We start from the raw sequence: 54,810 nt of genomic DNA on the forward strand, positions 1-54,810 counted from the left end.
GGAGCCATTCATAGAGACAGACGACGACGGCCTGGGCGAGGTTGAGCGACGAGTATTCGGACGCAGTCGGAATGAAAGCCACGCGATGGCAGCGCGCCAGCTGCTCGTTGGTCAGCCCGTGGTCCTCCGGACCGAAGACGATCGCGACCTGCGCCGCGCCAAGCCCGCGCCGCCGCGCGTCCGCAAAAACCTCGCCGACCGAAACGACAGGAATGCTCCACGGCCTGCTCCGCGACGTCGTCCCGACGACCAGCGCGCACGGCGCGACGGCTTCCGCAATGGAATCGACATGCCGGCGTGAATCGAACACGTCGCCGGCATGCACTGCGGTGCGCCTGGCCTCTTCGGCGTCGTACTGCCCCCCGACGATGAAAAGCTCGCCGGCGCCCATGTTGCTGATTGCGCGGCAGGCCGCGCCGACGTTGGCGCCCCGACTCGGCTCGACGAGCACGACGCGCAGCCCGCTGCGGCGCGCGGTGCTTTGCGCGCCGGCATCGCCGGCGCGGCGGATTGGCCCGCCAGCTTCGCCGCTGCGGCGGGTTGGCCCGCCGGCATCGCCGCGGTCGCTACTGGACAAGGTCGCGAAGGCGTCGCTTGAGATCGGCCAGCGCGTGGCGCGCCGAATCCGCATCCGAGCGCGCCGCCGCCAGCGCGCCCTCGAGCTCGGCGGAGTGCGCTTCGAGAGCGGTGATGTGCGCCTCGAGCTCGGCGTAGCGGGCGCTCTGGCGCTCGGCATCGGCCAGGCGGCCGCGGAGCTGTTCGAACAGATCCTCGGCGCTTCCGGACGCTGCGTTGGAAGTGACGGGTGCCGCTGCTGCCACCGGGGCAGCTGCCGGAGCCGAAGGTCGAGGAGAAATCGAAGGCCACGGATTCGGAGACGGCTCGGGCGCCGCGGCCGATCGCTCGTAAGACCTCTCCGAAGTGGTCTCGTATAGCGCAGAGGACGGACGCTCCACCGGTCTTTCGACCGCGGTCGCCGCCGGCGCTCGTGCGTCGCCGGGATCGGCGGTCCAGCGAACCTCGAACTTGCACGCGTCGCTGCCCTGGAGCCGGCAGCCCTCGGCGTGCTTGACGTCGAGGCCGCGGGCGCCGACGGCCTGCAGGCGCTGGGTCAGCTCACCGATGATCGCGATGCAGACGTTCGCGAAGCCCGGCATGCCCCGGTAGTAAACCTCCGCGAATCCGGGCCGCTGCATGTTCACATCGAAACCGCTTCCCGCGGAATCGACGAAGGCCGACGGAAGCGTCGAAAGCCCCGCGACAACCTCGGTTGCCGTAAGGCGCGAATCCTCGGGAAGCCCCTTGGTAGCCGCGTACGCCAGGCCTCGGGCGAAGCTCGTGTCGCGCGGGGAGCGTCGCATGAGGTCGGTGAACTCGCCGGCGATGTCGGCCGTCCACGGGTACCACCTGTCGGGGTCGAACTCCGCGTAGCGCTTGCGTTCGGGCTTCGACAGCGACGGGTGCATCGTCGACAGGAAGCGAAAGACTTTTCCGGAGATCTGCGCGGATTCCACGGCTGGGGCCCCTTGGACAGGATGGCCCATCTTAATCGGGCGCCAGACCGAGCACCAAGCGAACGAGCCCGTTGAACACAGCCGTCACGTAGGCGAGGTCCAGGACGGCCCCGTCGCTGAGGCCAGCCCGGCGCAACTCCTGGATCCTGCTTCCCGTGATCGTGTGCGAGTGCAGCGTGACGTCCCTCGCAAAACGCAGGCACGCGTGCTCGACCTCGGGCAGGCTCGACGGCGATCCTTCGGCGGCGGCGATCACGTCGGCCGGGTTTTCCGACCTCTGACGCAGCCAGTCGCCGCAGCTCGCCGAGAAATAATCGCAGCCCGCAAGGCGCGAGACGACCAGGCCGATGCGGATCCAGCGGTCCCGCGGCATGACGGCCGCCGCCGTCCTTATGACGCGGAGCTGGGCGTCAAAGACCTCGGGACAGGCTTCGAGCAGGTCGAATCCGGGGGGCAGCGACGCGAAACCGAGCTGGTGCAGGAAAAGCTCGCGCAGCGAGGCCTGGTCGGCTTCCGGCGGCTCTCCCGGCAGCGACTTCTCGTCCATGTTCATGCTGAAGGACGCCAGACGGGCCAGCAGTCCGATGGCGCCGCGGCGCCCGGCCTCGAAGCGGCGAAGCGGCGCCGGGATCTCGGAGTCGACGCCCAGCGAATTGGCAAGGCGCGTCACGCTGTTGAAGGCGCCGATGACCGCGACGATCTCGATCCGCTCTTCGAGGATCGGCCACGCCTTTGCCAGCGCGGCGCGGTGGGCAGGTTTGATGCTGCGAGGATCGGTGGTCAGGCGGATCGCCAGTCGCAGCGCTTCGCGGGCCGGCTCGCCGAGGCCGTCGGAATCGGCGAGGTGGGTCTTCAGGTCGCGCGCCCGGTCGCCGTCCATGCCGCTGGCCAGCAGGTAGATCGTGTGGGCGTCGGCGCAGTAGTCGCAGCGGGCCGCGACCGAGACGCAGACTGCAAGCATTTCTTTAAGTTGCCGGGATATCCTCCGGCTCCACATGAGCGCCATCCAATGGCGGTACACTCCCTCCATCGTCTCCGGCCTGAGGCTGAAGACCTGCAGGAGGTTGGGCACCCGAGGCACCTCGGCGCGCACCTCTTTATACACCTGGGCCAGGCGTCCTCCGGCCTGCGAAGGCGCAATGTGGCGGATGTAGGCCATGGGCGGGCGCAGCATTCTCGGGCTGGTCCCGTCAGTCAAATCTTCCCCCGGCGGGGCGTTATATTGACAGAACGGTAAAAAATCCTTGACGGGGGGAAGGGTTCGTACTAAACGATCGGTATGTCGCGGATCGAAAGGCCCCGCCGGGGCGAAGACGCGCGCGCCGACCTCAAGGAAACGGCCATCGACTGCTTCTCGCGGTACGGCTACCAGGGCACGTCGATCGATCGCATTGCGCGCGAGGCCGGCGTCACCAAGGGCGCGATCTACTACCATTACAAGGACAAGAACGACCTGCTGTCGGCCGCCGTCGCCGACCGTGTCGGCGAGTTCGAGGACCGGGTCCAGAAGGCCTGCGAGGGCGCGGCTGCCGAAGAGGCGCTGCGGCGAGTCGTCAGCGTGTCGATCGAGCACGCGATCTCGAACGACCGGCCCCGCTTCGCCATCAAGCTGATGGTCGAGGCCATCGACACCCACGATCCTCTTCTCGAGGAGATGCGCGGGATGATGCGGCGCTTTCGCGCATTCCTGCGCAACATCGTCCGCGCCGGCCAGGACAGTGGCCAGTTCCGCCGCGATGCCGACGCCGACTCGGTGGCCGCGACGCTGACGAGCGCCGTGATCGGGGCCGAGACCCAGTACTACCTGGACCCCGACCGCTTCCACCTCGAGCAGACGCTCGCGACCTTCATCGACCAGCTTTGCAACGACCTGCGCGGGGAGCGCGACGCCGAGCGGCGCGTGCATCCGCCGGCACAAGGGAGCCTTCAGCCATGATCGATTTCGAGCTCGACGAAGAGCAGCAGCTCATCCGCGAGACCGTGACGACCTTTGCCGCCGAGCAGCTGCGGCCCGCCGCGCGCGAGGCCGACGAAACCGGCGTCATCCCCGAATCCCTGGTCCGCACGGCCTGGGACCTCGGCCTGATCCAGGGCTCGGTGCCCGAAAGCTACGGCGGCTACGCTTCGGGCGATCCGTCGGCCGTGACCGGCGCCATCGTCGCCGAAGGCCTGGCCGAAGGAGACCTCGCGATCGCCCTGCACCTGCTGTCGCCGCGCCTGGTCGTCGATCCGGTGCTTCGCCTCGGCAGCGAGGAGCAGAAGAAGGCCATCCTTCCGATCTACATGTCCGAGCGCTTCACACCCGGGTCGGCCGCAGTCGTCGAGCCGTGGCTCGGCTTCCACTTCACGAAGATGAAGACCACCGCGCGCCGCGACGGCAACGACTACGTGCTCGACGGCACCAAGTGCCAGGTCGTGCTGGCCGCGTCGGCGCCTCACATCGTCGTCTACGCTGCGGCCGAAGGCGGCATCGGCGCGTTCGTCGTGCCGGGTGGAACTGCCGGCCTCACCATCGGCGAGCGCGAGAAGAACCTCGGACTTCGCGGCCTCGAAACCTACGAGATCCGTCTCGACGGCTGCCGCGTGCCGGCCTCCGCCAGGCTCGGCGGCGATGCGACGCCGATGCTGCGCCGCTCGCGCGTGGCGCAGTCGGCGATGGCAGTCGGCATCGCCAAGGCCTCGCTCGACTACGCGATCACGTATGCCAAGGAGCGCGACGCGTTCGGCGTCAAGATCGCGCAGAAGCAGGCCATCGCGTTCATGATCGCCGACATGGCCACCGAGACCGAGGCGGCGCGGCTGCTCAACTTCGAAGCGGCGTGGAACCTCGACCAGGGCGGCGACGGTTCGCGCGAAGTCGCCATCGCGCACCGCTACAGCAGCGACATGGCAATGACCGTGACCGACAACGGGCTGCAGGTGCTCGGAGGCCACGGCTTCATCCGCGATCATCCGGTCGAGATGTGGGCGCGAAACGCGCGCGGCTTCGCGATCTTCGAAGGCATTGCCAGCGTCTGAAACGGCACGGGTCTCCGCCACGACCCCAGCAGGAGCAGCATCCATGGATTTCTCCCTCTCCGAAGCAGCACAGTCGCGAATCGCGATGTCCCGCATGGCCGCCGAAGGAATGATGCGACCGATCGCTCGCCAGTTCGACGAGCAGGAACACACCGATCCGTGGGAATTCTTCCAGTCGATGTGGGACATCAGCCGCGGCAACCGCGACGCCACCGGCATGGGTTCCCAGGGCAACGGCAAGAAGAACGGCCGCTCCGAGAACACGCTGCTCGCGTGCATGCAGATCGAGGAGCTCGCGTGGGGCGATGCGGGGCTCTACCTGTCGATCCCGAACCCCGGCCTCGGCGGCGCTGCCGTGCAGGCCGTCGGAACCCCCGAACAGAAGCAGCGCTACCTCGGCACCTTCTACGAGGGCAAGCCGCGCTGGGCAGCGATGGCGATCACCGAGCCCCACTTCGGCTCCGACTCCAAGCAGGTCGCGACGACTGCCGTACGCGACGGCGATGAGTGGGTGCTCAACGGCACCAAGATCTTCTGCACATCGGGACACCGCGCCCTCGACAAGTCCGACGGCTTCGTCGTCGTGTGGGCGACCCTCGACAAGAGCAAGGGCCGCGCCGCGATCAAGTCGTTCATCGTGCCCGCCGGCACCCCGGGCGTCACCGTGACCAAGATCGAGGACAAGATGGGCATTCGCGCCTCCGACACGGCGATGATCGTGTTCGAGAACGCGCGCATCCCGGCCGACAACATCCTCGGCACCGCCGAGATCGTCGAGAAGGACTCCCGCGCCGGCTTCGGCGGCGTCATGGCCACGTTCGACAGCACGAGGCCGATCGTGGCCGCCAGCGGAATCGGCGTCGCGCGCGCCTCGCTCGAGTTTCTCAAGCAGGCCCTCGAGGAGGCCGGCATCACGATCCGCTACGAGGTCAGCGCCTATGACCAGACCGTGCTCGAGCGCGAGATCATGAACATGGAGGCCCAGCTCCAGGCCTCGCGCCTGCTGACGTGGAAGGCCTGCAACATGATGGACCGCGGCCAGCGCAACTCGAAGGAAGCGTCGATGGCCAAGGCCAAGGCTGGCCTGGCGGTCACGCGCATCACGCAGAAGTGCGTCGAGCTGGCTGGCGCGTTCGGCTACTCGCGCAAGCAGATGCTCGAGAAGTGGATGCGCGACGCGAAGATCACCGACATCTACGAAGGCACCCAGCAGATCAACCAGCTGATCATCGCGCGCGCGGTGCTCGGCTACACCAGCGTCGAGCTGAACTGATCGCACGAGGCTTCGGGCGCACGGCGTGCGCCCGAAGCCGCCGTCCTCGCCCGCCCACGCACTTTTAGATTTGCCAAAAATCTGCGCTGCGCTGCGCGACCGGCCGTATCCTTTCCGCGCGCCCGCGCGCCCGCGCGCCCGCGCGCAAGCCCGCGATCACGGCATCCGGGCCACCCGAACGCGCCTGCCATTCCCACGATGCGACGCGCATTTTCCTGCGCGATCTGCCGGGCGCCGCGCTGCGTGCGCGAACCGACCGCAGTCGGTTGCACCGTCGTGTCACTGCCGCTGACGCATGAGCAGTCCTCGCGCCGCGTCCAATGTTTCGCTGCAACCATATTGCCTCGAACGCCGCGGCGTTAGACCATGAGGCGCGTGAATGGACGCCCGCACATCGCGACGCTGTTCGCGATCGCCGTCATCCTCTCGTCGTTCGTCAACCTGTGGATCATCTACGTGGTGACGAGCAGGCCGCGTGCGATCGTGCAGGAAGTCGTGCACGAGGCAGTGGCCAGCGGCGAGCCGACGACGATGCCGCGGCCTGCCCGGTCGCTCGACGATGCGACTCGCAGGGGCGACGTCGCCAGCGTCAAGCAGCACATGTACTGGTGCCGCAAGGACGGCAATTGCGACCTGCAAAAAGAGCTGAAGGTGGCAGTGGACGCCGGCCAGCCGACGGTCGCGAGGGTCCTTCTTGCCGCGGGCGCCAACGTCAACGCCGCCGGCGCCCACGCCGAGACCGCGCTGCATTCGGCAGTGATCAAGGGCGGCACGAACCTGGCCTCGGTGCTGCTCGCCGCAGGTGCCAACGTCAACGCGCGCGACGAGGACGGCATGACGCCGCTTCATGCCGCTGCCGCGTGGGGCCATGTCGAGCTGGCCAGGATGCTGCTTGCGGCCGGAGCCGACGCGAACGCGCTCGACCGCAACCGCCAGACTCCGCTGCATCTCGTGGCCAGCCGGCGGGTACCGCCCCTGTCGGTGTACGCCGACGTCGCCAAGACGCTTCTCGATGCGGGGGCGAAACCGAACATCCGCGCGGCGGATGGCTCGACGGCGCTTCGGGTTGCCGAGCAGTCCGCGTCCAGCCTGACGCTGGACGGCAATGCCAAGGCCTCCGGCGACGCGAACGAGGTCGTCGCGCTCCTGCGCGAGCACGGCGGAGTCGACTGACCCCCCGGCATCCGGGCCTTTTTGCGCAGCCTCGCGGGACGTGGTTCACAAAGACAGAGCCCGTTAAAAAGGAGCCCGTCGATGCAACCACGGCATCTCGTGCGCCGGTGCGCGCTGCTTCTGGCAGTGACGCTCGTCGCTTCCTGCTCAGCCACTCACGCGCCGGCGCCGCCGGGGCCTTTGTCAGGTCCCGTCGGCAACGTCCCGTTCTTCGAAGGGCTCGGCAAGACCGGGCGCAAGATCACGACGTCGTCGCCCAAGGCCCAGCGCTATTTCAACCAGGGCCTCGCCTTCCTGTTCGCGTTCAACCATGACGAGGCGATCCGCTCGTTCCGCAAGGCCAGCGAGCTCGATCCGCACGCGGCGATGGCATGGTGGGGAATCTCGATCGCGAGCGGCCCCCACATCAACAACCCGTCGATGACGCCGGAAGCGAGCCGCACCGCGTGGGACGCCGGGCAGCGTGCACGCAAGGAAGCGAAGAAGCACGCAACAGCGACCGAGAAGGACCTGATCGACGCACTCGATTCCCGCTACGCCGATCCCGCGCCCGCCGATCGCACCAGGCTCGACCAGGCGTATGCGGATGCGATGCGCAAGGTGTGGAAGAACCACTCGGACGATCCAGACGTCGGCGCGCTGTTCGCCGAGGCGATGATGGACCTGAGGCCGTGGAACCAGTGGACGCCCGAGGGCAAGCCACAGCCCGGCACCGAAGAAGTGCTGGCGACGCTCGAGACGGTGATGACCGAAAACCAGAACCATCCGCTCGCGCTGCACCTGTACATCCACGCGGTCGAAGCGTCGCATGATCCCGGGCGCGCCGACGTCGCAGCCGATCGCCTGCGAAACTTGACGCCGGGCCTCGGCCACCTCGTGCACATGCCGAGCCACATCGACGTGCGCCGCGGGCGCTGGAAGGAAGCCGTCGTCGCCAACCAGAAAGCGATCAAGGCCGACGACCGTTACCGCGCGATCTCTCCGCACCAGGGCTTCTACGGCCTGTACATGCTGCACAACCACCACATGCTCGCATACGCGGCGATGATGGCGGGTCGCCAGTCGCAGGCCCTCGAGGCGATCGACACGATGGCCTCGACGATTCCGCCGGGCTGGGCCCAGCAATTCGCGCCGATTGCCGACGGCTATCTTTCGCTTCCGATCGAGGTGCGCGTGCGATTCGGACTCTGGGACGACGTGCTGAAGACGCCGGAGCCGGGCGCGGCCTTCCCGTTCGGCCGCGCGATGCGGCATTTCGCGCGCGGAACTGCGTTCTCGGCCAAGGGTGACACGAAATCCGCGCGCGCGGAGCTTGCCCAGTTCCGCAAAACCGCCGCGGCCCTGCCCGCCGACGCGCAATTCAGCAACAACAAGGTGTCCGACCTCATTCCCGTCGCCGACCACGTGCTCGACGGCGAAATCACGTACCGCGAAGGCCATCGCGACGCTGCGCTGGCGCTGCTTCGCCAGGCCGTGACCGCCGAGGACAAGCTCGCTTACGACGAGCCTCCCTCGTGGATCCTGCCGACGCGCCACACGCTCGGTGCCACGCTGCTGGACGCCGGCCGCAGCGGCGAAGCCGAAAAGGTTTTCCGTGCGGACCTCGACAGGCTGCCGAATGACGGGTGGGCGCTTTACGGCCTGGCCGAAAGCCTGCGCCGCCAGAACAGGAAGCCCCAGGCCGAGCGGTACCAGAGCCAGTTCGAAAAAGTCTGGGCCGGCGCCGATGCGAAGATCACGTCGCCTTGCGCGTGCTTGCCCGGTTCGAGGGGCGCCGCCGGCAGGACGACTGCAAACTCACACGCTGCTGCGAAGACGTCACCAGCCGGAAATTCCACGTCGAAGAGCCAGCCCGCGACGCCGCAGTGAGCCGGCGCACGCTGATCCGCGGTGGCCGGGTGCTGGCGATGACGCCCGGCTCCCGCGAATCGGCGCTGGATATCCTGATCGGCGGCGATCGCATCGAAGCCGTCGGTGCGTCGCTCGTGTGCGAGGACGCCGAGACGATCGACGCCGCCGGCATGATCGTGCTGCCGGGCTTCGTCGACACTCACCGCCACGTCTGGCAGACCCAGCTTCGCACCGTGGCGGCCGACTGGAGCCTGTTCGACTACTTCACGCAGATGCGCCTGGTCTACTCGGCGTTCTACGAGCCGCAGGACGTCTGGCTCGGCAACCACGTCGGGGCGCTCGAAGCGCTGGATGCCGGCATCACGACGCTGGTGGATCACTGCCACATCCTGCACACGCCCGAGCACGGCGACGCGGCGGTGCAGGGCCTTGTGGAATCGGGCATCCGCTCGGTGTTCTGCTACGGCCTGTTTGAAAGCCCTTCGTACCGCGAAGACCGCGCTCGCGCGGGTCTTCGCGCGGGATGGCGACTCGAAGATGCGCGCCGCATCCGCCGCGACGTCCTCTCATCCGACCACGGCCGCGTCGTGATGGGTTTTGCACCGACGGAGATCGACGCCCAGCCCTACGAGGCCAACGTCGCCGAAATCGCCTTCGCACGCGAGCTCGGTGCCCGCCGCATCTCGTGTCACGTCGCGATGGGTGCCTACGACTCGGGCGGGCGCATCGTCGAGCGCCTCGGCAAGGACGGGCTGCTCGGCGAGGACCTGCTGTTCGTGCACGGCTCCGCGCTGACCGACGACGAGCTTGCGCGCATGCGCGACAGCGGCGCGGCGGTTTCGGCCACGCCCGAGACCGAGATGCAGATGGGCATGGGCTTTCCGGTCGCGATGCGTGCGCGCCAGGCCGGCGTGCGCAGCTCGCTCGGCATCGACATCGTGTCGAACTATTCGGGAGACATGTTTTCGCAGATGCGGCTTTGCCTGCAGGGCTCGCGCGCCGTCGAAAACGACGGATACGAAAAGTGCGGCCGCGCCCCGCGCGAAATCCGCATCAAGACACGCGACGTGCTCGACCTGGCGACGCGCGGCGGAGCCGAAGCTGCCGGGCTCTCGTCGCTCGCGGGAACGCTGGAGTCCGGCAAGCAGGCCGACGTGATCCTGATCCGCACCGACGCGATCCACATGACGCCGGCGATCGATGCAGTCGCCGCAGTGGTGCTCGGCGCGAACGCGGGCGACGTCGACACCGTTTTCGTCGCGGGCCGCTGCGTCAAGCGAAACGGACGCCTGGTCGGCGTCGACTGGCCGTCGTTGTCGGACCGGCTTCAGGAATCGAGCCGCCGCATCGTCGAGGGAATGCGCACGGTGCCGCTGGCGCCGATCCAGGATGCAGCGGCACGGGTGATGCCGAGAGTCGGGGACATTCCCAGCCTGCTACAAAAATTGTAGCGCTACGATTTTTGTAGCAAAGGACGACTGGCGGACTTCGGGCCGGCCCGCGGGATCTGCAGCGAATCGCCTGTCGGCGCCAATGATGCGCTACGGAAGAAGCTGGAGCCCGTACACCACCTGCGCGGCCGCGAGCAGCAGCGCGAGCGCCCCGATCCACGGATGGATCGCGCGCACCGAGCGTATGTGCATCCAGCGCGACGCCAGCGCCGCGGCCGAGAGCGTGGCCACCAGCCCCGTTCCGATCTTGAAATGCGTGCTCGTCGCAGCCTCTCCGGGCCGCGCGATTGCCCAGTTCACGCCGAGTCCCGCGCACCAGAGGACGACGACTGCCGCGTACATCCACGGAGCGAGCAGCGAATGCTCGCGCAGGTGCTGGGCGCGGTGGCGACGATCGTTGCGCGCGAGCACGCCGAGCGATGCGACGTAGGCGAGCAGCACCAGGACGAAGCCCGCAAGAATCGGGTGGAGGTACGGGATCATCGCAGCCCGAGCGACGGGAACAGGCGGGCCCCGCGGCCGGCGACGGGATCGTCGTCCCGTAGCCGGCCTGCGGCACGATCGTTCAGAAGGCGCCCTGCCGGAGGTTCACTCCCACTGTCGCGGTCTGGTGTCCACCGTCCGGGTCGCTCGCGTCGTCGACCGTCACGACGAAGTCGCTGCCGACCGGAATGTCGGCCGCGCTGTTGGCCGTGAAGTTGCAGTGGGCAACGTCGACCGGCGCGGAGAACGCGTCCAGCGAGATGTAACCCAGCGTCAGCTTGTGCAGGGCATCGTTGTCGTCCGGCGCGAACAGCGCACCCTGGATCAGGCTCGTGCACTCGACCTGGTCGTCGCTGCCGATGAAATTTCCCGGCGCGCTCGCGTAGTTCACGGAGAACTGCAGCGCCCCGAGGCCGGCGCTCGATGCCGTCAGGCGGAACGTCACGCCGTAGGAAACGCCGTCGAACATCGTCGTCGTCGTCGTGCTCCCACTGCCTTGGACCGTCGTCGTGGTCTGGCCGCCGCCGCCCTGCGTCGTCGTGGTCTGGCCGCCGCCCTGGGTCGTCGTCGTGGTGGTCTGGCCACCAGGCAGCGTCGTCGTCGTCACCGGGATGCAGTCGATGTTCGAGATGATGACGTCGGGGAACGGCGTGATGTCGTTGAGGTCCGGATCGGTCGCATCCGTGACCGTGACGACGAACTGCTGCAGGGTCGGAATGGTCGTCGCGACGAAATTGCACTCTGCAAGATCGGTCGGCCCCTGGATGCCGCTCAGGCTGACCAGTCCCGAGCTGAGCTTTTTCTGCGCGTCGTTGTCATCGAAGGCCGCCAGCGCGCCCTGGACCAGGGTGCTGCAGACGACGTTGGCGCCGACGCCCTGCATCTGCCCGGGCGCGGCACTGTAGTCGGTATCCCACTGCAGCGATCCCACCTTGACGTCGTCCACGAGCCGGTAGGTCAGCGTGCAGGCGTCGCCGCCGTGCCCGATCGTGGTCGTGGTCACGTTGTTCGTCGTCGTCGTGGTCTCGTTGCCGTTGGTGTTCGTCGTCGTGGTGCCGCTCACTGTCGTCGTCGTTCCCGACGACTTGCAGTTCGGGGCGTCCTTGCAGTTCGGATCGTTGCAGTCGATGAGGCCGTTGCCGTCGTCATCCACGCCGTTGCTGCAGTTCTCGCACGAGCCCGGGCTCGAGTCCGCGTTGACGCAGATCGGCGGGTTGGGGTCGCAGCCTGCGACGCTGTGGCAGGTGCACTGCGCGTCGGTGTCCTGGTTCAGGCGCGAAGCGTCGACGTCGAGGAAGCCGCACTGGAACAGCGTGCTCACGGCGGGGATCAGGCACCCGTTGATCGTCGCGCGCAGGGAATCTCCACCGTTGAGCTCGGTGAAGGTCGCATGGCAGCCCGCGTTGCCGAGGCCGGTCGCGATCGCGCAGTCCGGATCGCCGTTGCCCTGGTGGTTGAGCACCGCGTTCGCGTCATGGAGGTCCAGGTCGACCGTCACCGCGTCGCAGGCTCCGGAGCCGTTGATCCCGAAGAACAGGCGGACGATGACGGCGTTTCCGCCCCCGCCCCCGCCGCAGTCGGCGAGCAGGACGCCAAGCGCGAGAATCGAGATGCCTTTGGCGATCGTGCGAGTCCAGAAAGCCATGCGGGATGCTCCTTTCGGGCGCAACGCTGGCAAAACGGGACGGCCGCGCGACGCGCACCGACCGGCAGCGAGGGCGACCCGGCGCAATGCTAGACCACCGGCCCACCCCATGCGAGGCCGAATCGACTCCATCGCGAAGTGGACAGCCGCAGGCTCACGGACGGTTTTCGTGCCGGCAGAGCCTGGCGGCGCGCACCGACTTTTGCGCGCAGCCCCCGGCGCCGCTAGGAACCGCCCATGACAGGCATCGAGGCCCGTTACGAGGCTGCAGGACGCATCGGCGTGCGCGAGGTGGAGCTTGGCGCTCCCGGCGCGGGCGAGGTGCGAGTCCGCGTCCTGCGCTGCGGCATCTGCGGCAGCGACCTGCATGCGTTTCGCGGACGGGCCGAGCTTCCGCTCGATTGCCCCGGACACGAGATGAGCGGCATCGTCGATGCCGTCGGACCCGGAGCCCGCGGCGTGCGCGAGGGAGACCGGGTCGCGGTCGAGCCGTTGCGTCGCTGCGGGGACTGCCGCCACTGCCTGGCGGGGAACTATCACCTGTGCGGCCGCCTCGCGCTGAGCGGCGTCACGGCGCCCGGAGGAATGGCCTCGGCAATCGTCGTTCCGGACTACGCGCTGTTCGCGCTTCCGTCATCGCTGGACTTCGCTCTCGGCGCGCTGGCCGAGCCGATGGCCGTCAGCGTCCATGCCGCACGCCTCGGGGGAGCAGGACCGGGCTCGCGCGTGCTCGTGCTCGGAGCCGGGACGATCGGACTGGTTGCCGTCGCCGCTGCCCGTCACCTCGGCGCCGAGTACGTCGCAATCAGTGCTCGCCATCCCCAGCAGAAAAAGCTCGCTGCCGCCCTCGGCGCCGACGAGATCCTCGATCCGGAGCAGCTTCGGCCTTCGGGCGAAAAACCCGACGTCGTGATCGAGACGGTCGGCGGAACCGCTTCGACCGTCGGCGATGCGATGCTCGCAGTTGCGCGCGGCGGCACTGTCGTCGTCGTCGGTCTTTTCGAGAAAACTCCGGTGTTCGATCCCGGTGTGATGATTCTCAAGGAAGTGCGGATGGTCGGATCGATGGTCTACAATCATCCGCCGGGAGGCGCGGCCGACTTCGCGATTGCGCTCGACGTCATCGCCGATCGCGCGCAGGCGCTTCGCGCCCTCGTCACGCACACGTTCGCGCTCGAAGATGTCCAGCGCGCGTTCGAGACGGCGTCCGACAAGGCGAGCGGCGCCGTCAAGGTCATGCTGGCTCCGGCGGAAGGTTGAGCTTGCGCCGGGCGCACCGTTTTCTCGGTTTTGTCGTTCTCGCGGCGGCAGCCGCTGCCGCGACCTCCTGCGACCGTTCGCCGGCCGGTTCGTCGACGCCGCCGGCGCAACCTGTCGCGAGCCAGGTTCCTGCGGCCTCGAACCCGGTACGTCCGGGGCCGCTCGTGCTCGTCGGCGTCGACGGACTCGAGTGGAGGCTCGTGCTCGATCTGGTCGCGCGCGGCCGGCTGCCGCAGCTTCAAAGCATGATCGAGAACGGATCCTCGGCGCGGCTGACGACGTTGCAGCCGGCGCTGTCGCCGCCGATCTGGACGTCGATTGCGACCGGCGTCGTGCCGCAGCGCCACGGGATCCTCGGCTTCGTCCAGGGCGACGCCGCCGACCCGGCCGCGCAAGGCCGCCTGTTCAACAGCCGCGACCGCCGCGTGCGCGCGATCTGGGACATGACCGCCGAGCGCGGTCTTTCTTCCTGCGTCGTCGGGTGGTGGATGACTTATCCGGTCGACCCGCTGCGCGGCGTGATGGTCGCGCAGACAGGCGCCGCTCCCGGATTGGAGCGCGAGCGCACGCGCAAGGGCGGATTGGAGCCGGGAAAATCCGGCCAGGTATACCCTTCCGATCTCGAAGAGCACTTCTTTGCGATCGCGCGAAGCTCCGCGTCGCGCATTCCTGCGGTCGAGCAGCAGCTTTACGGTGATTTTTCGTCGTGGCCGCCGGCGATGCAGCAAGTCGCCGTGCACAGCCGCTGGTCGCTCGCGGCGGATGCCGCGTACGAGGACATCGCGCTCGATCTCCTGTCCAGTCCGCATCGCTGCGACGTCGTGCTCGTCTATCTCGGCATCGCCGACGTCCTCGGTCACCGGCTCTGGCGCTGGACGAGCCCCGGGGATTTCTCTTCGCCGCCTCCGGCCGCCGAAATAGAGCGTTACGGCGACGTCCTCGCGCGGGCGTACGAGAGCATCGACCGCTTCGTCGGCCGCGTCCGCGAAGCCGCCGGTCCCGGAGCGACGATCCTCGTTGCCAGCGACCACGGCATGGGTGCATTCCGGCCGGCCGGTCCGGTCGATCTCGAGCGCACGGACGGGCCGCTGATCCGCACCGGAGGCCATTCGGCCGGGCGCGACGCGTTCCTGGCGGCAATCGGTCCCGGAATTGCCGGTCGCACCGCCGCCGTGCACCCTGCGCGCATCGACGACGTCGCGCGCAGCGGCAGCGTGCTCGACCTGGCCCCGACGCTGCTCGCCCTGCTCGCTCTTCCTCGCGGCGCCGACATGGACGGGCACGTCCTGACGTCGATGCTCGACCCTGCTTTCCTCGCCGCGCATCCCCTGTCGGAAATCCCGACGTGGACGGACCCGGCGTGGACCGCGGCGCGGCGGCCCTACCGGACGTCCGCCGGAGAAGACGCGGAGCGCGTCGACGAGCTTCGCTCGCTCGGATACCTGCAGTAGCCGCGACTGCGCGGCACACGGCTCATTTCACGCGCACCATCGGGCGACTGCGCACTTCGCGCGACAGGAACGCAAAACCGGCGCGCCGCCCCACGACCTCGACGGCAACGATGAAATCGGGGTCCTTGAAGCTCACTTTCGGTGCGGCGCCGGCGCTGGACGCCTTCTCGTAAAGAAAATCGCCGAGCGCCCGTTCGACCGCCGGGTGCTCGATGCGCCCCTTGAGACCGCGAAGGTGGCTCCGCACGTAGAAGGTTTTTCCGCACAGGCGCGCGGCCAGCGGCTCGAAGTGCTCGCACAGCGTCTCGGTGACGTCGTCGCGGACGAAGGAGACGGCATTTTCGACGGGAAGCACCCGGTCGACGGCATCCGGCCACGGAGGATCGGCCGCCGCGAGCTCTTCGATGCCTTCGAGGAGCCCGTCACCGGCCGCCGACCCGCTTCGCGCCACCGTTCCGATGAGGACCTGGGGAAACCCGCCGGTTCGAAAGCGCCCGATCTTCGCGAGAAGCGAAAGGGCCGCGCCGGTGCGGCCGCGAGAGCAGATCACCAGGACGTTCCAGTCCTCGTCGTCACGCCTGGCCACCGGCCGGATTATCCCTGCCAGCGTCGCAGGGGCAATGCGGCGCGCGCAGCTCGGCATTGGACAGGCGCCCTGTCCTTGGCTAATCCACCCGCATGCGGTTCTCCAAGCCAGCGGCCAGGGCCGCGCAACGTATCGTTCTGGCGGCGGCCGTTTCCGCCGGCTCCCTGCTGGCGTCCTGCGGGACCGGGGGTGGGCTCTCGAGCTTCCTTACTCCCGGCAAACCTACCAAGGCCCCGCCGGGAAACCTGGTCATCTACGCCGCCGAAAACCACGGCAACCGCATCGACGCGTTCCGCCTCGGAACCGACGGCCTGATGCCGGCCCGGCCGTTCAGCACGATGTTCGTCGATTCGTCGCCGAACCGAGTCACGGTCGCCAACGGCGTCCTGTACGCGACGCTGCACGACCGGGTCATCTCGGCCACTCTCGGCGCCGACGGCTCCCTGCCGGCAGTACCGACTTCGGGCTCGCTGACGCGCACCGACTACGATCCGGTCGAGCTCGAGGTGCGCGACGGCGTCCTCTACGTCGCGGCCGCCGGCATCGGGCTCGTCCAGTCCTTCGTGATCCGGGCGGACGGAACGATTCCGGTGGACGCGACCTCCTCGGGCAACGGCGAATTTCCCGCCGACTTCTCGACCATCGCGCTCGACGGCGGGTTTCTCTACTCGTCGTCGCGCGAAACGCAGTTCATCGACATGTTCATCCTGCGCGGAGACGGAACGGTTCCAATCAAGGCCCAGAACCAGAACCCGCGCGACAGCGTCTCGCTGCCGGACCACATGGTGATCCACCATCCGTTCCTGTACGTGACTTCCGCCAGCGACAAGAGCGTGCGGGAGTACCGTCTGGAGACGAGCGGCTTCGTGCCCGGAGACTACGAGTCGCGCACGAAGAACGACCAGTACTACCCGAATTTCCTCGTCGAGGGGCCCATCCTGTACGGCGCGGCTTACAGCGTGGGGGAGCTCGACCTGTTCCACGTCAACGCCGGCGGCACGCTGCCCGAGGAGTTGCCGTACTTCAGGACGACTGCCGACCCGGCTTCCTTTCCGAGCAGCCTCATCCTGCACGACGGGATTCTGTACGTGGCCCAGGCCGGGTTGAACCGCATCGACGCGTACGTGCTCGACAGCGACGGCACACCGCCGTTGCTGCCGTCGAGCAGCACCAGGGAAACGACCTCGGACTCCCTGCCGCTGTCGATCGCGCTGTATCAGCTTCCCTGAGGGCGCGGCAACACGCGGCGCCTGGACGGCCCAGCCACACGCGCGGCGTTCGAACGCGCGGCAACATGCGGCGCCTGAACGCGCGGCAACACGCGGCGCTTGCACGCGCCGCAACACGCGGCGCTTGCACGCGCGGCAACACGCGGCGCTTGCACGCGCCGCGATGCGCGCCGCGCGTCAGCGCGAAACTACGGTTTCTGCTCGGCGTTCGCCGTCGGAGCGGAGGCTGCTGCCGCCGGTGTCTCGGTTTCGCGCCACGCGGCCAGGCTCTCGACGAGGCGCGGGGTCTTGTAGCCGGTCATCGGGCGGGGGCTGTAGACCCGCACCAGCACCAGGCGTCCGCCCGGGCTGTAGTGAAGGGTGTAGCCGCGACCATCGAGGATGCGCTCGACGATGAGCTCGGGCGTAAGGTGGTGCACCGAAAGCGTGAACGGATAATCGAGGTCGAACTTGGTGGCGACGTCCGGGCCGCCCGCCTCGTGCCAGCCGCGCAGGATTGCGATCGCATTCACGTTCTCGGCGTGCATCGACCACGTGTCGCCGTGATCGACGAGCTCGATTTTCGTGTCGTCGGCGCCGATCGTCTGGATCGAATCCTTCGCAGGTGCCACGTCAGCGGGAGCCTGCTGCGAGACGGTAGCTTCCGCGTCGTTGTCTGCGGGGTCGGATGACGCACCAGCTGTCGCATCAGCGGGAACAGCGCCGCCGCTTGCGCCGGTGACAGGAACGGGCGGGGGGACCGGCCGCGCCGGATTGCGCACGATGACGCCTGCCGGTGCAGTCGCGACGACGCCTGCCGGTGCAGTCGCGACGACGCCTGCCGGCGCTGTCGCAACGACGGCTGCCGGTGCAGCCGCCACGGCGCCGCGATCGGCAGAGACGCCCTCGGCCGCAGCCGAACGCGGCTCGCACATTGCGAGCGCGACGGCCACGAGCATCGCCGCCAGACTTGCGCAATCGCCGCTCATCCCTGCGATATCTCCGCGAGGCGGCTCGGGCGAAGGGCCATGGCCCTTCTCAGCGTGTCGTTGGCCAGGTGGGAATCGACGGCACTGCGCAGCTCACCGTCATCGGCCAGCCCCGAATCGATGAGCTCGCACAGCAGGGCGCGTCCCGTCGCGATGCGCTCGGCCACCGCGAGCGGCGGCGCTGCCGCGAAGTCGCGAACCCGCGCCGCGATCGGTCCGCCCAGAGACGGTGATACGGCCGACATCAGCTCGACGAGCGAGTCGGCTTCGCTCTCGGCGATGGGGCCTCCCCACGACAACTGTCCCAGCAATCCGCCGAGCACCTCGAGCACGGCGAACAGCTGGCCGCGCGCAAATCCGCTCGCCAGGGACGGGAGCACCGACTTCTCCAGCGCAGCGACGATTCCTTCGATGGTGCGGTCCGGCTCGATCACGGGCAGTGGTTCCTCTTCACGAGTCCAGCGAAGGAATGATTGCCAGCGATTCGGCAAGAATCAGGTTCATTCCCGAGAGTTGGTGACGGAAGATCGCCATGCGCACGTCGTCGGTGCGACCGTCGGCGAACGCGCGAAGGCCGGTCAGCATGATGGCGGCCATCTTGACACCGGACAGCAGGTCATAAAACGCCAAGCGCGCCGGGCAGACGGGCTGGCCGCCGGCCTCTTCGTACATGCGCCGGAAATCGGCGCAGGCAACCAGCACTCCGGCAAGGCGGCTCTGCCCGCGCCAGAGGCGGCTCGTCGCCCAGGCGACGTCCTCGACCGGATCGCCGAGGTGCACCATTTCCCAGTCGAGCACGGCGCGCACCACACCACCCTGGCGAAGAAAGTTTCCGGTGCGGAAATCGCCGTGCACGACCGTGACGGGACCGTCCGTTGGAAGAGCCGCGGCGCGGTGTTCCAGCTCGCGCAATGCCCGGTGGAGCATCGGCTCCGGCCCGGACCGCGAACGCTCGAAGTATCCGCGCCACACCTCGAGCTGGCGCCTTGCGGCATCGCGGGCGCCGCGGGGTGCGTCGAAGCCTGCGAGCGGCGAGGACTTCCAGTCGAAGCGATGAAGACCGGCAAGGTTGCAGGCGAGGTCGCGCGCGAGGGCTTCGCGCTCGGCGGCGTCGGCGATCGGCGGGTTCCCGTCCTTCCCCAGCACCGGAAGGGGAACGTCGCCGTCGATGAAATCCATCACGTAGAACGGCGCACCGAGCACGGACGCGTCTTCTTCGAACCAGCGCACCGGCGGAACGGCAATGGCGCCGGCGACCGCACGCATCGCGGCAACCTGCGGCCGAAGGTCGTAGGGCTCGAGGAGACCGGCGGCAGGCTGACGCCGGAGCACGAGGCGCCGACGCTCGGCCGCGCCCGCGCCGTCTCGCCAGCAAGCGGTGAACGAAACGGTCTCCAGCGAGAAGCCTTCGGTGTGGCGACGAGTATCCTCTACCGAAGCGCCGGGGTCGCCGGTGACACGGGCGAGGTAACGCTCGAGGCGCGGACGCAGGTCGCTGTGGCGGTCGAGGTCCGGGGAAAGTTCCATCTTGGAGGCGCGGAAGGCCCGGGTGCCGAAGTTATGCCCGAGCATCCGCGGGCTTACAATGTCGCCGAACCGCGCTGCAGCCGTTTGATCCGCCCTTTGCGCGGCTGGGGAGAAATGGCGGCACGCCCCGACATACCTGCTGGCACGCCAGACCCGGACCCGGCATAGTGACCTGCTGCGGAGATGCTCTTGGCGATGACGGAACCACCTCCCCCCCCTGCGCCAGCCATGGCCCCTGGACCGGCACCAATGGGCGCGGCAGCGGTCCGCCCGAAGCTGAAGGGATCGGTGCTCGTGGTCGAGGACGATCCCGATATCCGCTCGATGACGGCCACCATCCTGCGCGTGGCCGGTGCAACCGTTCAGGACGCAGCGAGCGCCAGCGAAGCGATCGACTGGCTCGGTCGCTGCGACTTCGACGCACTGGTCCTCGACTGGAACCTCGCCGGCGAAACAGCCGAGGTGCTGCTCGAGAAGCTTCGCGAGCTGAGGCCCAACCTGCTGCGCCACAGCGCCGTCGTCACCGGCGACCTGATGAGCTTTCCCGGACGCCACGAGGCCGAGCGCTTCGGGTGTCCCGTTCTCGCCAAGCCGTTCCGTCCCCGCCAGCTCGTCGAGACGATCGCGCACATACTTTCCGACGTCCACTGACGCGACCGCGCCGGCGCCCCCGGACACCGCCGAGCCGGCGACCATCGCCGACGCTTCACCCGCAACCCGGCACAGCTCCAGCTGCGCAGGCCGCGGGTGAAGCACCTTCTGCGCGACGATCCTCTCAGCGACTCGACACCGACACCTTGCCGCGCAGATCCTCGACCATGCGCGGACCGATTCCGCGCACCCGCACCAGGTCGTCCACCGAAATGAACGGCTTCTTCTCGCGCTCCGCAATGATCGCGGCCGCCTTGACCGCGCCGATGCCCGGCAGGCTCGCGAGCTGTTCGGCGTTGGCGGTATTGACGTCCACCCTTGAAGCATCGGCGGCCGCGCCGACTGCCGGAGCAGTCGCGCCGGCTCCGGTCGGCGCCGCAAGCGCCGGGTGCGACGCCGCGAGCAGCGCGCCGAGAGCAATCGTGACTGCCACCGTTTTCCTGTCGAATCCGAATCGGTTCATTCCCGTTTCCTCCTGTTGAGTGGAAGCGCGCTCGGGCCGCAGCCTTGCCCGCTTCGATGCGGACAATGCGCCAGGGGAACGCCGCGTCTCAACGACATCGCTGTCATCACTTCGCGCCGGCCTGCGGCGATTTTGCAGGGACGCGGGCGCAGCTTCCGGCCGGGTGGCTCGGCCGTTGTCCTGTGTTAGAGGACCGCCGTGGCCGCGGGCAAGGCAAGAAGCCGCATCCTCGAGCTGAGGCGCACGATCGCGGAGCACAACGACGCCTATTACCGGCGCGACGCGCCAACGGTCAGCGACGCCGAGTACGACGCCCTGTTCCGCGAGCTCGAGCAGCTCGAGCGCGCGCACCCGGAGCTCGACGATCCTTCGTCGCCCACCCAGAGGCCCGGCGCCCGCCCATCGACGACCTTCGCTCCGTCGCCGCACCTTCGGCCGATGCTGTCGCTGGCCAACGTGTTCGATCGCGAGGGTCTCGAGGAGTTCCACGCGCGGGTGCGAAAGGCGCTGCCGAACGCGGACGTGCGCTACGCGGTCGAGCCGAAGCTGGACGGGCTCGCGCTCAATCTCCTTTACGAGGAAGGCCGGCTCGCAAGAGCGGCGACGCGCGGCGACGGCACGACCGGCGAAGACGTGACGGCCAACGCGAGGACGATCAAGAGCATTCCCGCGTCGCTCTCTTTCGCCAAAGGGCGCCCTTTCCCGAAGCGCATCGAGGTGCGCGGCGAAGTCGTGATCCGCAAGCGCGATTTCGCGCGACTCAACGGCGAGCGCGAAGAGCAGGGCGAAAACGTCTTCGCCAACCCGCGCAACGCAGCGGCCGGGTCTCTTCGCCAGCTCGATGCGTCCATCACCGCTTCACGGCCGCTCGTGTTCTACGCGCACAGCCACGGGCTCGTCGAACCGCGCGGTTTCGATTCGCACAGCGACTTCCTGCGTGCGGTGCGCGCGTGGGGATTCCTGCCATCGCCCGACTCGCAGACGCTGGGCTCGATCGACGAGGTCGCCGCCTACCACGCCGGGCACGAGCAGGGTCGGGACGACCTCGAGATCGACATCGACGGCGTCGTCGTCAAGGTCGACTCGGCGGCGCAGCAGGAAGCGCTCGGCGAAGTCGCACGGTCGCCGCGCTGGGCGGTCGCGTTCAAGTTCAAGCCGCGCCAGGCCGTGACGCGAGTGCGGGAAATCTGGGCGTCGGTCGGCCGCCTGGGCTCGCTCACTCCGGTGGCAGAGCTGGAACCGGTGGCGCTCGGCGGCGTCGTCGTCTCTCGAGCGTCGCTGCACAACATGGACGAGATCGAGCGCAAGGACATCCGCATCGGCGATGTCGTGACGATCGAAAGAGCCGGTGACGTGATCCCGTACGTCGTCGGGCCGCTGGTCGAGCGCCGCAGCGGCAACGAAAAGAAATTCTGCATGCCGTCGCACTGCCCCTCCTGCGGCTCTCCGGTCGGCCGCATCGAGGGCGAGGCCGCGTGGCGCTGCACCGATCGCCAGTGCCCGGCGCAGTTTCGCGAGTCGCTGCGCCATTTCGCATCCAAGGGAGCAATGGACATCGACGGCCTCGGCGACCGTGTCGTCGCGCAGCTCGTCGAGCAGGGGCTCGTCACGAGCTTCGCAGGCCTGTACCACCTCGACGTTGCGACGCTGGCCGACCTCGAGCGCACGCCCGAGCGCAGCGCAGGCGACGAAGATGACGATGACGAGGCTGCGCCGGTGCGGGCGCGCAAGGCGATCCGCGTCGGCACGAAGAACGCGGAGAAGATCGTCGCGAACATCGCAGCGAGCCGGCAGCGCAGTCTCGACCGCGTCATCGTCGCGCTCGGCATCCGCCACGTCGGCGAGACCGCTGCGCGCGTGCTGGCGCGCCGCTTCGGTTCTCTCGACGCACTGGCGGCGGCAACCGGCGAAGAGCTGACCGACGTCAACGGAGTCGGCGGCGAGATGGCGTCCTCGATCCGGCTCTTCTTCGACGATCCCGCCAACCGCCGGATGATCGACGAGCTCGGCAGCGTCGGCGTGCAGCCCACCGTCGCCGAAGCTACGACGAGCGGCCCGCTGGCGGGCAAGTCGGTGGTGCTGACCGGATCGATCTCGATTCCCCGCAGCCGCGCGAAAGACCTGATCCAGGCCGCCGGCGGCAACGTCGCATCGTCGATCAGCGCGAAAGTGGATTACCTCGTCGCCGGTGCCGATCCCGGCAGCAAGCTCACGAAGGCCGAAAAGCTCGGCGTCGCCGTCATTGACGAGGGCGAGCTGATGAAGCTGCTCGGACGCACGTGAAGGGCGGCCAGCTTCTGCGGCTGCGCCTCGTCATCAGCGGCCGCGTCCAGGGGGTATGGTTCCGCGAGGCGACGCGGCAGCAGGCCGAGCGCCTCGGCGTGCGCGGCTGGGTCCGCAACTGCGCCGATGGTAGCGTCGAGGCCGTTCTGGAAGGCGAATCGGCGGCCGTTCGCGAGCTGGAGAAGTGGTGCCACGAGGGCCCTTCGGCGGCGCGGGTGCTCGAAGTGCAATCGAACGCGGAGCCGGTCGCGTCCGAGAAGAGTTTCCGCGTGCTGCACTGATCGCAGCGCGCAGGTTCGTACAGCGGGTTCCTACAGCGCTTCGTGCAGCGCTTCATACAGGAGGATCGACATGCCCACGCAGACCACCGTCCAGACCGTCACCGGCCCCGTCGCCGTCTCCGATCTCGGCCCTACCCTGATGCACGAGCACATGATCATCGGCTATCCGGGCTGGGAGTCCGACACCGTGCGTCCCGGCCCGCGCCGCGACAACATGATCGCGATGTGCAAGGACCGCATCGACGAGATGCGCGGCCACGGCGTCACGACGATGCTCGATCCCTGCCCCAACGACCTCGGGCGCGACGTCGAGTTTGCCGCGGAGATGGCAGCGCGAACCGGATTCCAGGTCATCTGCGCGACCGGGCTGTACAAGGAAGACGAAGGCGGCGCACCGTACTGGAAATTCCGCGGAAACTTCGGCTCCGGGGCCGATGCGATGGCCGAAGTCTTCATCCGCGAGCTGACCGTCGGCATCGGCGACACCGGCATCAAGGCCGGCATCATCAAGGTCGCCACCGGCCAGCCGGCCATCAGCGATTACGAGCGCAACATCCTCGTCGCCGCAGCGAAGGCGTCGGTGGAAACAGGCGCGCCGATCACCACGCACACCGACCACGGCGTGCTCGGCAACGAGCAGCAGAAAATCCTGACCGAAAACGGCGTGCCGGCCCACCGCATCATCATCGGCCATTCCTGCGGCACCGACGACCACGACTACCACATGAACATCGTCCGCGGCGGCTCCTACCTCGGGTTCGACCGTTTCGGCCTCGAGGTCCTGCAGCCGGACGCCAAACGCGTCGCTTCGCTGCTGGCGCTGTTGAAAAAGGGCGCCGCTTCGCGCGTCGTCGTCTCGCACGATTCGGTGTGGTGCTGGCGCGGCGAGCCGATCCCGAACACCGAAATGTTCGCCGAGATGCTCGCCGTGTGGACGCCGTCGCACTTCTTCACCGGCATCGTACCGAAGCTGATCGAAGGCGGTGCGACCAGGGAGCAGATCGAGACGATGCTCGTGGCCAATCCGCGGCGCTTTTTCGCCGGCGATCCGCTGCCGGCGCTGGCCTGACAGGCAGCGCGGGCGTGCGGCGCGCCAGTGCCGCGCGAACGTGCGGTAGGAAAGGGTGGCGCAAAACTGCGGTGGACGCTTGAGCAGGTCGAACTGGTTCGTCGCCCTTCCGGTCGAGGCCGGCGGGTGGTGGTCCCGGGTGCCGCCTGCGCCGCCGTCCGTTCGCCTGTTCGATCCATCCGACCTTCACGTGACGGTCGCCTTTCTCGGCCCGGTCTCCGAGGACGCCGCGCACGCGGCATTCGAGGTGGCAGCGCAGTGGCCGGCGGCGGCGCTCGACGTCGTGCTCGGCCCGCTGCGCGCGATGGGCAATCCCCGCCGCGCGAGCGCGTTCAGCAGCATCGTCGCGGATCCGCAGCGGGTGCTCGCCGGAGCCATCACCGCGGTGCGCGGTCGCATGTGCGAGCTTGCCGGCGCGCGCAGCGACGACAGGCCGCCGCTGCCGCACGTGACGATCGCCAGACCGGGACGCCGCGCCGATCGCGCCGCGAGGGACGAGGCGCGGCAATGGCTGGCCGGCGTCGACCTCGGTGCCCCGTGCGTGCGCCTGGAAAGAATTGCGCTCTACACGTGGAGCGAGGACCGCAGCGTGCGGCAGTTCCGTACGGTCGGCAGCATCGAGCTCGGCGATTCGCCGGGTTGAGGCGCGCGGACCTGAACGTTGCTGCGGGCGGCTCGCGGCTCCCCGCAGTTCAGGTGGCCGACGCCAGCTTGCGAAGCGCTTCGTAGACTTCGCGCCGGTGCGCGCCGCGCGGCTTGAGCTCGGCGGCGATCTCGCGCGCGGGAACCCCGCGCGCCGAAAGCGCAGCGACTTCGCGCTCGAGCGCCTGCCCCGTCAGCGATTCGGCTTCGCCTTCGAGGTGCACCGCGACGACGAATTCGCCGCGCGGCTCCTTGGCGGCAAAGTGCGCGGCAACCTGCGACGCGCTGCCTCGCACCACTTCCTCGTGCATCTTCGTCAGCTCGCGCCCCGCTGCAACCGGCGGATCGCCGAGCGCCTCGGCAACCTCCCCCAGGAATTCGACGATGCGGTGCGGAGACTCGTAGAACACGACTGTCGTCGCCTCGGCGCGCAGGCTTTCGAGCAGACGACGTCGCGCGGCAGCGCGCGGCGGGGGAAATCCCTCGAAGCGGAATCGGTCGGTGGGAAGCCCGCTGATCGACAACAGCGCGACGACGGCCGACGGCCCCGGCACGGAGACGATCTCGATTCCCGCTTCGGCAGCAGCGTGCACCAGGCGATAACCCGGATCCGAGATCGTCGGCGTGCCCGCATCCGACACCAGCGCGACGCTCTGGCCTTCGAGCATCCGTTCGACCAGGTCGCGCGACAGGCGCTGCTCGGTCTGCTCGCGGTAGCTGACCATGCGGTTTTTCGCGTCGACGCGCGCGAGCAGGCGGCCCGTTACCCGCGTGTCTTCGGCAGCGACCACGTCGACCTTCGCGAGCACGTCGGCCGCACGCGGCGAAAGATCGCCCATGTTGCCGATCGGCGTCGCGACGACGTAAAGCCGCCCTGCCACGGGTTAGAGACCCCAGTCTCGCGAATAACGGAAGTCGGTGTCGACGCTGCGCGAGGAGATCTTCGCGATGATCGGAAGGCGGCGCTTGAACTGCGACGAGCGCACCATGCGCGAGATCCGCTCGACGAAAGCGGCGTCGAAACCCATGTCCTGCAGCTCGCCGACGCTGCAGCGCTCGTCGACGAGGCGGTACAGCAGGCGGTCGACCTCGTGGTACGAAAATCCGAGCTCGGTCTCGTCGGTCTGGCCGCTCCACAGGTCGGCAGTCGGCGCTTTTTCGATCACCGCTGCCGGAAGGCCGAGATGCCGCGCCAGACCCCAGACCTGGGTCTTGTACAGGTCGCCGATCGGGTTGAGGGCCGACGCCATGTCGCCGTACAACGTGCCGTAGCCGAGCAGCAGCTCGGTCTTGTTCGTCGTGCCGATGACGAGGGCCTGGCGCGCAGCCGACTGGTCGTAGAGGACCGTCATGCGCTCGCGCGCCATCTTGTTTCCGCGCCGAAGGCGCGAAGCGTCGGGAGAAGCGGCGAAGTACGCATCGATCTGCGAGGTGATGTCGACGACGATCGTCTCGATGCCGAGACTGGCGGCGACTTCGCGCGCATCGGCAAGGCTTTCGGGGCTCGACGACTGGTACGGCATCATCACGCCGAGCACGTTGTCAGGCCCGAGCGCGCGCACGGCAACGGCCGCCGACACCGCGGAGTCGACGCCGCCGGAAAGGCCGAGCACGGCGCGGCCAACGCCGACTTTGCGCACCTCGTGAGCAAGGAAGCCGGTGAGAAGCTTCTCGACCACGGCAAATGCAGTGTCGGGAAACGCAGGGCCGACGAGCTGCAAAGGGGCAGGCTCCTGCTCCGGCACGATCACGGCCGGCGATTCGCCCATTTCGGCGAGCGCAGCGGAACTGGCAGCGTCGGTCTTCTTCGCACGCGCGCGAGGCTTCGCTGCAGCGGTCTTGCGGGAAGCGGCGCCGGCGGTTTTTCGCGGCGTTGCCGCTGCGGTCTTGCGCTTGACTGCCGGCTTTTCTGCTGGCGATGCGACGTCTGTCCGGCGCGATCGCTTGACAGCAGCCGGCTCGGCGCGTTGGCTCGCGGCAGCCTTGGCTGCCGGCGCCTTGGGCCCGGTCTTTTTCGGCGCAGCCTTGCGCCGCGGCTTGCTGCCGCTTTCGGAGCGAGTCGCCACTCAGCGATCCTTGCGCCCGCGGCCGCCAGGCTTGACGCCTCGCGGAAACGGCTTGCGCGCGGGGTCGGGCCTCTGGCGTTCCCGCGGCCCGCCCCCCTCACCGAAACGCGGCTTCGGCTTGAACCCGCCTTCGTCGCGGTCGCGAGCCGTGAAGCGGCCACGCGGGGGACTGAAGCGGCCGGGGCCGCCGACTCCTGTACGTCCGCGCGGAGCATCGTCCCGGCCTTCTTTGGCGCCGCCGAAGCGCGGCGCGAAACGATCGCGCGGCGGCCCGTCGGAACGATCTCGCGGCGGTGCACCGAAGCCACCCCGCGGCGGTCCGTCGGAGCGTTCTCTCGGCGGTGCGCCGAAACCGCCCCGCGGCGGTGCACCGAAGCGGCCCCGCGGCGGCCCGTCGAAGCGCGGACGCTCTGCGCCCTCGCCTTCTGCCCGATCACGGCCGAAATTCCTGCGCGGCGGCCGGTCGTCGCCGCCCTTGGAGAAGCGGTCTTCGCGAGGCATGCGGGCCCCTCGTTGCTCAAAGCTCCCGCGCGGGCGAAACGGCTTGCTGCCGAAGTCCCCTTCCTGCCGCGAGTCGTCGAACGCCTGCGGGGCGCCGAAGGGACGCGGCTTTCGATCGAAACGCTTCGGCGGGCTTTCTCCGTCGCCGCGGCGGGGCGGGCTGTCTGCGTCGCCGCGCCGCTCACGCAACGGCGGCGCCGGCGCCTTCTCCGACTCGACGACACGGCCGCGAATGCGCGCCAGCTCGTTGATCGTGAGATCGAGGTCCTCGTCGCGCACGAGCGGATTGGCGATGCGGCGGCGGCGAACGGCATCGTCCGAAAGCACCGCACTCTGCTGGTCTTCGTCATAGTAGGCGCAGCGCACGACGACTTCGCCTGCCGGAGAGACGATCTGGCTTCCTCCCCAGAACGTCACGCCATCTTCGACTCCGACGCGATTGCAGTAAGCGACCCACACGCCGAACGAGCGCGCCATCACCTGGATGTAGCTCTCCCACGTGCGCGCGTTCGCATCGGCCTCTCCCGGCGACGTCACGCCGCGGGCCGGGCTCGCCGACGGAACCACCAGCAGCGTCGCACCGTCGCACGCAGCGATCGTCACGGCGCTCGGGTGCAGCATGTCCTCGCAGATCAGCATCGCGACGCGGCCGGCGCGCGTGTCGAAGGCTGCAATCGAGCGGCCGCGCGCGAAGTAGCGCTGCTCGTCGAACATGCCGTACGTCGGCAGGTAGCACTTGCGGTGCACCGCCTTGCAGCTTCCGCCTTCGAAGTACGCAGCCGAGTTGTAAAAGAGATGATCGGGGGACTCTTCGACGAAGCCTGCGACGATCGCGATGTCGCTCGACAGCAGCTCGAGCTCCTTCCACGTGTCGCTGCCGCGCAGGATGGCAACGTCGGGCACCGAATCCTTCAGGCGATAACCGGCAAGGGCGAGCTCCGGAAAAACCAGCAGGTCGCAACCGTCGGCAACGGCCTTGGCCACCGCGGCGCGGTGCCGCTCGAGATTGGCGGCACCGTCCCCGAGCGCAGGCGAAACCTGTGCAAGGCCGATCCGGGGGCCTTTGGCGGGCCTCCGAAGGGAGTCATCTGCATTCGACATCGGGATCCTCTGGGTGCCGCCAGGGTCAGGGCACTCGCGCGCCCGCTTGCGGCTGGGTCGGCCGCCTTGGCCGCTGCCTGGAACGGGAGCGAGACCCTACGCGGGACCCCGTGGGATTGCGAGCGGGCCGAGGCCGGTTGCCGGCTGCGCCCGCGCGCCACTTGAGTGCGCGCAGCGCGCGTTCACGATGCGCCGATGCCGAACGTTCACGCCTGCATCAAGGAAGGGCCGGGCCAGGTGGCCTGGCGCGAGTTTCCCGTCGCCGATCCCGGTCCCGGCCAGGTGCTCGTGCGCACGACGCTGACGACGATCTGCGGATCCGACATCCACATCGTCGACGAGTTCGACATGGTTCCTCCCGGCATCCCGATGGGCCACGAATCCGTCGGCATCGTCGAAGCCGTTGGAGAAGGAGTCCAGACGCTTGCCGTCGGCGACCGCATTCTCGCTGCGTGCCTTACCGGATGCGGAAGCTGCGAGCGCTGCATCGACGACGAGCCCCAGGTCTGCATCACGCACGGCGCGCCGATGAACCTGCTGTTCGGAGGCCAGTCGGAGGCGTTCCTGCTCAGTGGCGCGGACTTTTCTTCCGCGCGCATCCCCGACTCCATCGACGACCGCCAGGCGCTGTTCGCGAGCGACATCATGTCGACGGGATTCGCGGCGATCGAAAGAGCCGGTTTTCGCGAAGGGCAGACGGTCGCGGTGTTCGCGCAGGGACCGGTCGGGCTTTGCGTAACGGCTGCCGCGAAGATGTACGGTGCCGGTACCATCATCGCGGTCGAAAGCGTGCCCGAGCGCGTCGCGATGGCAAAAAGGCTGGGCGCCGACGTCGTCGTCGCGCCGCAGACAGCGGTGGACGAGATCATGCGCCTGACGGGCGGCCGCGGCGTCGACGTCGCGGTCGAAGCCGTCGGTCGCCAGGACGCCCTCGACAACTGCTTTGCCGTTACCCGCTTCGGCGGCACCGTCTCGTCGGTCGGCGTCTACGGAGCCACCGGCCGAATCTCGATCCCGCTCGACGGCACCTTTCTTCACCGCCGTTTCGTGACGACGCTGTGCCCGACCGGCAGGAAGCGCCTCGATTACCTGCTGCGCCTGGTCGGCGACGGCAGAGTCGACCTGACCCCGCTTCTGACGCACGCGATGCCGATCTCCGAGGTCGCGGCGGCGTATGACCTTTTCCGCAGCCGCACCGGGGGCGTCATGAAGATCGCGCTTAGCTGATCCGCTGCCGGCTCGTCGCAGCCGCACCAGGCGTGCGCGCGACCATGCGCATCATCGACTCCTCGTCGCAGAGCGCAGCGACGTCGACGAGCGGCACCCACGCCAGTGCCCTGGATTCTTCGCTGACGGTGAGCGCTTCGGCCGGATCGGCTTCGAGCAGGAAGCGCACGTCGTAGTGCAGGTGCGCCGGCTCGCCCTTGCGCTCCGGAATCGCGTGCACGTCGCAATCGAAGATCGACGAGTCGACGACGCGAATGCTCGTGAGCCCCGATTCTTCGCGTGCCTCGCGCAGCGCGACCGCGACGATGTCGGGGTCCCCGTCCGCGTGCCCTCCGAGCTGCAGCCAGCGCCCGAGCTTGCGGTGATGGGTCAAGAGGCAGCGGTCTCGTTCAGCGTCGAGGATCCACGCCGATCCGGTCACGTGACCTTCGATATGGGAGCGCTCGAAACAGTCGGGCGTCGCTCGCACGAACGCTGCGATGCGCTCGCACGCCGCAGCATCGTTCGCAGAAAACGGACGGTACGAGCCGAGCAGCTCGAGCAGCGCATTGCGACGCATCGATGCGAAGAACGCCCGGGCCTCAGCTCCAGGCGAATACCGGCTGCTCGAAGTGCGCGACGCGGGTGCTGCGGCCCCAGATCGCGACCTCGCGCAGCTGGTAGAGCACGGCAGCTGTCGGCGCGTGGATGTTGGTGCCCATCAGCGGAATGGAAATCACGGGGCGCTGGCTTTCGGGGATCCGCCGCAGCTGCGGCACTTCGGGATGCTCGAGCTCGGCGATCGGGACGCGGTAGACCTCGGAGACCTCCGAAGGATTGGGCGTCAGCATGCTGTCGCGGCGCGCCCAGACGACGACCGGGGTGATCACGTAACCGGAGCGCGTCGGATAGTCGTCGAGAAGACCGAGCACGCGGTCGGCACCGACTTCGAGGCCGACTTCTTCGGCCAGCTCGCGCAGGGCCGCCACGGTGGCCGTCTCGCCGTGGTCGAGCCTGCCGCCGGGAAGAGCCCACTGGCGGCTGTGCGAGCGCATCTTTGCTGCCCGGCGCGTGAGCACGAAGCACGGACGCTGCTCCTCGTCGGCGAGCAGCGTGACCGCGACCGCAGCGGCTTTCAGGCAGGAACGGGGATAGGCGCGACGTTCGAACGTTTCGAGGTTCGCAGTGATGCGACGTCGCAGATCACAGTCGAACAGTAGCCCGAACGCGGCCATGCAACGAAGGATAACGCCAACCGAAGCGATGTCGAGCGACGATCTGCGCGCTCAGGTCGAAGTCGCGCGGTCGCGCCTCGCAGAGCGTGCCGCGACGGAGGAGCGAACGCCCCTATGGCGCGGAAGGCGTCGTTGCGACGTCGGGCGAAGAAGACGGCGTCGCAGCAGCGCCGGTGGCCGGCTGCTGAGCCGGAGCTTGCGGCGCCGCCGGCGGTGGCATCATTCCTGCTTTCGACTCGCTGTCCTGTCGCGGTGGCGCCGCCGGCAACTCGCCACCGGCCGCGGCCGGTGGCGGTTCGAATGCCGACAGGGCGCTGACGACCTGCGAGATCAGCTCGATCCGCATCTCGTGCGACAGCGCGTGCGATACTCCGGGCCAGGTCTTGAGCTTCGCATCGTAACCGTTGCTCTTTAACGCTTCGACCGACCAGTTCGCGCGGATCACCGGCACGAGCTTGTCGTTTTCGCCGTGCAGCGCGATGATTTTCGGCAGCGGGCGCACCTTGGATCTCTCGGCCGGCCACAGCGATTGCGGAAGCTCGCCGCTGACGGGGATGGCCACCGCGACCAGCTCCGGGTGCTCGGCCGCAAGCGCGAACGAGAGCATTCCACCCTGCGAGAATCCGCACACGATCGCGCGTGACGGACCGTGGTACCTTTCCGTCAGCGCGACGATGAGCTGCGCGATGCGCTCGGCCGAGGCCTGGATGCCCTTGCCCAGCTCCGCGCCGCCGTCATCCTCGTCGTCCGGGTGGAAGTCGAACCACGAAAAGCCGTCTTCGCCGTGCGGCATCGGCCCGCGCGGAAAGATCAGCCGGGCCTTGGACGGAAGCTCGTCGAGCAGGAGCCGGAACGACTGGGGGTTGTCGCCGAGACCGTGGATCGCGACGACGAGCGGCAGCGGATCGGTCGCCGCAGCACCGCCGGTGACGATCTGCAGGTACGAAAGGCCGCTGGCCTTGTCGTCGAGGAGATCGTCGGCGCGCGCGATGCTGCCTGAAGCGACAACGAGCATGACGCCAAATGCGGCAGCGGCGGCGACCGCCGCCATCCGGAGGCGCTGACTCGCGCTGCGACCCCGCTGGAGAATGTTCGTCACGAGACACGTTCGGCGGCGATCGTTCCCGATTCGAGAAGGGATTCGATCTGCCCCGGGGAGTAGCCGGCTTCTTCGAGAACCTGGCGCGTGTGGGCGCCGAGGCAAGGAGCCGCGGCCAGCGGATCGACGCGGGAGCGCTCGAAGCGCGGCGCCGGTCCCGGCCTGGTGATCCCGTCGGCGCGCACGAAGGTGCCGCGCGCCGCCATGTGAGGATGATCGGCCGCTTCGGCGATCGTCAGCACCGGAGCGAAACAGGCATCGCTGCCCTCGAGAACTTCGCACCACTGGTCGCGGGTGCGCGTGCGGAATACCGCTTCGAGCCGCTCGCGCATTGCCGGCCAGGCGTCGCGATCGTGCTGGAAGCCCATTTCCGCGGCGTCGATGCCGAGGCGCGCGAGGAGCTCGGCCCAGAACTGCGGCTCGATGGCGCCGACGCTGACGAACTTGTCGTCGGCCGTGCGATAGGTGCCGTAGAACGGCGCGCCGCCGTCGAGGAAATTCGCGCCGCGACGGTCCTGCCAGAACCCGATCTGCTGCATGACGTAGAAGATCGACATCAGCGAGGCAGCGCCGTCGACCATTGCCGCATCGACGACGTCGCCCTTGCCCGATCGTACTCTCTCCAGAAGCGCCGCCAGCACTCCGGTCACGAGGTAGAGCGCGCCGCCCCCGAAATCGCCGACGAGATTGAGCGGAGGCACCGGCGAGTCTTCACCGCCGACCGCGTGAAGGGCGCCGGTCAGCGCGACGTAATTGATGTCGTGGCCGGCGGCCGATGCCAGCGGCCCCTGCTGGCCCCATCCCGTCATGCGCCCGTAAACGAGGCGCGAATTGCGGATCATGCACGCCTGGGGACCGATGCCGAGGCGTTCGGCAACGCCGGGACGGAATCCTTCGAGCAGGACGTCGGCGCTCTCGGCAAGACGGAGCACGACTTCGACGCCGCGCTCGGTCTTCAGGTCGACGGCGATCGAGCGGCGCCCGCGACCGAGCACGTCCAGGTGAGGATCGTTCCACGTGCTGCCGGGATCGGGGCGGGTGCGGTCGACGCGGATGACGTCGGCACCGAGGTCGGAAAGCAGCATGCCGGCGAATGGAACCGGACCGATGGCCGCAATCTCGAGGACACGAAGGCCGGACAAGGGTCCGGGGCGGCGTGGCATGCTGGCTGCATAGGTGCCGGGGCAGGCGAATTCAACAATGCGCGGTCGCTGGAGGCAACGGGCTCGACCGGGCGCCGCATGGGTCGCGTGCGGCTCCACGCAAGAAAAAGAAGCTGTCAGAACAGGCGGCCGAGCAGCGCGGCGATCGCGTTCTCGACGCGAAGCGGGCGCGGGCCGAGCGTCACGCTTCGAAGGCCCGCGGATTCGAGCATTCCGAGCTCGAACTCGTTGAAGCCGCCCTCGGGGCCGACGACGAGCGTTACCGGCGCGCCGTCGGCGCGCGGGCAGGGCTGCCCGGTGCGCGGGTGCGCGACCAGCGCGAGGGTTCCTTCGCACAGAGGCGCAAGCTCGTCCTCGACGAACGGGCGAAATCGCACGTGCTTGCTGACGACGGGCAGCATCGTGTCGCAGCCCTGCTCCAGGCCGGCGACGAGCTCGCGGTGGATCGCTTCGTCGGCGAGCACCGGGCTCTTCCAGTACGATTTTTCCACCCGCTGCGAGCCGATAAGGACGATTCTCTTGACGCCGAACGACGTCGCGCCGGCGAGCACTCGGTGCATCACGCGCGGCCTCGGCAGCGCCAGCACGAGCGTGCAGGCGAGCGGCGCCGGCGGATCCGTATCCAGTGCGATCTCGAGCTCCACCGCTTCGTCGTCGGCGCGGCGCACGAGGCCCGTTCCGATCCTGCCGCCGAGCACGCCGACTTTCAGCGTTCGCCCCGCCTCGGCGCGGTGCACCTCGAGGATGTGCCGGGCGCGGCGGTCGCGGAGCACTGCGACGTTGCCGTCGATTTCGCAGGCGTCGACGAGGACCAGGTTCATTTGCCGAGCCGGTGCGCCAGCGAATCGTCGTCGAAGGACCAGGGTCCGGTGCGAGTGCGGCTTCTGAGGCACCCGGTGAGCGTCGCCAGGAAACGCTCGCGCGGCCACTGCTCGGCGCCGAGGCTGGCCAGATGGTCATTGCGCACCTGGCAATCGATCAGGTCGAAGCCCCACGTCTCCAGCTGGCGAACCAGGTGCACCAGCGAAACCTTCGAGGCATCACGCTCGCGCGAGAACATCGACTCGCCGAAGAACGCGGTGCCGAGGGAGACACCGTACAGCCCGCCGACCAGCGCACCGTCGTGCCATGCCTCGACGCTGTGCGCGAAACCGAGATCGTACAGCGTCTCGTACGCGCGAATCATGTCGGCGGTGATCCAGGTGCCGGCAGGGCCGTCGCGCCTGGTCATGGCGCAGGCGCGGATCACGTCGCCGAAAGCTCGGTCGAGCGTAACCTCGTAGCGGCCCGAGCGGACACGGCGAGCCAGCGAGTGGTGCACGACGAGCGTCTTCGGCGTCAGCACGCCGCGGGGATCCGGCGAGAACCAGAGGATCGGCGTCTCGTCGCTGTACCACGGAAAGATTCCCATCGCGTAGGCGAGCAGCAGCCGATCGGTCGCAAGATCGCCTCCGACAGCGAGCAGGCCGCTAGGCTCGGCTTCTTCGGGTGGCGGAAACGCCAGAGTCTTTCCCAGGCGGTAGACCGTCATTGGTTCATTCCCGTGGAAAACGGCGTCGCCGCGGTCTCCCCGGGCTCATCCTGTGCGGGTGCGCCCTTGGCGGCACCACGGCGACAGGGATTTGTAGCGGAGACTCTTAGCTCGTAAGTACGGCGCCGCAACCGCTTTCCGGGCGACTGCCCGTGCGCCGCAGCGCGTCGGCCAAAGCCGGCCAACGCAGGCCAATGCCGGCCGATGCGGGCCGATTCAGGAAGGAAGGCAGCAGGTCCAGCCCTTCGGTCCCCCTGGAGAACAATGAGCGCGACCACTTCGGGCGATCCCCGCCACCACTACCACGACCTGCGCGTGCGCCGCATCATCCGCGAGACCTCCGATGCGACCTCGATCGTGTTCGAGATCCCGGAGGCGCTGCGCACGATTTTCGAGTACCAGTCGGGACAATATCTGACGCTGCAGGTCCCGTTCGCGGGGAAGCACCTGTACCGCTGCTACTCGCTGGCAAGCTCGCCGGCCGTCGAAAACGAGCACAAGGTCACCGTCAAGCGCGTCGCCGACGGGCGCATCTCGAACTGGATCAACGAGAACCTGAAAGAGGGCGACACCGTCAAGGTACTGCCGCCGACGGGGCATTTCGTGCTCGGCGACACGGAGGCCGACCTGCTGCTGTTCGCCGGCGGCAGCGGCATCACCCCGGTGATCTCGATCCTGAAGACCGCGCTGGCCGGCTCGGCGCGACGCGTTCGCCTCGTCTACGCCAACCGTGACGAGGCATCGGTGATCTTTCGCGCCGAGATCGACGAGCTGGCTGGCCGCTATCCGGGGCGACTCCAGGTCGTGCACCGTCTCGACGTGCGCGAGGGGTTCATCGACGAGCCTGCCGTGCGCCGCCACTTCGAAGGGGCCGGCGTCAGCCACGTGTACATCTGCGGCCCGGGGCCGTTCATGGACACGGTCGAGAAGACGCTGCTCGCGGCAGGCGTGCCTGCTGGGGACATCCACATCGAGCGCTTCACTTCGCTGGCCAGCGAAGACGAGGTCGCCGGTGCCGGCGCCGGCCTGCGCCGGATCGAGCTCAGCCTGGACGGCGCACGCCAGACGATCGAGCTGCGCGAAGGCGAAACCATCCTGCACGCCGCCAAGCGTTGCGGCCTGGAGCCGCCGTCCTCGTGCGAGAGCGGATTCTGCGGGTGCTGCATGGCCAAGCTGCTGCGCGGCAAGGTCCACATGCTGCACAACGACTTCCTGAGTCAGGCCGAGCTCGACGAGGGCTGGGTGCTGACCTGCCAGTCCGTGCCCGACACCGACGACGTCAGCGTCGAATATCCGGATTGAACGCGCTGCGGGCTTGCCTCTGCCTGCGTCGCACTCCATAGGTCGCCGCCATGCGCAGAGCCTCCGCGCTCGTCCTTCTCGCCTACCTTTCGGCTTTCGTGCTGGCGCTGATTGCCGGCCGCGCAGTTGCCGGCTTCCATCCGGTAACGGTCGCGCTGGTGGCCGACTCTGCGGCGACCGTCGCCGTGTTCGCGTTCAGCGTGGCTTTCGACAACTCGAGCTTCTACGACCCGTACTGGAGCGTCGCCCCGCTGCCGATCGCATGGTACTGGACGACCGTCCCCCAGGCCGCCGGTGCGAACCCCGTGCGCCAGGCGCTCGTGCTGATCGCGCTGGGACTGTGGGGAGCGCGTCTTACGTGGAACTGGTACCGCCAGTGGCACGGCCTCGGCCACGAAGACTGGCGCTACGTCGACATCCGGGGCAAGGCCGGCAAAGCGTGGCCGCTGGCCAGTCTCGGCGGCGTGCACTTCTTCCCGACCCTGATCGTGTTCGCGGGCCTGCTGCCGGTGTGGTCGGCAACCACTTCGTCGGCACCGATCGGCGTCCTCGACCTGGCGGCCTTCACCGTCACGACCGGCGCGACGCTCATCGAAGCGGTGGCCGACCAGCAGCTTCGCTCGTGGCTCGACCGGCGCACGAGCCACGAAGAGATCATGGCGACCGGCCTGTGGAAGTACTCGCGGCATCCGAACTACTTCGGAGAAGTGTCGCTGTGGTGGGGCCTGGCCCTGTTCGGACTGGCCAGCGATCCTCACTTCTGGTCCGTCACCGGCGCGGTGGCGATGACGACGATGTTCGTGTTCGTCAGCATCCCGCTGCTCGACCGGCGCAGCGAGGAGCGCAGGCCGGGCTATCGCGAGCACATGAAGAAGGTTTCGGGGCTGGTTCCGCTGCCGCCGCGGGGCGCGTAAGTGCAGCACATCGAAGTAAAAAGGCATTTCCGCGCACCCGTCGCCGACGTCTGGGACCGCTACACCGACCACGCCGACTGGAAGAACTGGGCCGGCTTCAGCGACTCCTGGCTCGAGAAGGAAGGACGGCCCGACCGCAACGGCGTCGGCTGCATCCGCGTGCTGTCCTCGAACGGCGTCAAGGTCTACGAGCAGGTCGTCGAATGGGAGCCCGGACGGCGCTTCGCCTACCGCATCATCCGCGGCGGACTGCCGCTGAAGGACCACTACGGCGAGACGATGTTCGCACCCGATGGGGACGGCACGATGATCACGTGGCGCGTCCGCTTCGATTCGAGGATCCCCGGACTCGGCTGGCTGATGCGCCTCATCGTCGAGCGCATCTTTCGCAATGGACTGGACGGGCTGGCGAAGAAATACTTTCCGGAGCGCTGAGGATTGCTGCGGCAAACGACCAGCAGGAAACGACGTTGCTGAGACTGTACGACTTTCACGACTCCGGAAACGGCTACAAGGTGCGGCTGCTGCTCGGGCAGCTCGGCATCGCGTACGACTACGTCGAGGTGGACATCCTGTCCGGCAAGTCGCGCACGCCCGAATTCCTCGCCAGGAACATCAACGGGCGCATTCCGGTGCTCGAGCTGGAGGACGGACGCCACCTGTCCGAGTCGAATGCGATCCTGTTCTACCTCGCCGACGCAACGCCGTTTCTTCCCGAGGAGCGCTGGGAGCGCTCCCAGGTGTTCCAGTGGCTCTTCTTCGAGCAGTACAGCCACGAGCCCAACATCGCCACGTCGCGGTTCTGGCTGAGGCACACCGAGTTCGATTCGCACCGGCGCCGTCGCTACGCCGAAAAGATCAAGGACGGGATCGCGGCGCTCAAGGTGATGGAGCAGCACCTTTCGAAGAACGACTATTTCGTCGCGGGCCGCTACACGATCGCCGACATCGCGCTGTACGCGTACACCCACGTCGCCGATGAGGGCGGCTTCGACCTGAGCCCTTTTCCCGCGATCCGCGCGTGGCTCGAGAGAGTGCGGTCCCAGCCCGGCCACAAGCCGATCACGGCGCTGTAACCCCCGCTTCCTTCGGCATTCCGCCTCGGCCAGACTCCATTCCGGGGTAGCGCAACGGATGGCCGATCCGGAGCCTCGAGGAGAACAAGGTGTCCGACCAGGAACTTCGCCGCACGCTGATGGAGCTTCGACGCGAGCTCGCCAAAGTCGGCGACGTCGATGCCGATATGGAGGAGATGCTCTCCGGTATTCGCGCGGACATCGACGTCGTCATGGACCGGGCAGCGGCACACACGCTGGCCGAGCGCCTGACCGAGCGCCTGAGTGACGCCGTCGAGCGCTTCGAAGCCACCCACCCTCGCCTCGCGACCGCGATGGGCGCCGTCATCGACCAGCTCGCCAACATCGGCGTCTGACCTCTATGCGGATATGTAATGGGGTCAGGCACTATACGTATAGTGCCTGACCCCATTACATATCCGCATTACGCCCGACAGGAGCCCGACCATGGCCAAGTTCCCAACCGAGATCGAGGAATCCGTGACGGTCGCCGCGCCGCTCGAGCGCGTCTACGCGTACCTGTGGGACGTCGTCGGCTCGTCGCGCTGCATCCCCGGCCTCGACCGCTGCGAAAACATCGGGCCCGACACGTACCGATTCATCTACAAGGAGCGTTCCACCGGCCCGGTCAGCATGACGGTGCGCTACACGGCGCGCTATCGCGGCAACGGCACCGACGACATCAGCTTCGAGGGAATCTCGGCCAGCCAGGACAACACCGACGTGCGCGGCCAGCTTCGCCTGAGCGGCCAGGGCGACCAGACGCGCATCCTTCTCAAGCAGCGCTTCGCGCCCGACACGCCGGTGCCGTGGCTGCTGCAGTCGCTGATCCGCTCCTTCGTCGAAGCCGAGGCCGCCGGCGCGGCGCGCGATTACCTCGCCAACCTGAGAAGGGCTCTGGGCGCCGCCGGCCGCACGGCCGATGCGTGACGCGGCTCGATGAAAGCCTTCGTCACGGGAGCGACCGGGCTTCTCGGCAATAACCTCGTCCGCGCGCTCGAAGCCGGTGGGCACGAAGTTCGCGCCCTGGCTCGAAATGCCGCCAAGGCCGAGCGCGTGCTCCACGGAACGGCGGCGCGCGTGATCGTCGGCGACATGAAAAACGTCGCCGGTTTCGCGCCCGGGCTGGCCGGCTGCGACGCCGTCTTCCACACGGCCGCGTACTTTCGCGAAGCGTTCGAGCCCGGCTCCGATCAGGGCGAGCTCGACCGCATCAACATCGGCGCGACGATGGAGCTGCTCGATGCCGCCGACTCCGCGTCGGTGCCGTGCTTCGTGCACGTGAGCAGCGGCGGGACTATCGGCCGCAAGAGCGACGGCAGCGCCGGCGACGAGGACACGCCTCCGCTGCCGGTCCAGCGCGACAATCCGTATTTCCGAAGCAAGCTGAAAGGCGACGCAGCGATCGCTGCGTGGCGAAGCACGAGCGCCATCCGCATCGTCGAGATTCTCCCCGGCTGGATCTGGGGACCGTGGGACGCGGCTCCGACCGGCGCCGGCAAGCTCATCGCCGAATTCCTCGACCGCAAGATCCCGGCGAACATCGGCGGCGGAACTTCGATCGTCGATGCGCGCGACGTCGCGCTCGCGATGATCGCGGCGGCCTCCCGCGCGCTGGAATCCCGCAACGGCGTCGCGGCGGCGCCCGGCCAGGCGCCGCACCTCGACAAATACATCGTCGGTGGCCGCTTCCTGCCGATGCGCGACATCATGAAGCAGCTCGAGGCCGCGACCGGCGTGGCCGGGCCCCGCTACGAGATCCCGCACTACGTGCTGCTCGCATACGCGTACGGCTGCGAAGCCTGGGGACGGCTTACCGGCGGCGCACCGCTGGTGACGCCGACGGCAGTGCGCACGATGCACGCCAACATCAAGCTCGATTCGTCGAAAGCCGAGCGCGAGCTCGGGGTCCGCTTCCGCGATACGGCCGAAACGTGCCGCGACAGCGTCCACTGGCAGCGCGAGAATGCCGGGAGCGGAAACCGCCGGACGCAGCGTCCGGTTTGAATTTCCGCACCGCCCGCCCCAAAAGCCCGCGATCATGCCGTACGCCGCACCGAAAGGGATCGCCGATTTCCTTCGCCACCACTACCGGCACTTCAACTCTGCCGCGCTCGTGGACGCATCGCGCGCCTACGTCGATTTCGTCGATGCCGGCAACCACATGCTGCTGACGATGGCCGGTGCGATGAGCACGGCCGAGCTCGGCATCTCGGTGGCCGAGATGATCCGCCGCGGCAAGGTCCACGCGATCACCTGCACCGGCGCCAACCTCGAGGAAGACCTGTTCAACCTCGTCGCCCACGACCATTACGTGCGCGTGCCGCACTACCGCGAGCTCGCGCCGCACGAAGAAGTCGAGCTGCTCGAGCGCCACCTCAACCGCGTCACCGACACCTGCATCCCCGAAGAAGAAGCGATCCGCCGCCTCGAAGGCGCCGTGCTGGACGAGTGGATGGCCGCCGACAAGCGCGGCGAGCGGCTTTTCCCCCACGAATTCTTCTATCGCCTGATCGACACGGGCGTTCTCGAGAAGCACTTCCAGATCGATCCTTCCGACAGCTGGCTGGTCGCGGCCTGCCAGAAGAAGCTGCCGATCTTCGTCCCGGGCTGGGAAGACTCGACGCTCGGCAACATCTTCGCGTCCCACTGCATCCGCGGGACCGTCAAAAACGTGCACACCGTGCGCAGCGGCATCGAGTACATGATGTCGCTGTCCGAGTGGTACCAGAAGACGACCACGGACAAGTCGATCGGCTTCTTCCAGATCGGCGGCGGCATCGCCGGCGACTTCCCGATCTGCGTCGTGCCGATGATGCGCCAGGACCTCCAGCTCGAGCACATCAAGCTGTGGGGGTACTTCTGCCAGATCAGCGACTCGACCACGAGCTACGGTTCCTATTCGGGCGCCGTTCCCAACGAGAAGATCACCTGGGAAAAGCTCGGCGTCGACACGCCGCGTTTCGTCATCGAGTCGGACGCGACCATCGTCGCGCCGCTCGTGTTCGCGTACGTGCTCGAAAGCTCGCGCGCCTGAAGGTCCGGCGGATCGGCCTTCGCGGCCGCTCTGGCCACAGTAAGCGGGAAGCGCTATTTCCCGGGGGTTGACGGCGTCCCGCCGCCGCCGGGCCGGAAAACCGGAACAACGGGAACCGAGGAGAACATTTCGATGGCCGATACCAGCATCAAGACCGGCAGCGAGGAAGAAAGCAGGCGCGTCGCCGAAGAGTCGCGCGAACAGGAGTGGGCGGGCCGCGCCTTCATTCGCGAGCTTTACCTCGGCCAGTTCCCGCTCGACATCGTGCACCCGTTCCCCACCGCGGGCGTGAGAAACGCCGAGTACGCCGACTGGCACGCCAGGCTCGAGACTTTCCTGCGCGACGAAGTCGATGCGGCCGAGATCGATCGCACCGGCGAATACCCCGACCACGTGGTCGACGGCCTGCGCAAGCTCGGGGCCTTCGGCATCAAGATCCCGAAGAAGTACGGCGGCCTCGGCTTCTCGATCAGCGAGTACTGCGATGCGATGGCGCTGCTCGGCAGCTACGACAGCAACCTGGTCGCACTCCTGTCGGCACACCAGTCGATCGGCGTGCCGCAGCCGCTCAAGGACTTCGGCACCGAGGAGCAGAAGCAGAAATACCTCACCCGCTGCGCCAAGGGCGCCATCTCGGCGTTCGCGCTGACCGAGCCCAACGTCGGCTCGGATCCGTCCGCGCTGGCGACCACCTGCGAGAAGGACGGCGACTTCTGGGTGATCAACGGCGAGAAGCTCTGGTGCACCAACGGCACCATCGCCGAGTTGCTGGTCGTGATGGCGCGCGATCCCAAGACCAAGAAGATCAGCGCCTTCATCGTCGAGGCCGACACGCCCGGCGTCAAGGTCGCGCACCGCTGCCGGTTCATGGGGCTCAAGGCGCTGGCCAACGGCATCATCTCGTTCCAGGACGTGCGCGTGCCGAAGGAAAACCTGATCGGAGGCGAGGGCCAGGGCCTGAAGATCGCGCTGACCACGCTCAATACCGGGCGTCTTTCGCTCCCGGCCGCGTGCGTGGGTTCGGCCAAGCGCTGCCTCGAGATCGTCAAGGGCTGGTCCGCGGCGCGCTCTCAGTGGGGACTTCCGATCTGGAAGCACGAGGCGATCTCCAACATGATCGCCGAGATCGCCGCCGACACGTTCGCGATGGAATCGATCGCGAAAATCACCGCGAACATGGCCGAGCGCGGCGGCTACGACATCCGCCTGGAAGCCGCTGCTGCCAAGGAATGGAACAGCGTCACCAACTGGAAGATCCTCGACACGACGCTGCAGATCCGCGGCGGTCGCGGCTACGAGAACGAGACGTCGCTGCGCGAGCGCGGCGAGACCGGGCTCGGCGTCGAGCGCATGATGCGCGACAACCGCATCAACCTGATCTTCGAAGGATCGAGCGAGGTCATGCACCTGTTCATGGCCCGCGAGGCCGTCGACAAGCACCTTCAGGTAGCGGGCGCGATGATCGACCCGAAGGCCACGATGTCCACCAAGTTGGCGGCGATCCCGGGAATGGCCGCGTTTTACGCCGCCTGGTACCCGCCGCTGTGGCTCAAGGGGCTGCAAACGCCGTTCCTGTTCGGCGACTGGGGCTCGCTTGCCGGACACATGCGCTTCGTCGAACGCAGCGCCCGCAAGCTGGCGCGCTCGAGCTTTCACGCGATGGCGCTGTACCAGGCCAAGATGGAAAGGAAGCAGGCCTTCCTGTTCCGCACGGTCGACGTCGTCATGGAGCTGTTCGCGATGTCGGTCGTGTGCGCCAGGGCCAGGCAGATGAAGGAGTCCGGCGATGCCAACGCCGCCGAGGCGCTGCGCCTGGCCGACCTCTTCTGCGGAATGTCGCGGCGCCGCGTGTCGGGCTCGTTCCGCACGCTGTGGCGCAACGACGATGCCGCTTCGGGCGCAGTGACGGCCCAGGTCATCTCGGGCGGCTACAACTGGCTCGCAAAGGACGGCGTGGTGGACCTTCACCTGCCGGACGATGCGTTCGAGCCGAAGTTCTTCAAGCAGCCGGCGTAAGCGGCTGCGCTCTTTCCGCAGCCTGCTGCAAGCCGGCGCGCATCAGCTTGCGGGCCCGCGTCGGCTCTCGGGCGCGCGTCGGCTCTCGGGCGCGCGTCAGTTCTCGGGCCCGCGTCGGCTCTCGGGCGCGCGTAGCTCTCGGGCGCGCGTCAGCTCTCGGGCGATGCCGCCTCGCAGTGCGGAATGCCGAAGTAGAGGGAAGCCGCACCTGCGCACACCGCCGAGACTGCGGCCGCGCCGCCTTCCGGCCTGGCGATGATGGGTGCTTTTCCAGGCATCGCCAGCACGCAGCCGTAGTCCCCGCTCTCGTTCGTCTGCAGCTTCTCGTCGACCGGCTTGCCGTCGACGACGAGAGTGATCGAGTCCGACTGCACCGACCTCAGCACAACGCCACGCGCTCCGAGACATTCGACCAGCTCGGAAGCGGCGGCGTTCATCTGGTCCACCAGCGCGGCGATCTTCTCGTCGGCGTTCGCCTGGGTCAGCGTAAACCCCGGCAGGAACAGCACGAGCGTGGGCCCGCGCACTTCGATGCCGGATGCCGCGGCGATCGAGAAGCCGCCGGCCGGCCGCGCCGCCGCCGCCGGCAGCGAGCGGGGGTGCGTCGAGCACGACGCCGCGGCAAGCGCAGCCAGGCTGGCCAGCGCGCAGATGCGCAGCAAGAGCATGGTGCGACTATGAGGCCCGCGCGTCAGCCTCTCAAGCGCGGGAGCAAATCCGCGTCACCGGCTGCTGCACCAACGGCGACGTTCAGGATGCGAAGGCACCACATATCCAGGAAACGACCGCCGACCCGAATGCGAATCTACGCGCCGGCGCACCTCTTCAGCTCGTCGATCGCCTCGACGAACGCCGTCGAGATCGAGCCGACCTCCTGCGCCAGCGACGGACACGTGACGACACCGATGTCGATGGCATCCTGGTAGCTGAACACCGTGACGTTGAGGGCGGCACCTTCGAGAATGGGCCCGAGCGGATAGACCGCGAGCACTCGCGCGCCGCCGGCGAAAAAAGGAAACGGCGGCCCGGGAACGTTCGAGATCACCAGGTTGTGCACCGGCGCATGGCGCTCTGCCATCTTCAGCGCCGAGTAAAGCTGCATCGCCTGCGCGAACAGCAGCGGCGGCAGCAGCTCCACCCATTCGCCCAGCAGGTTGGCGCCCATCGACGCCATGATTTTCTTGGCGGCTGCCGTGCTCGCGGCGATCTCGCGCACGACGCCGAGCGAATCCTCGATGTGCACCGGAAGCCCGATGAACATCGCCGACACGCGATTGAAGCTCGATGCTTCTTCTCCCGCGCGGCGCGCGGACACGGGCACCGAGGCCACCAGGGGCCGGTCGGGAAGTACGCCGGCCTCGTCGAGGCGGCGGCGCAGCGCAATCGTGCAGGCGGCGAGCACGACGTCGTTGACCGTCGCGCCGAAGGCCGTGCGCAGCAATTTGACGTCGGCCAGCGACGCGCGTGCGAACGACACGGCGCGGCGCGGCGTCAGCGCATGGCTGAACGGTGTCGCGGGCGCAGCCATCGGCAGCGTGATGTTTGCATCCGCCGACAACGAGACGATCGCTTCGGCCGCCGACACCAGGGTCTCGCGCACGACGGCGGCCGCGCGCGCCGGATCACCCACGCGAGCAGCGATCGACGCGGCGGCGAGCTGGAACAGCGACGGCGTCGCTTCGTCCTCGCCGTACCCTTCCGGATGAAGCTCCCGCGGCGGCGCCACCGGTTCCAGATCGTAGATCTCCCGCAGCATCTGCGCACCGGAGACGCCGTCGACGATGCAGTGGTGCACCTTGGCGAGGATCGCCATGCGCCCGCCTTCGAGTCCTTCGAGAAGACAGAACTGCCAGAGCGGTCGGTCGCGTCGCAGGGGCTCGCTTGCGTAGTGGCCGACGAATTCTTCGAACTGCTGCTGGCTGCCCGGCTCGGGCAGCGTGGCGCGGATGATGTGGCTGGCGAGCTCGACGCGTGCGTCGATCCACGCAGGATGGTCGAGGCCGAACGGGAATTGGACGAGACGGCGACGAAAGCCTGGAAGCGCGACCAGGCGCCGCACGAACTCGGCGCGCATCGCATCGAAATCGTAGCCGCCCGGAATCGTCGATGGATCGACGACGGTCACGCCGACCCCATGCATGTGCTGGGCCGGCGTTTCCATGTACAGGAAAGCGGCGTCCACGCCGGACAGTCGCTGCATCGCAGGCTCCTGCCGCGCGACTCCCCTCCGGCGGCGGCGCAACGCTACGCCCGGGGCGGGGCTTAGAGAAACGGGGCGGCTCTCGGCGGGAGGTGTTCCCATCCGGGGACCGAGCGTTGTATTGGAAGTGTGGATGGGGACAGGCACCAGGCGCTGCGGCGTCGGGGAAACATGCAGCGACGTCCCTGCGCCCGGTGCCAGTCCCCTGGCCTGTTCCCAAGTCAGTCGCCGCCAAGTCCGTCGCCGAAGGAGAACCCGCGATGCCGTACGCTGAAGGCCGCACGATTCACGACGCCGACTCCCACATCGTCGAAACTCCCGACTGGCTCGATCCTTTTCTTTCGCGCGAAGTGCGCGAGCGGATGCCGAAGCTCGGTCTTTCGGCCGTGCGACCCGGCGAGCACAAGCTGATCGAGGTCGCCAGGCGCAATCACGCAGATGCGGCCTACCGCGATCTTGACGAAGAGCAGATCATGCTGCGCAAGAACTGGAGCGCGACCGGCTCTTTCCTGAAGGAAGATCGACCGCGCGCGCTCGATCTTCTCGGCTTCGCGAGCCAGCTCGTCTTCAACACCTTCCTCAACAAGTACCTCGCGGCGCTCGAGCAGAGGGACGATCCTCGGCTCGCGTACGAAGTGGCCGCCGGCCACAACCGTGCGATGGTCGATTTCTGTTCGGCCGATCCGCGCCTGCTCGCAACCTGCTACGTTCCGCTCGCCGATTTCGAGATGTCGGCTCGCGCCGCAGCCGGTGCGATCGCGATGGGAGCGCGCGCGCTGCTCGTGCCGTCGCAGTGTCCGCGCACTCATTCGCCGAGCCACACCGGACTTTTTCCGGTGTGGGACCAGGCCGCCGAAGCCGGCATTCCGATTCTTTTCCACGTCGGCGGAGGCGGCGAGCTGCTGGCGCCGAAGTATTTCGACAACGGGCTCCCGCCGATTCCCGACTTCCACGGCGGCGACGAAAATTTCCGTTCCGTCGACTACATGGCCATTGCGGCGCCGCCCGCGCAGACGCTGGCGACGCTGATCTTCGACCGCGTGCTCGACCGCCATCCGCACCTGATGTGGGGCGTCATCGAGCAGGGCGCGTCCTGGGTGCCCGGCTGGATGCGCATGATGGATTCGGCCGTCGCGGCGTTCTCGAAGATGGAAGAGCGACTGCGCAGGCTCTCCGGCACCCCGAGCGAAATCGTCCGGCGCCAGGTTCGCGTCACGCCGTATCCGTCGGAAGACGTGGGCTGGATCATCGAGCAGGCAGGCGAGGAAGTGTGCCTGTTCTCCAGCGACTACCCGCACGTCGAAGGCGGGCGCAACCCGATACGCCGCTTCGAGAACACGATGCGGGGACTCGCCGCAGCGCCGGTCGAACGATTCTATCGAACGAATTTCGAGAGCCTGATGGGAAGCGCGCTGGCGCAGTGACCGTCGATGCCGGCCGCTCCGGGTGCGCGCTTGTGCGTGCGCGCCGTGCACTTGCGCGCACGCGCGGTCCTCGGCTCACGGCTCGACGACGATCTTCGCGTGCTTCTCGGGGTTTTTCAGGTCCTCGAATGCCTGCGGCACTCCCTCCAGTGCGATGCGCCCGGTGACCAGCGGCGCGACGTCGATGCGTCCTTCGGCGATGTGGCCGAGCGTGGCGGTGAACTCTTCGGGCGTGTAGGCGAGCACGAAGCGAAGCTGAAGCTCCTTGTTGATCGCGAGCACCGGCTCGATCTCGTCGCGCTCCATGCACACTCCGACGACGACGATGCGCGCCTTGCGCATCGCCTTCTCGAAGATCTGCGCGATGACGCCGGGCACGCCGACGCACTCGAAGACGACGCCGGGCCGAAGCTGGGGGCCGAGCCCGATCATCGTCATCGCGTCGTGGGGATCGACGCCGTGCGGATTGGCGAGGTCTTCCCACCGCTTCCACGGGGAATCGGCGGCGGGATCGATGACGACGTCGGCGCCCATCTTCGAAGCCAGCGCGCGGCGCGCCGGCGAAAAATCCGAAGCGATGATCGGCGATGCACCCGCGAGCTTCAGCGCCGCGATCACGGCAAGGCCGATCGGGCCGCATCCGATGACGAGCGGAACGTCGTCGGGCGTCATCACCGCCGCGGCCACGGCGTGAAGTCCCACGGCCATCGGCTCGGTCAGCGCGGCATGGTGCGGCGCCAGGCCGTTGGGCACCGGCAGCAGCAGCATCTCCTGCAGCAGCATCCGCTCGCCGAATCCGCCGGGGAAGTCGTTCGAGTAGCCGACCGTCGACAGTCCGGAGGCGCCGAGAGTGACCGGCATCGCGCAGACCGTCTGGCCTGCGGGATAAGGTTTGGAAGAGCCTGCCGCGAACTCGAGAATCTCGGCGCAGAACTCGTGACCCATCACGATGTCGCGCGCCGGATCGACGCGGAACGGGGAGCCCGAACGGCTGGCGCTCTCGACCATGCGGTCCAGGTGCGACAGCGCATGAAGGTCCGAGCCGCAGATCCCGCAGGCCAGCGTCCGCACGAGCGCAGTACCGGGGGAAGGAACCGGATCCGGAACATCGCCCAGAACCAGGCGCGAGCTGCGGCGAACGACGGCCTTCACGATGAACCGCTGGATACGCGGAGATGGGGACCGGCACCAGCCCGTTGGTGCCTGACCCCATTCCTCTGGTGCCTGACCCCATTACACCCATGACATTGGCGCTTGCCGGGTCGGGGATGCGGCGGCGGGTTCCCCGTGCTAAGGAGACCCACGCACAACGCAGTAAGCGTCGAGCGCTCTTAGCGCGTCGCTAATGCGTCGGACCTCCTCTGCTAATCCTTGGGGAATGACGCATTGCGCCGTTGCACGCGGACGCAGTTCGCGGAACCATGGGCGTTCCACCCAAGGGGCGCACCGGCGGGTGGAAGGAAACGGACCAGCGTTTCCGATGCGGCGGCAGAGGCGGTGGTCTGGTGCAGGGTCGCCGGCCAGGGAGGTGAAAAGAGTGGACGTATTCCAGAAGTGCAGCGAGTACACCCGGGCGAAGTCGCTCCGGGACGAGGGCGTCTACCACTACTTCCGCCAGATCGGCTCCCAGCAGGATCCCGTCGTCATGATCGACGGCAAGGAATTGATCATGCTGGGGTCGAACAACTACCTCGGCCTGGCCAGCCACCCCGAAGTGAAAGCCGCCGCCATCGCGGCGATCGAGAAATTCGGAACCGGCTGCGCCGGCTCCCCGCTCCTTAACGGCTCCCTTACGATCCACGGCGAGCTCGAAGGGCGCCTTGCCGATTTCATGCGCTGCGAGGCGGCGCTGATCTTCACGACCGGCTTCCAGGTCAACCTCGGCGTGCTCTCGTGCCTGCTCGGCCGCCACGATTACGTCTTCCTCGACGACCTCGACCATGCCTGCATCATCGACGGCGCGCGCCTCGGCATGGGCAAGCAGGTCAAGTTCCGCCACAACGACTGGAAGAACCTCGAGGAGAAAATCCTGCTGACGCCGGCCGACCGCGGCCGCCTCATCGTCATCGACGGCGTCTACTCGATGGAAGGCGACCTGGCGCCGATGACCGAGATCGTCGCGGTCAAGCGCCGCCACAACGCTCGCCTCATGGTCGACGACGCGCACGGCATCGGCGTGATGGGCAAGCACGGGCGCGGCACCGCCGAGCACTTCGGCGTCGAGGACGACGTCGATCTCGTGATGGGAACGTTCTCGAAGTCGCTGGCCTGCGTCGGCGGTTTCGTCGCCGGCGACCGCTACGTCATCGACTACATCCGTCACAACGCGCGCTCGCAGATCTTTGCCGCCTCGATGCCGCCGGCCAGCGTGGCCGCGGTGATGAAGGCGCTGGAAATCGTCATCCGCGAGCCCGAGCGCCGCGAAAGGCTGTGGGAAAACACCCACTACATGAAAGCCGCGCTCGATGATCTCGGGTTCGACACCGGGGAAGCGGCTTCGCCGGTGATCCCGATGGTCGTCGGCGACGATTTCACGGCTTACCGCATGGTGGCCGACCTTCACGACGAAGGCGTCTTCGCCAACCCGGTCGTGTCGCCGGCAGTGGCCGAAGGTCGCGCGATGATCCGCACGTCGTACATGGCCACGCACAAGCGCGAGCACCTGGACCGCGCGCTGGTCGCGCTGGAGAAAGTCGGGCGCCGCCACGGCGTGCTTCGTTCCCGGGCCAAGCGGACGGCGTGAAGGACGAGATCGAGCAACCGACCCTTCTCTGCACGCCTTCCGGATCCCTTAGCCCCGACGCCGTCGGCTGGAGCCGAAGGCCTCTGCATCGCTGCAACCTGTCGCGCCACTTCCTTCGCAAGAAGCGGTGGAACTACTGGGCGATCCAGACCGAACAGTTCTTCTTCTGCTGCGGGCTTGCGCACCTCGACTATGCGGCCAACGCGTTCGTCTATCTCGTCGACGTCCGGCGCAAGCTCGTCATCGAAAAAAGCTTCACGCGCCTGTTCGGGCGCGGCTGCAAACTCGGCGAAAGCGTCGACTCGCCGGCATTTTTCCGGACCCGCAGAATGACGTTCTCGGAATCGCACGACGAGCCGGGCGCGACCTCCTTGCTGGTCACGTGCGACCGCTTCGACGGCGCCGACCGCCTGTCGGCGGCCGTTCGCGTGATCTATCCCGAGGACTTCGAAACTCTCGGCGTCGTCGTGCCGATGGACCACAAGCACTTCCAGTACACGTCCAAGCACGTCGCCGTGCCCGTGGCCGCGCGCGTGCGCATCGGGCGCAGGGAAATTCCCTTCGAAGGCGTCGAGGCTTTCGCGTGCCTGGATTTCGGCCGCGGCGTCTGGCCGCGCCGCACGCGCTGGAACTGGGGCGCCGCCTCCGGCTACGTCGACGATGCCAACGTCGGCATCAATCTCGGCGGATCATGGACTGACGGCACCGGTGCCACCGAGAACGCAATTTCCATCGACGGGCGCCTCGTCAAGATCCACGAGGACCTCGAGTGGCGCTACGACAACGTCAACTTCCTCGCGCCGTGGCGCGTGCGCGCGCCTCTCAGCGGCGACGTCGACCTGCTCTTCGAGCCGATCGTCGAGCGAAGGGCCGCAACCGACGTCCTTGTCGTGCGCTCGCGCGTCCACCAGGTCTTCGGCATCTGGTCGGGCACGGTGCGCGACGAAAACGGCAGGACGATCGAGATTCCCTACCTGTTCGGCTGGGCAGAAGAGCACGTCGCAGTCTGGTAGGCGCCGCAGCGGGCAAACTGGACCTGGCGCCCGCCCACCTGCGTCCGGGCGACGCGCCGGCATCGCGACCGCAGGCATTCCAGCAATGGAATATCCGAACGTCGCGATGATGCTTTCGCATTGCCGGGGGCGCTTCACGCCTTCATGCTCGCGACCATGTCGCCGCAACTCGAACGCGACCCGACTTCGCCCATCCACGCGAACGGGAAGGCTCGCCACCGGCATGCGCCCGGCAATCCATTGCTGTTGCACACCCATAGGTGTACAAAGTCGTGAAGCGTCGCGTCCTGGAGAAGCGCCTGCGAAACCTCGGCTGGAGGCTGCTCCGGCACGGCAGCAGGCACGACGTGTGGACGGATGGCCAGCGGGAAGAAGCTGTGCCGCGCCACGTGGAGATCCATGAGGCGCTGGCCCACGCGATCCTTCGCCGCGCGACGCCAAGGAGCTGAAGTGCGATTCCAGGGAACGATACGCAGGGACGGGCGCTGGTGGCTTGTCGAGGTACCCGTCTTCGATGCCATGACCCAGGGACGCAGCCGCCGCGAAGCGCTGACGATGATCGAGGACTGGTTCGTGACACTGATCGATCGAGAGGGCTTCTCGGTGCAGGTGCACGAGGTGGGCAAGCGCGACGTGGAGATCGGTTCGAGCGATGCCGGGGCGATGATCAGCCTGCTGCTGCGCCGCCAGCGTCACAGGAGCGGCCTGACGCTGGCCCAGGCCGCCAAACGACTGAAAGCCCGGTCGCGCAACGCCTATGCCCGCTACGAACAGGGCATCTCGGTGCCGACGATCGAAAAACTCGACGAGCTCCTGCGAGCGGTCGCGCCCGACCACGAGCTCGTCGTCCGGCAGCGCACCGCCGCGTGAGTTTTCGGCGGCCGTCGATTGGCCGGGACGAAGGCAACGACCCCGCTAACATGTAGGATTTCGCGCATCTGCACGTTTCGAATGTGGCCCAGTCTACCAATGGAGATGTCAGTCCGAAGTGTGACGCGGACGGTATGAATGTAGCCGCTCTGCCTATCTGAGTTCTCGACCCCGCCCGTGGTGGCCCGAAATCGCCGCTACTCCCTGCTCGATGAGCTGGCGGAGCCTTACGACCCGGTTCAGACCGCCGGTAATGGCTCGGTTCCATCGTGATCGGGACGGCGCTCTGGCGCTGCTCGTGCTGGCGCGGATGCATTGATGGCTGCCGCCGGGTGCGTCGAGCTTGCGGTCGGCCGGCGTGCTCGAGTTGCTGCGCCGCGGCGCATCGAGGTTCGTGCGTGTTCGCGAGGGCAGCAGCACCGATCGGCAGCATGCCCGTCGATACCTCCGGCATGGCAAGCAGGCCGATGCGACGAGGAATTGGTCTACCGCGTGTTCGCCGCGGAACTGGACGGCTTTCTCGCCGAGGCGGAGGCTCGCGGCCACCCGCTACCGTCCTTCGTCGAATCGACATTCATCGCGCGCCTCGGCAACGCCATGCTCGCGGCCGGCGCCGTTGATGCGGCTTCGTCGCGTTGCGCGACGCTCGCGGGATTCTCGCTTCATGCCGGCCTTGCGATTGCTGCAATCGACCGTCCAGGGCTGGAGAGAATTTGCCGTTACATGGGACGACCGCCGTTGGCGTCGGAGCGTCTCGAGCGATTGAGCGACGGTCGCATCCTCGATCGGCTGCGACACCGATGGCGAGACGGAACATCGGCGCTGGTGTTCGAGCCTGGCGAATTTCTCGCGCGACTTGCGGCGCAGGTTCCGCCGCCGCGGGTGCACCAGGTCAGGTACCACGGCCTGCTCGCACCATGCGCCGCGTGGCGGCGTTTCGTGGTCCCGGCGGCTGGCACGGAAGAGAACGCAGAGCGATCCGCGTGTTCGCACGACGATCCGCAAGGCAGTCGTGCGCGGCGCATCGTGTGGAGCGAGCTGCTCCGCTGCGTGTTCGCGGTGCATGCGCTCCGCTGTGAACGATGCGGGTCGAAGACGCGGGTGATGGCGGCGGTGCGCTCGCCCGCGGTGGTCGCGGCGTTTCTGTCGTGCATCGGCAAGGAGGGGCGTTCGCCGCCGCAGGCCTGGCAGGGCGGGTCGGCTGCGTAGTCTCCGCAGTCCCCGCTTGAACGACGAAGATTCGACGGTTTCGAGTCGGCGTCGGTTGAGCTTCGACCGCCGCGGGGGACGGGTCTGGCCGCGATCCCGTCGGAGGTGTCAGCAAACCTTGTTTTGGGCTGGCAAGTAGGGCTCGGTCCGAGCGGCCGAAGCCCCGGCGCGCGGTCAAGTTGTCAGAAAGACTCTTATCGGACGTCGATTCGCGGGCGAGGCACGGGGTGGATCTCGGAATTGGCCACTTGAATCTCCTATCCTCTTTCGCCCGACTGTTCAGTCGAATAAGATTTCGCGCACTACGGGGCATCGCACGCGGAGCCTCACGCGCGCACTCCACCAATCATCGCCGCGGTGTCGGCATCATCGCGACTGCCTGGTTCGCCAGCATGCGCGTAATCATCGCGTCCTTCTCGACCCAGAGCGCCGCGATCCAGGCCTGGACGCGTGCGCGGTAGGCCGGGTCGTTTTCGTAGTCGCCGCCCAGCAGGTCTTGCGGGATGGCCAGCTCGCGCACGAAAACGCGGACGACGCGCAGGCGCCCGGACAGGATGTCGAGGAAGGTCGGACGACCACCGGGGTATACGATGGTCACGTCGATGACTTTCCGCAGGATGTCACCCATCGCGTTGAGCACGAATGCGATGCCGCCGGCCTTCGGCTTGAGCAGGTGGGCGTACGGCGATTCCTGCTGGGCGCGCTTCGCCTCGGTGAAGCGCGTGCCCTCGACGAAATTCATCACCGACACCGCCACGTGGCGGAATCGCTCGCAGGCTCGCCGAGTGGTGTTCAGATCGGTGCCCTTCAGTTCGGGGCGTCTTTCGAGCAGTTCCTTCGAGTGCCTTTGCATGAACGGAAAATCGAGGGCCCACCACGCCAGGCCAAGTATCGGCACCCAGATGAGTTCCTTCTTCAGGAAGAATTTCAGGAACGGCAGACGTTTGTTGAAGATCTTCTGCAACACCGGAATGTCCACCCAGCTCTGGTGGTTGCTGAGGACGAGGTAGTGGCCGTCGTAACGGAGGTTCTGAATCCCCTCTACCTGCCACTCGATCTTCGTGAACAACCGGAAGGTGAAACCGTTGACGCCGATCCAGCTCTCGGCAATCAGGATCAGCGCGCGGGACAGGAAGGTGCGGACGGCTGGCACTGGCACCAGGAATTTCACCATCGCGAGCGTGAAGAGCGGCACACAATGGAGCGTGGTGTTGGCCACGATCACGAACAATCCGAGCACGATTTTCACGAAGGCGGGAAGGAAATGGAGCATCGTGGATTCCCGTCAGTTGTCTCCGTGGAAGGAGTTCTCCAGGTCGATGAACTCGCGCTCGTCCGCCGCATTCACCGCTGCGACGCTTGCGTTGTGTAGTGGAAGTACCAGGTCGTATCGTCGGCGGCAGCCTTCTTCGCGTCGAAGCCATACTTTTCGGCCAGGGCCTCGCCCACGCGCTTCTTGAGCGCCGGATCCGTCACGCGCTCGAGAAGCCTCCCATAGACCTGACCGTTCGTTCGCAGGCGAACGCGCGGGTCTTCGAGAACCACTTTGGGCCAGCGTCGCCATGCGCCGAAAGCCGACGGCGAGTAGAGTTCGCCGTCCACGACGACGCCCCAGATGTGGAGCGACCACGGCCGCGAGGGGCGAATCTCCAGCTCGAGTTCCTTCCCGATCTTCGACCAGTCCGGGTTCTCCGTCGAATTCACTGGGCCTGACAGCGCGCCGCCAGGGATCGGCCCCAGCGGGCCGTCGAACAGATAGCCACCGAAGGTATCGAGAAGCAGCACTGTCAGGACGATCGCGCCGACGACAGCCCCGAACCACTTCAAAAATCCCATGAGACTCGTCTACTCGGTACGGATGTCCGAGGACAACGTGCGGGACCCCGTACGGTGTCAAAGCTCGGCCGAAACCTACGCAGCCTTCCAATACCGGAATTTCGGACGCTACCGATCTCTTCGCCGAAGCCGAAGCCAGAGGATCGGGCATGAAACAGATCACAGGGCGCGGACGAAGGACCGGAACTCTGGCCGTACGGCTTCCTTCAGCGCGGCTCGACGGCCACAATCGCGGTCAAGAGGATCTTCGGAAACTACCCCTCATCCTTGGTTTCCAGTTCGTCGGCCGAGCCGGCATCGTGGCTTCGCGGGCACTCGGGTCTTGATGCCACGCATCCCGTCGTGCCTGGGGGTTGCCCCACGAGAACGGAAGGGGATACATTTCGCGGCGATGACGACCGCTCTTCAGAAGGCGTTCGAAGTAGCGTCGAGACTTCCCTGATGGAACGT

At 67.6% G+C, this 54,810-nt stretch carries 54 protein-coding genes; 29 read left to right on the forward strand and 25 right to left on the reverse strand.

The window, feature by feature from the left end:
- The 3 genes from VGK20_13740 to VGK20_13750 form a co-directional block, all read right to left on the reverse strand.
- Window positions 1-577: RNA methyltransferase (locus VGK20_13740; GenBank protein HEY2775103.1), on the reverse strand; the 577-nt coding region annotated here is incomplete at its 3' end.
- Entirely contained in the window at window positions 567-1,514 is a 948-nt protein-coding gene (locus VGK20_13745; protein ID HEY2775104.1) for a hypothetical protein, read from the reverse strand. The genes VGK20_13740 and VGK20_13745, both read right to left, overlap by 11 nt.
- Window positions 1,515-1,545: 31 nt before the next feature.
- Window positions 1,546-2,673, reverse strand: coding sequence for a carboxymuconolactone decarboxylase family protein (locus tag VGK20_13750; protein ID HEY2775105.1), 1,128 nt, complete (start codon window positions 2,671-2,673; stop codon window positions 1,546-1,548).
- 120 nt (window positions 2,674-2,793) lie between these two features.
- Between VGK20_13750 and VGK20_13755 the strand changes: the two genes are divergently transcribed.
- The 6 genes from VGK20_13755 (at window position 2,794) to VGK20_13780 (ending at window position 10,280) form a co-directional block, all read left to right on the forward strand.
- On the forward strand, window positions 2,794-3,450 hold the full coding sequence (locus tag VGK20_13755; GenBank protein HEY2775106.1) for a TetR/AcrR family transcriptional regulator: 657 nt from the start codon (window positions 2,794-2,796) through the stop codon (window positions 3,448-3,450).
- Window positions 3,447-4,532 carry an acyl-CoA dehydrogenase family protein gene (locus VGK20_13760; protein HEY2775107.1) on the forward strand — a complete coding sequence of 362 codons (1,086 nt, stop codon included), beginning with the start codon at window positions 3,447-3,449 and terminating at the stop codon, window positions 4,530-4,532. The genes VGK20_13755 and VGK20_13760 overlap by 4 nt, the downstream gene beginning before the upstream one ends.
- A gap of 43 nt (window positions 4,533-4,575) precedes the next feature.
- Complete coding sequence (locus tag VGK20_13765) at window positions 4,576-5,805, forward strand: acyl-CoA dehydrogenase family protein (GenBank protein ID HEY2775108.1); 1,230 nt, start codon at window positions 4,576-4,578, stop codon at window positions 5,803-5,805.
- A 366-nt stretch (window positions 5,806-6,171) separates the two neighbouring features.
- The gene (locus tag VGK20_13770) at window positions 6,172-6,978 is read left to right on the forward strand and encodes an ankyrin repeat domain-containing protein (GenBank protein HEY2775109.1); all 807 of its coding nucleotides are present in this window, start codon (window positions 6,172-6,174) and stop codon (window positions 6,976-6,978) included.
- Between the two features lie 81 nt (window positions 6,979-7,059).
- Window positions 7,060-8,847: a hypothetical protein gene (locus VGK20_13775; GenBank protein ID HEY2775110.1), complete on the forward strand. Its 1,788-nt coding sequence runs from the start codon at window positions 7,060-7,062 to the stop codon at window positions 8,845-8,847.
- Entirely contained in the window at window positions 8,844-10,280 is a 1,437-nt protein-coding gene (locus tag VGK20_13780) for an amidohydrolase family protein (protein ID HEY2775111.1), read from the forward strand. The genes VGK20_13775 and VGK20_13780 overlap by 4 nt, the downstream gene beginning before the upstream one ends.
- Window positions 10,281-10,370: 90 nt before the next feature.
- On the opposite strand, the gene VGK20_13785 is transcribed toward VGK20_13780, so the two are convergent.
- Both VGK20_13785 and VGK20_13790 read right to left on the reverse strand, forming a co-directional pair.
- Window positions 10,371-10,763: a DUF4079 family protein gene (locus VGK20_13785; protein ID HEY2775112.1), complete on the reverse strand. Its 393-nt coding sequence runs from the start codon at window positions 10,761-10,763 to the stop codon at window positions 10,371-10,373.
- Window positions 10,764-10,845: 82 nt separating this feature from the next.
- Window positions 10,846-12,408, reverse strand: coding sequence for a hypothetical protein (locus VGK20_13790; protein HEY2775113.1), 1,563 nt, complete (start codon window positions 12,406-12,408; stop codon window positions 10,846-10,848).
- A gap of 237 nt (window positions 12,409-12,645) precedes the next feature.
- Between VGK20_13790 and VGK20_13795 the strand changes: the two genes are divergently transcribed.
- A complete protein-coding gene (locus VGK20_13795; protein ID HEY2775114.1) occupies window positions 12,646-13,668 on the forward strand; it encodes an alcohol dehydrogenase catalytic domain-containing protein in 1,023 nt (340 codons plus the stop codon).
- 2 nt (window positions 13,669-13,670) lie between these two features.
- Window positions 13,671-15,119 carry an alkaline phosphatase family protein gene (locus VGK20_13800; protein ID HEY2775115.1) on the forward strand — a complete coding sequence of 483 codons (1,449 nt, stop codon included), beginning with the start codon at window positions 13,671-13,673 and terminating at the stop codon, window positions 15,117-15,119.
- A 22-nt stretch (window positions 15,120-15,141) separates the two neighbouring features.
- Here VGK20_13800 and VGK20_13805 read toward each other — a convergent pair whose 3' ends face one another.
- Window positions 15,142-15,705, reverse strand: a complete 564-nt coding sequence (locus VGK20_13805; GenBank protein ID HEY2775116.1) for a THUMP domain-containing protein — start codon at window positions 15,703-15,705, stop codon at window positions 15,142-15,144.
- A gap of 92 nt (window positions 15,706-15,797) precedes the next feature.
- Between VGK20_13805 and VGK20_13810 the strand changes: the two genes are divergently transcribed.
- A complete protein-coding gene (locus VGK20_13810) occupies window positions 15,798-16,934 on the forward strand; it encodes a hypothetical protein (GenBank protein ID HEY2775117.1) in 1,137 nt (378 codons plus the stop codon).
- A gap of 188 nt (window positions 16,935-17,122) precedes the next feature.
- Here VGK20_13810 and VGK20_13815 read toward each other — a convergent pair whose 3' ends face one another.
- Genes VGK20_13815 through VGK20_13825 form a run of 3 tightly spaced genes read right to left on the reverse strand, consistent with a single transcriptional unit; the run spans window position 17,123 to window position 19,429 of the window.
- The gene (locus VGK20_13815; protein ID HEY2775118.1) at window positions 17,123-17,902 is read right to left on the reverse strand and encodes a hypothetical protein; all 780 of its coding nucleotides are present in this window, start codon (window positions 17,900-17,902) and stop codon (window positions 17,123-17,125) included.
- On the reverse strand, window positions 17,899-18,336 hold the full coding sequence (locus tag VGK20_13820; GenBank protein ID HEY2775119.1) for a hypothetical protein: 438 nt from the start codon (window positions 18,334-18,336) through the stop codon (window positions 17,899-17,901). The genes VGK20_13815 and VGK20_13820 overlap by 4 nt, the downstream gene beginning before the upstream one ends.
- A 16-nt stretch (window positions 18,337-18,352) precedes the next feature.
- Window positions 18,353-19,429 carry a phosphotransferase family protein gene (locus VGK20_13825; protein HEY2775120.1) on the reverse strand — a complete coding sequence of 359 codons (1,077 nt, stop codon included), beginning with the start codon at window positions 19,427-19,429 and terminating at the stop codon, window positions 18,353-18,355.
- Window positions 19,430-19,678: 249 nt separating this feature from the next.
- Here VGK20_13825 and VGK20_13830 point away from each other — a divergent pair, with 249 nt between their 5' ends.
- On the forward strand, window positions 19,679-20,080 hold the full coding sequence (locus tag VGK20_13830; GenBank protein ID HEY2775121.1) for a response regulator: 402 nt from the start codon (window positions 19,679-19,681) through the stop codon (window positions 20,078-20,080).
- Window positions 20,081-20,204: 124 nt separating this feature from the next.
- On the opposite strand, the gene VGK20_13835 is transcribed toward VGK20_13830, so the two are convergent.
- Entirely contained in the window at window positions 20,205-20,543 is a 339-nt protein-coding gene (locus VGK20_13835) for a ComEA family DNA-binding protein (GenBank protein HEY2775122.1), read from the reverse strand.
- Window positions 20,544-20,741: 198 nt separating this feature from the next.
- Here VGK20_13835 and ligA point away from each other — a divergent pair, with 198 nt between their 5' ends.
- The 4 genes from ligA to VGK20_13855 all read left to right on the forward strand — a co-directional run bounded on the left by ligA (window position 20,742) and on the right by VGK20_13855 (window position 24,819).
- The gene (gene ligA / locus VGK20_13840) at window positions 20,742-22,826 is read left to right on the forward strand and encodes an NAD-dependent DNA ligase LigA (protein HEY2775123.1); all 2,085 of its coding nucleotides are present in this window, start codon (window positions 20,742-20,744) and stop codon (window positions 22,824-22,826) included.
- Window positions 22,823-23,107, forward strand: coding sequence for an acylphosphatase (locus VGK20_13845; protein ID HEY2775124.1), 285 nt, complete (start codon window positions 22,823-22,825; stop codon window positions 23,105-23,107). The genes ligA and VGK20_13845 overlap by 4 nt, the downstream gene beginning before the upstream one ends.
- Window positions 23,108-23,177: 70 nt before the next feature.
- Window positions 23,178-24,176: a phosphotriesterase-related protein gene (locus VGK20_13850; GenBank protein HEY2775125.1), complete on the forward strand. Its 999-nt coding sequence runs from the start codon at window positions 23,178-23,180 to the stop codon at window positions 24,174-24,176.
- Window positions 24,177-24,255: 79 nt separating this feature from the next.
- Window positions 24,256-24,819, forward strand: coding sequence for a 2'-5' RNA ligase family protein (locus tag VGK20_13855; protein HEY2775126.1), 564 nt, complete (start codon window positions 24,256-24,258; stop codon window positions 24,817-24,819).
- Between the two features lie 49 nt (window positions 24,820-24,868).
- On the opposite strand, the gene rsmI is transcribed toward VGK20_13855, so the two are convergent.
- The 3 genes from rsmI to VGK20_13870 form a co-directional block, all read right to left on the reverse strand.
- On the reverse strand, window positions 24,869-25,699 hold the full coding sequence (rsmI, locus tag VGK20_13860) for a 16S rRNA (cytidine(1402)-2'-O)-methyltransferase (GenBank protein ID HEY2775127.1): 831 nt from the start codon (window positions 25,697-25,699) through the stop codon (window positions 24,869-24,871).
- 3 nt (window positions 25,700-25,702) lie between these two features.
- The gene (locus VGK20_13865) at window positions 25,703-26,539 is read right to left on the reverse strand and encodes an NAD+ synthase (protein HEY2775128.1); all 837 of its coding nucleotides are present in this window, start codon (window positions 26,537-26,539) and stop codon (window positions 25,703-25,705) included.
- A 345-nt stretch (window positions 26,540-26,884) separates the two neighbouring features.
- Window positions 26,885-28,486, reverse strand: a complete 1,602-nt coding sequence (locus VGK20_13870; GenBank protein ID HEY2775129.1) for a nitrilase-related carbon-nitrogen hydrolase — start codon at window positions 28,484-28,486, stop codon at window positions 26,885-26,887.
- Between the two features lie 195 nt (window positions 28,487-28,681).
- Here VGK20_13870 and VGK20_13875 point away from each other — a divergent pair, with 195 nt between their 5' ends.
- A complete protein-coding gene (locus VGK20_13875) occupies window positions 28,682-29,713 on the forward strand; it encodes a zinc-binding dehydrogenase (protein HEY2775130.1) in 1,032 nt (343 codons plus the stop codon).
- Here the strand turns inward: VGK20_13875 and VGK20_13880 are convergent.
- From VGK20_13880 to aat, 6 genes are all read right to left on the reverse strand, one after another.
- Window positions 29,706-30,272 (reverse strand): NUDIX hydrolase, encoded by a 567-nt coding sequence (locus tag VGK20_13880; protein HEY2775131.1) that lies wholly within the window; start codon window positions 30,270-30,272, stop codon window positions 29,706-29,708. The genes VGK20_13875 and VGK20_13880 overlap by 8 nt on opposite strands.
- A 22-nt stretch (window positions 30,273-30,294) precedes the next feature.
- On the reverse strand, window positions 30,295-30,927 hold the full coding sequence (locus tag VGK20_13885) for a CoA pyrophosphatase (protein HEY2775132.1): 633 nt from the start codon (window positions 30,925-30,927) through the stop codon (window positions 30,295-30,297).
- Window positions 30,928-31,039: 112 nt separating this feature from the next.
- Window positions 31,040-31,978 carry an alpha/beta fold hydrolase gene (locus tag VGK20_13890; GenBank protein ID HEY2775133.1) on the reverse strand — a complete coding sequence of 313 codons (939 nt, stop codon included), beginning with the start codon at window positions 31,976-31,978 and terminating at the stop codon, window positions 31,040-31,042.
- Between the two features lie 44 nt (window positions 31,979-32,022).
- Window positions 32,023-33,168: a CaiB/BaiF CoA-transferase family protein gene (locus VGK20_13895; GenBank protein HEY2775134.1), complete on the reverse strand. Its 1,146-nt coding sequence runs from the start codon at window positions 33,166-33,168 to the stop codon at window positions 32,023-32,025.
- Between the two features lie 137 nt (window positions 33,169-33,305).
- Window positions 33,306-34,010 (reverse strand): 16S rRNA (uracil(1498)-N(3))-methyltransferase, encoded by a 705-nt coding sequence (locus tag VGK20_13900; protein ID HEY2775135.1) that lies wholly within the window; start codon window positions 34,008-34,010, stop codon window positions 33,306-33,308.
- Entirely contained in the window at window positions 34,007-34,720 is a 714-nt protein-coding gene (gene aat / locus VGK20_13905; protein ID HEY2775136.1) for a leucyl/phenylalanyl-tRNA--protein transferase, read from the reverse strand. Before aat ends, VGK20_13900 begins: the two co-directional genes overlap by 4 nt.
- Before the next feature lie 264 nt (window positions 34,721-34,984).
- On the opposite strand from aat, the gene VGK20_13910 reads away from it, so the two are divergent.
- From VGK20_13910 to VGK20_13950, 9 genes are all read left to right on the forward strand, one after another.
- Window positions 34,985-36,022: a ferredoxin--NADP reductase gene (locus tag VGK20_13910; protein ID HEY2775137.1), complete on the forward strand. Its 1,038-nt coding sequence runs from the start codon at window positions 34,985-34,987 to the stop codon at window positions 36,020-36,022.
- Between the two features lie 50 nt (window positions 36,023-36,072).
- A complete protein-coding gene (locus tag VGK20_13915; GenBank protein HEY2775138.1) occupies window positions 36,073-36,936 on the forward strand; it encodes a DUF1295 domain-containing protein in 864 nt (287 codons plus the stop codon).
- A complete protein-coding gene (locus tag VGK20_13920; GenBank protein HEY2775139.1) occupies window positions 36,937-37,371 on the forward strand; it encodes an SRPBCC family protein in 435 nt (144 codons plus the stop codon). It abuts the gene before it with no gap.
- Between the two features lie 35 nt (window positions 37,372-37,406).
- Window positions 37,407-38,012 (forward strand): glutathione S-transferase family protein, encoded by a 606-nt coding sequence (locus VGK20_13925; GenBank protein ID HEY2775140.1) that lies wholly within the window; start codon window positions 37,407-37,409, stop codon window positions 38,010-38,012.
- Between the two features lie 89 nt (window positions 38,013-38,101).
- Entirely contained in the window at window positions 38,102-38,368 is a 267-nt protein-coding gene (locus tag VGK20_13930) for a DUF4404 family protein (GenBank protein HEY2775141.1), read from the forward strand.
- Window positions 38,369-38,459: 91 nt separating this feature from the next.
- The gene (locus tag VGK20_13935; GenBank protein HEY2775142.1) at window positions 38,460-38,942 is read left to right on the forward strand and encodes an SRPBCC family protein; all 483 of its coding nucleotides are present in this window, start codon (window positions 38,460-38,462) and stop codon (window positions 38,940-38,942) included.
- Window positions 38,943-38,951: 9 nt separating this feature from the next.
- A complete protein-coding gene (locus tag VGK20_13940) occupies window positions 38,952-40,019 on the forward strand; it encodes an NAD-dependent epimerase/dehydratase family protein (protein ID HEY2775143.1) in 1,068 nt (355 codons plus the stop codon).
- Between the two features lie 34 nt (window positions 40,020-40,053).
- A complete protein-coding gene (locus VGK20_13945; GenBank protein ID HEY2775144.1) occupies window positions 40,054-41,049 on the forward strand; it encodes a deoxyhypusine synthase family protein in 996 nt (331 codons plus the stop codon).
- Between the two features lie 132 nt (window positions 41,050-41,181).
- A complete protein-coding gene (locus VGK20_13950) occupies window positions 41,182-43,065 on the forward strand; it encodes an acyl-CoA dehydrogenase family protein (protein HEY2775145.1) in 1,884 nt (627 codons plus the stop codon).
- 149 nt (window positions 43,066-43,214) lie between these two features.
- Here VGK20_13950 and VGK20_13955 read toward each other — a convergent pair whose 3' ends face one another.
- Both VGK20_13955 and VGK20_13960 read right to left on the reverse strand, forming a co-directional pair.
- Window positions 43,215-43,733 (reverse strand): hypothetical protein, encoded by a 519-nt coding sequence (locus VGK20_13955; GenBank protein ID HEY2775146.1) that lies wholly within the window; start codon window positions 43,731-43,733, stop codon window positions 43,215-43,217.
- Window positions 43,734-43,870: 137 nt separating this feature from the next.
- A complete protein-coding gene (locus VGK20_13960; GenBank protein HEY2775147.1) occupies window positions 43,871-45,265 on the reverse strand; it encodes a wax ester/triacylglycerol synthase family O-acyltransferase in 1,395 nt (464 codons plus the stop codon).
- Window positions 45,266-45,525: 260 nt separating this feature from the next.
- On the opposite strand from VGK20_13960, the gene VGK20_13965 reads away from it, so the two are divergent.
- Complete coding sequence (locus tag VGK20_13965; GenBank protein ID HEY2775148.1) at window positions 45,526-46,689, forward strand: amidohydrolase family protein; 1,164 nt, start codon at window positions 45,526-45,528, stop codon at window positions 46,687-46,689.
- Window positions 46,690-46,764: 75 nt separating this feature from the next.
- On the opposite strand, the gene VGK20_13970 is transcribed toward VGK20_13965, so the two are convergent.
- The gene (locus tag VGK20_13970) at window positions 46,765-47,841 is read right to left on the reverse strand and encodes a zinc-binding dehydrogenase (protein ID HEY2775149.1); all 1,077 of its coding nucleotides are present in this window, start codon (window positions 47,839-47,841) and stop codon (window positions 46,765-46,767) included.
- A gap of 385 nt (window positions 47,842-48,226) precedes the next feature.
- On the opposite strand from VGK20_13970, the gene VGK20_13975 reads away from it, so the two are divergent.
- The 4 genes from VGK20_13975 (at window position 48,227) to VGK20_13990 (ending at window position 51,315) form a co-directional block, all read left to right on the forward strand.
- Window positions 48,227-49,432, forward strand: a complete 1,206-nt coding sequence (locus VGK20_13975) for a pyridoxal phosphate-dependent aminotransferase family protein (protein ID HEY2775150.1) — start codon at window positions 48,227-48,229, stop codon at window positions 49,430-49,432.
- Window positions 49,429-50,445: a DUF2804 domain-containing protein gene (locus VGK20_13980; protein ID HEY2775151.1), complete on the forward strand. Its 1,017-nt coding sequence runs from the start codon at window positions 49,429-49,431 to the stop codon at window positions 50,443-50,445. Before VGK20_13975 ends, VGK20_13980 begins: the two co-directional genes overlap by 4 nt.
- A gap of 272 nt (window positions 50,446-50,717) precedes the next feature.
- Window positions 50,718-50,894, forward strand: a complete 177-nt coding sequence (locus VGK20_13985; protein HEY2775152.1) for a toxin-antitoxin system, toxin component, HicA family protein — start codon at window positions 50,718-50,720, stop codon at window positions 50,892-50,894.
- Between the two features lie 106 nt (window positions 50,895-51,000).
- Window positions 51,001-51,315 carry a helix-turn-helix transcriptional regulator gene (locus VGK20_13990; GenBank protein ID HEY2775153.1) on the forward strand — a complete coding sequence of 105 codons (315 nt, stop codon included), beginning with the start codon at window positions 51,001-51,003 and terminating at the stop codon, window positions 51,313-51,315.
- A 549-nt stretch (window positions 51,316-51,864) separates the two neighbouring features.
- Here the strand turns inward: VGK20_13990 and VGK20_13995 are convergent.
- From VGK20_13995 to VGK20_14005, 3 genes are all read right to left on the reverse strand, one after another.
- On the reverse strand, window positions 51,865-52,380 hold the full coding sequence (locus VGK20_13995; GenBank protein HEY2775154.1) for a hypothetical protein: 516 nt from the start codon (window positions 52,378-52,380) through the stop codon (window positions 51,865-51,867).
- 490 nt (window positions 52,381-52,870) lie between these two features.
- Entirely contained in the window at window positions 52,871-53,797 is a 927-nt protein-coding gene (locus VGK20_14000) for an acyltransferase (protein ID HEY2775155.1), read from the reverse strand.
- A 71-nt stretch (window positions 53,798-53,868) separates the two neighbouring features.
- A complete protein-coding gene (locus VGK20_14005) occupies window positions 53,869-54,360 on the reverse strand; it encodes a DUF2255 family protein (protein ID HEY2775156.1) in 492 nt (163 codons plus the stop codon).
- Window positions 54,361-54,810 lie beyond the last annotated feature (450 nt).

The sequence above is a fragment of the Candidatus Binatia bacterium genome (genome assembly GCA_036493895.1).
In the GTDB taxonomy this organism is placed as follows: Bacteria; Desulfobacterota; Binatia; order UBA1149; family CAITLU01; genus DATNBU01.

Excerpts from the sequence above, each read along its gene's own strand:
- VGK20_13750 (HEY2775105.1), bottom strand. The coding sequence starts at position 2,673 with ATGGCCTACATCCGCCACATTGCGCCTTCGCAGGCCGGAGGACGCCTG.
- VGK20_13755 (HEY2775106.1), top strand. The coding sequence starts at position 2,794 with ATGTCGCGGATCGAAAGGCCCCGCCGGGGCGAAGACGCGCGCGCCGAC.
- VGK20_13760 (HEY2775107.1), top strand. The coding sequence starts at position 3,447 with ATGATCGATTTCGAGCTCGACGAAGAGCAGCAGCTCATCCGCGAGACC.
- VGK20_13765 (HEY2775108.1), top strand. The coding sequence starts at position 4,576 with ATGGATTTCTCCCTCTCCGAAGCAGCACAGTCGCGAATCGCGATGTCC.
- VGK20_13770 (HEY2775109.1), top strand. The coding sequence starts at position 6,172 with ATGAGGCGCGTGAATGGACGCCCGCACATCGCGACGCTGTTCGCGATC.
- VGK20_13775 (HEY2775110.1), top strand. The coding sequence starts at position 7,060 with ATGCAACCACGGCATCTCGTGCGCCGGTGCGCGCTGCTTCTGGCAGTG.
- VGK20_13785 (HEY2775112.1), bottom strand. The coding sequence starts at position 10,763 with ATGATCCCGTACCTCCACCCGATTCTTGCGGGCTTCGTCCTGGTGCTG.
- VGK20_13790 (HEY2775113.1), bottom strand. The coding sequence starts at position 12,408 with ATGGCTTTCTGGACTCGCACGATCGCCAAAGGCATCTCGATTCTCGCG.
- VGK20_13795 (HEY2775114.1), top strand. The coding sequence starts at position 12,646 with ATGACAGGCATCGAGGCCCGTTACGAGGCTGCAGGACGCATCGGCGTG.
- VGK20_13810 (HEY2775117.1), top strand. The coding sequence starts at position 15,798 with ATGCGGTTCTCCAAGCCAGCGGCCAGGGCCGCGCAACGTATCGTTCTG.
- VGK20_13815 (HEY2775118.1), bottom strand. The coding sequence starts at position 17,902 with ATGAGCGGCGATTGCGCAAGTCTGGCGGCGATGCTCGTGGCCGTCGCG.
- VGK20_13825 (HEY2775120.1), bottom strand. The coding sequence starts at position 19,429 with ATGGAACTTTCCCCGGACCTCGACCGCCACAGCGACCTGCGTCCGCGC.
- VGK20_13830 (HEY2775121.1), top strand. The coding sequence starts at position 19,679 with ATGGGCGCGGCAGCGGTCCGCCCGAAGCTGAAGGGATCGGTGCTCGTG.
- VGK20_13835 (HEY2775122.1), bottom strand. The coding sequence starts at position 20,543 with ATGAACCGATTCGGATTCGACAGGAAAACGGTGGCAGTCACGATTGCT.
- VGK20_13850 (HEY2775125.1), top strand. The coding sequence starts at position 23,178 with ATGCCCACGCAGACCACCGTCCAGACCGTCACCGGCCCCGTCGCCGTC.
- VGK20_13870 (HEY2775129.1), bottom strand. The coding sequence starts at position 28,486 with ATGTCGAATGCAGATGACTCCCTTCGGAGGCCCGCCAAAGGCCCCCGG.
- VGK20_13875 (HEY2775130.1), top strand. The coding sequence starts at position 28,682 with ATGCCGAACGTTCACGCCTGCATCAAGGAAGGGCCGGGCCAGGTGGCC.
- VGK20_13880 (HEY2775131.1), bottom strand. The coding sequence starts at position 30,272 with ATGCGTCGCAATGCGCTGCTCGAGCTGCTCGGCTCGTACCGTCCGTTT.
- VGK20_13885 (HEY2775132.1), bottom strand. The coding sequence starts at position 30,927 with ATGGCCGCGTTCGGGCTACTGTTCGACTGTGATCTGCGACGTCGCATC.
- VGK20_13890 (HEY2775133.1), bottom strand. The coding sequence starts at position 31,978 with ATGGCGGCGGTCGCCGCCGCTGCCGCATTTGGCGTCATGCTCGTTGTC.
- VGK20_13900 (HEY2775135.1), bottom strand. The coding sequence starts at position 34,010 with ATGAACCTGGTCCTCGTCGACGCCTGCGAAATCGACGGCAACGTCGCA.
- aat (HEY2775136.1), bottom strand. The coding sequence starts at position 34,720 with ATGACGGTCTACCGCCTGGGAAAGACTCTGGCGTTTCCGCCACCCGAA.
- VGK20_13910 (HEY2775137.1), top strand. The coding sequence starts at position 34,985 with ATGAGCGCGACCACTTCGGGCGATCCCCGCCACCACTACCACGACCTG.
- VGK20_13915 (HEY2775138.1), top strand. The coding sequence starts at position 36,073 with ATGCGCAGAGCCTCCGCGCTCGTCCTTCTCGCCTACCTTTCGGCTTTC.
- VGK20_13935 (HEY2775142.1), top strand. The coding sequence starts at position 38,460 with ATGGCCAAGTTCCCAACCGAGATCGAGGAATCCGTGACGGTCGCCGCG.
- VGK20_13940 (HEY2775143.1), top strand. The coding sequence starts at position 38,952 with ATGAAAGCCTTCGTCACGGGAGCGACCGGGCTTCTCGGCAATAACCTC.
- VGK20_13945 (HEY2775144.1), top strand. The coding sequence starts at position 40,054 with ATGCCGTACGCCGCACCGAAAGGGATCGCCGATTTCCTTCGCCACCAC.
- VGK20_13950 (HEY2775145.1), top strand. The coding sequence starts at position 41,182 with ATGGCCGATACCAGCATCAAGACCGGCAGCGAGGAAGAAAGCAGGCGC.
- VGK20_13955 (HEY2775146.1), bottom strand. The coding sequence starts at position 43,733 with ATGCTCTTGCTGCGCATCTGCGCGCTGGCCAGCCTGGCTGCGCTTGCC.
- VGK20_13960 (HEY2775147.1), bottom strand. The coding sequence starts at position 45,265 with ATGCAGCGACTGTCCGGCGTGGACGCCGCTTTCCTGTACATGGAAACG.
- VGK20_13965 (HEY2775148.1), top strand. The coding sequence starts at position 45,526 with ATGCCGTACGCTGAAGGCCGCACGATTCACGACGCCGACTCCCACATC.
- VGK20_13990 (HEY2775153.1), top strand. The coding sequence starts at position 51,001 with ATGATCGAGGACTGGTTCGTGACACTGATCGATCGAGAGGGCTTCTCG.
- VGK20_13995 (HEY2775154.1), bottom strand. The coding sequence starts at position 52,380 with ATGCACCGCGAACACGCAGCGGAGCAGCTCGCTCCACACGATGCGCCG.
- VGK20_14000 (HEY2775155.1), bottom strand. The coding sequence starts at position 53,797 with ATGCTCCATTTCCTTCCCGCCTTCGTGAAAATCGTGCTCGGATTGTTC.
- VGK20_14005 (HEY2775156.1), bottom strand. The coding sequence starts at position 54,360 with ATGGGATTTTTGAAGTGGTTCGGGGCTGTCGTCGGCGCGATCGTCCTG.